The organism is Amazonocrinis nigriterrae CENA67 (assembly GCF_016056305.1).
GTDB classification, from domain to species: domain Bacteria; phylum Cyanobacteriota; class Cyanobacteriia; order Cyanobacteriales; family Nostocaceae; genus Amazonocrinis; species Amazonocrinis nigriterrae.
In genome coordinates, this window is the sequence record NZ_JAECZC010000041.1 from 1 (window position 1) to 46,434 (window position 46,434).

The 46,434-nt window shown below is 42.3% G+C and carries 39 protein-coding genes and 2 pseudogenes; 18 read left to right on the forward strand and 23 right to left on the reverse strand.

Annotation, left to right across the window (positions count from 1 at the left end):
• Positions 1–178 precede the first annotated feature (178 nt).
• Entirely contained in the window at positions 179–856 is a 678-nt protein-coding gene (locus I8748_RS19370; RefSeq protein ID WP_198126198.1) for a riboflavin synthase, read from the reverse strand.
• A gap of 339 nt (positions 857–1,195) precedes the next feature.
• Here I8748_RS19370 and I8748_RS19375 point away from each other — a divergent pair, with 339 nt between their 5' ends.
• Both I8748_RS19375 and I8748_RS19380 read left to right on the forward strand, forming a co-directional pair.
• The gene (locus I8748_RS19375; RefSeq protein ID WP_198126199.1) at positions 1,196–1,693 is read left to right on the forward strand and encodes a bifunctional nuclease family protein; all 498 of its coding nucleotides are present in this window, start codon (positions 1,196–1,198) and stop codon (positions 1,691–1,693) included.
• Between the two features lie 78 nt (positions 1,694–1,771).
• Positions 1,772–2,902 carry an aldo/keto reductase gene (locus tag I8748_RS19380; RefSeq protein WP_198126233.1) on the forward strand — a complete coding sequence of 377 codons (1,131 nt, stop codon included), beginning with the start codon at positions 1,772–1,774 and terminating at the stop codon, positions 2,900–2,902.
• A 271-nt stretch (positions 2,903–3,173) separates the two neighbouring features.
• On the opposite strand, the pseudogene I8748_RS19385 reads toward I8748_RS19380, so the two are convergent.
• Positions 3,174–3,404: pseudogene (locus I8748_RS19385) on the reverse strand (type II toxin-antitoxin system HicB family antitoxin).
• Positions 3,405–3,425: 21 nt separating this feature from the next.
• The gene (locus tag I8748_RS19390; protein ID WP_198126200.1) at positions 3,426–4,685 is read right to left on the reverse strand and encodes a hypothetical protein; all 1,260 of its coding nucleotides are present in this window, start codon (positions 4,683–4,685) and stop codon (positions 3,426–3,428) included.
• A gap of 153 nt (positions 4,686–4,838) precedes the next feature.
• Between I8748_RS19390 and I8748_RS19395 the strand changes: the two genes are divergently transcribed.
• On the forward strand, positions 4,839–7,454 hold the full coding sequence (locus I8748_RS19395) for a U32 family peptidase (protein WP_198126201.1): 2,616 nt from the start codon (positions 4,839–4,841) through the stop codon (positions 7,452–7,454).
• A gap of 186 nt (positions 7,455–7,640) precedes the next feature.
• Here I8748_RS19395 and I8748_RS19400 read toward each other — a convergent pair whose 3' ends face one another.
• A complete protein-coding gene (locus I8748_RS19400; RefSeq protein WP_198126202.1) occupies positions 7,641–8,546 on the reverse strand; it encodes a LysR family transcriptional regulator in 906 nt (301 codons plus the stop codon).
• A gap of 1,112 nt (positions 8,547–9,658) precedes the next feature.
• Here I8748_RS19400 and I8748_RS19405 point away from each other — a divergent pair.
• Both I8748_RS19405 and I8748_RS19410 read left to right on the forward strand, forming a co-directional pair.
• Positions 9,659–10,435 (forward strand): class I SAM-dependent methyltransferase, encoded by a 777-nt coding sequence (locus I8748_RS19405; protein WP_198126203.1) that lies wholly within the window; start codon positions 9,659–9,661, stop codon positions 10,433–10,435.
• A gap of 220 nt (positions 10,436–10,655) precedes the next feature.
• Positions 10,656–11,180 (forward strand): hypothetical protein, encoded by a 525-nt coding sequence (locus tag I8748_RS19410; protein WP_198126204.1) that lies wholly within the window; start codon positions 10,656–10,658, stop codon positions 11,178–11,180.
• Positions 11,181–11,343: 163 nt separating this feature from the next.
• Here I8748_RS19410 and I8748_RS19415 read toward each other — a convergent pair whose 3' ends face one another.
• Positions 11,344–12,504 carry an extracellular solute-binding protein gene (locus I8748_RS19415; protein WP_198126205.1) on the reverse strand — a complete coding sequence of 387 codons (1,161 nt, stop codon included), beginning with the start codon at positions 12,502–12,504 and terminating at the stop codon, positions 11,344–11,346.
• 760 nt (positions 12,505–13,264) lie between these two features.
• On the opposite strand from I8748_RS19415, the gene I8748_RS19420 reads away from it, so the two are divergent.
• Complete coding sequence (locus I8748_RS19420) at positions 13,265–13,639, forward strand: hypothetical protein (protein WP_198126206.1); 375 nt, start codon at positions 13,265–13,267, stop codon at positions 13,637–13,639.
• Between the two features lie 68 nt (positions 13,640–13,707).
• On the opposite strand, the gene cobT is transcribed toward I8748_RS19420, so the two are convergent.
• The 3 genes from cobT to I8748_RS19435 all read right to left on the reverse strand — a co-directional run bounded on the left by cobT (position 13,708) and on the right by I8748_RS19435 (position 16,463).
• Positions 13,708–14,880 (reverse strand): nicotinate mononucleotide-dependent phosphoribosyltransferase CobT, encoded by a 1,173-nt coding sequence (gene cobT, locus I8748_RS19425; RefSeq protein WP_198126207.1) that lies wholly within the window; start codon positions 14,878–14,880, stop codon positions 13,708–13,710.
• A gap of 83 nt (positions 14,881–14,963) precedes the next feature.
• A complete protein-coding gene (locus I8748_RS19430) occupies positions 14,964–15,746 on the reverse strand; it encodes a DUF2232 domain-containing protein (RefSeq protein ID WP_198126208.1) in 783 nt (260 codons plus the stop codon).
• A 12-nt stretch (positions 15,747–15,758) separates the two neighbouring features.
• Complete coding sequence (locus tag I8748_RS19435; RefSeq protein WP_096551689.1) at positions 15,759–16,463, reverse strand: Crp/Fnr family transcriptional regulator; 705 nt, start codon at positions 16,461–16,463, stop codon at positions 15,759–15,761.
• A 1,001-nt stretch (positions 16,464–17,464) separates the two neighbouring features.
• On the opposite strand from I8748_RS19435, the gene I8748_RS19440 reads away from it, so the two are divergent.
• Positions 17,465–21,736 carry a hypothetical protein gene (locus tag I8748_RS19440; protein WP_198126209.1) on the forward strand — a complete coding sequence of 1,424 codons (4,272 nt, stop codon included), beginning with the start codon at positions 17,465–17,467 and terminating at the stop codon, positions 21,734–21,736.
• Positions 21,737–22,110: 374 nt separating this feature from the next.
• A complete protein-coding gene (locus I8748_RS19445; protein WP_404800333.1) occupies positions 22,111–22,776 on the forward strand; it encodes a sugar transferase in 666 nt (221 codons plus the stop codon).
• A 209-nt stretch (positions 22,777–22,985) separates the two neighbouring features.
• Here I8748_RS19445 and I8748_RS19450 read toward each other — a convergent pair whose 3' ends face one another.
• From I8748_RS19450 to I8748_RS19485, 8 genes are all read right to left on the reverse strand, one after another.
• Entirely contained in the window at positions 22,986–23,261 is a 276-nt protein-coding gene (locus tag I8748_RS19450) for a hypothetical protein (protein WP_198126211.1), read from the reverse strand.
• Positions 23,262–23,351: 90 nt separating this feature from the next.
• The gene (locus tag I8748_RS19455; RefSeq protein ID WP_198126212.1) at positions 23,352–24,191 is read right to left on the reverse strand and encodes a carbohydrate ABC transporter permease; all 840 of its coding nucleotides are present in this window, start codon (positions 24,189–24,191) and stop codon (positions 23,352–23,354) included.
• Between the two features lie 462 nt (positions 24,192–24,653).
• Positions 24,654–24,812, reverse strand: a complete 159-nt coding sequence (locus I8748_RS35200; protein WP_225896475.1) for a hypothetical protein — start codon at positions 24,810–24,812, stop codon at positions 24,654–24,656.
• Between the two features lie 91 nt (positions 24,813–24,903).
• Entirely contained in the window at positions 24,904–25,491 is a 588-nt protein-coding gene (locus I8748_RS19465; RefSeq protein WP_198126213.1) for a 5-formyltetrahydrofolate cyclo-ligase, read from the reverse strand.
• Between the two features lie 411 nt (positions 25,492–25,902).
• Positions 25,903–26,847 carry a GDP-L-fucose synthase family protein gene (locus I8748_RS19470; protein ID WP_198126214.1) on the reverse strand — a complete coding sequence of 315 codons (945 nt, stop codon included), beginning with the start codon at positions 26,845–26,847 and terminating at the stop codon, positions 25,903–25,905.
• A 23-nt stretch (positions 26,848–26,870) separates the two neighbouring features.
• Positions 26,871–27,950 (reverse strand): GDP-mannose 4,6-dehydratase, encoded by a 1,080-nt coding sequence (gene gmd / locus I8748_RS19475; protein ID WP_198126215.1) that lies wholly within the window; start codon positions 27,948–27,950, stop codon positions 26,871–26,873.
• Between the two features lie 531 nt (positions 27,951–28,481).
• Positions 28,482–29,240: a sugar transferase gene (locus I8748_RS19480; protein ID WP_096551714.1), complete on the reverse strand. Its 759-nt coding sequence runs from the start codon at positions 29,238–29,240 to the stop codon at positions 28,482–28,484.
• A 94-nt stretch (positions 29,241–29,334) separates the two neighbouring features.
• On the reverse strand, positions 29,335–30,495 hold the full coding sequence (locus I8748_RS19485; protein ID WP_198126216.1) for a glycosyltransferase: 1,161 nt from the start codon (positions 30,493–30,495) through the stop codon (positions 29,335–29,337).
• 292 nt (positions 30,496–30,787) lie between these two features.
• On the opposite strand from I8748_RS19485, the gene I8748_RS19490 reads away from it, so the two are divergent.
• The 3 genes from I8748_RS19490 (at position 30,788) to I8748_RS19500 (ending at position 33,487) form a co-directional block, all read left to right on the forward strand.
• Complete coding sequence (locus I8748_RS19490) at positions 30,788–31,723, forward strand: NAD-dependent epimerase/dehydratase family protein (protein ID WP_198126217.1); 936 nt, start codon at positions 30,788–30,790, stop codon at positions 31,721–31,723.
• A 172-nt stretch (positions 31,724–31,895) separates the two neighbouring features.
• Entirely contained in the window at positions 31,896–32,774 is an 879-nt protein-coding gene (gene rfbD, locus I8748_RS19495; RefSeq protein ID WP_198126218.1) for a dTDP-4-dehydrorhamnose reductase, read from the forward strand.
• A gap of 140 nt (positions 32,775–32,914) precedes the next feature.
• Positions 32,915–33,487 (forward strand): Uma2 family endonuclease, encoded by a 573-nt coding sequence (locus I8748_RS19500; RefSeq protein ID WP_198126219.1) that lies wholly within the window; start codon positions 32,915–32,917, stop codon positions 33,485–33,487.
• A 72-nt stretch (positions 33,488–33,559) separates the two neighbouring features.
• On the opposite strand, the gene pgsA is transcribed toward I8748_RS19500, so the two are convergent.
• The gene (gene pgsA, locus I8748_RS19505) at positions 33,560–34,078 is read right to left on the reverse strand and encodes a CDP-diacylglycerol--glycerol-3-phosphate 3-phosphatidyltransferase (protein WP_198126220.1); all 519 of its coding nucleotides are present in this window, start codon (positions 34,076–34,078) and stop codon (positions 33,560–33,562) included.
• A gap of 81 nt (positions 34,079–34,159) precedes the next feature.
• Here pgsA and I8748_RS19510 point away from each other — a divergent pair, with 81 nt between their 5' ends.
• A complete protein-coding gene (locus tag I8748_RS19510; protein ID WP_198126221.1) occupies positions 34,160–35,581 on the forward strand; it encodes an aspartate ammonia-lyase in 1,422 nt (473 codons plus the stop codon).
• Between the two features lie 266 nt (positions 35,582–35,847).
• Here I8748_RS19510 and I8748_RS19515 read toward each other — a convergent pair.
• Positions 35,848–35,979, reverse strand: a pseudogene (locus I8748_RS19515) (cation transporting ATPase C-terminal domain-containing protein); the annotation flags it as partial.
• A gap of 111 nt (positions 35,980–36,090) precedes the next feature.
• Between I8748_RS19515 and I8748_RS19520 the strand changes: the two are divergent.
• From I8748_RS19520 to I8748_RS19540, 5 genes are all read left to right on the forward strand, one after another.
• Positions 36,091–37,062: a DUF362 domain-containing protein gene (locus I8748_RS19520; RefSeq protein WP_198126222.1), complete on the forward strand. Its 972-nt coding sequence runs from the start codon at positions 36,091–36,093 to the stop codon at positions 37,060–37,062.
• A gap of 893 nt (positions 37,063–37,955) precedes the next feature.
• Complete coding sequence (locus I8748_RS19525; RefSeq protein WP_198126223.1) at positions 37,956–38,141, forward strand: hypothetical protein; 186 nt, start codon at positions 37,956–37,958, stop codon at positions 38,139–38,141.
• Between the two features lie 415 nt (positions 38,142–38,556).
• The gene (locus I8748_RS19530; protein WP_198126224.1) at positions 38,557–39,069 is read left to right on the forward strand and encodes an inorganic diphosphatase; all 513 of its coding nucleotides are present in this window, start codon (positions 38,557–38,559) and stop codon (positions 39,067–39,069) included.
• Positions 39,070–39,197: 128 nt separating this feature from the next.
• Complete coding sequence (panD, locus tag I8748_RS19535; protein ID WP_198126225.1) at positions 39,198–39,581, forward strand: aspartate 1-decarboxylase; 384 nt, start codon at positions 39,198–39,200, stop codon at positions 39,579–39,581.
• An 11-nt stretch (positions 39,582–39,592) separates the two neighbouring features.
• Positions 39,593–40,549, forward strand: a complete 957-nt coding sequence (locus tag I8748_RS19540) for an MBL fold metallo-hydrolase (protein ID WP_198126226.1) — start codon at positions 39,593–39,595, stop codon at positions 40,547–40,549.
• Positions 40,550–40,594: 45 nt separating this feature from the next.
• Here the strand turns inward: I8748_RS19540 and I8748_RS19545 are convergent, their stop codons facing one another.
• The 5 genes from I8748_RS19545 to coaD form a co-directional block, all read right to left on the reverse strand.
• A complete protein-coding gene (locus I8748_RS19545; RefSeq protein WP_198126227.1) occupies positions 40,595–41,389 on the reverse strand; it encodes a class I SAM-dependent methyltransferase in 795 nt (264 codons plus the stop codon).
• 261 nt (positions 41,390–41,650) lie between these two features.
• The gene (locus I8748_RS19550) at positions 41,651–42,715 is read right to left on the reverse strand and encodes an anthranilate phosphoribosyltransferase family protein (protein WP_198126228.1); all 1,065 of its coding nucleotides are present in this window, start codon (positions 42,713–42,715) and stop codon (positions 41,651–41,653) included.
• 83 nt (positions 42,716–42,798) lie between these two features.
• On the reverse strand, positions 42,799–43,746 hold the full coding sequence (locus I8748_RS19555; RefSeq protein ID WP_198126229.1) for a LysR family transcriptional regulator: 948 nt from the start codon (positions 43,744–43,746) through the stop codon (positions 42,799–42,801).
• A gap of 207 nt (positions 43,747–43,953) precedes the next feature.
• Entirely contained in the window at positions 43,954–44,607 is a 654-nt protein-coding gene (locus I8748_RS19560) for a DivIVA domain-containing protein (RefSeq protein ID WP_198126230.1), read from the reverse strand.
• Positions 44,517–45,068, reverse strand: a complete 552-nt coding sequence (gene coaD / locus I8748_RS19565; RefSeq protein ID WP_198126231.1) for a pantetheine-phosphate adenylyltransferase — start codon at positions 45,066–45,068, stop codon at positions 44,517–44,519. The genes I8748_RS19560 and coaD overlap by 91 nt, the downstream gene beginning before the upstream one ends.
• 293 nt (positions 45,069–45,361) lie before the next feature.
• Here coaD and lgt point away from each other — a divergent pair, with 293 nt between their 5' ends.
• Positions 45,362–46,237 carry a prolipoprotein diacylglyceryl transferase gene (gene lgt / locus I8748_RS19570; RefSeq protein WP_198126232.1) on the forward strand — a complete coding sequence of 292 codons (876 nt, stop codon included), beginning with the start codon at positions 45,362–45,364 and terminating at the stop codon, positions 46,235–46,237.
• Positions 46,238–46,434 lie beyond the last annotated feature (197 nt).

Genomic DNA, 46,434 nt, shown 5'->3' on the forward strand with positions numbered 1-46,434 from the left:
AGGGGGATGAGGGGGATGAGGGGATGGGTAATGGGTAATGGGTAATGGGGAATGGGCCAGATGTGATGACTAATAGTAGAATCCAATTACCAATTACCAATTCCCAATTACCAATTCCCAATTACCAATTCCCAATTCCCAATTCCCAATTCCCAATTCCCCATTCCCAATTCCCCAATCACAAATACCCGTGTTCTGTTAAGAATGCAGGCGTAAGGGCATCTAAAGTGGTATCAGTGGCAACTTTGTCGCTGTTTTTGCCATGAAAGAGGAATTTTTCCACGTATTTGCCGAGAATATCACCTTCTAAATTCACCCAACTACCAGGGACAAGATAGCGGAGATTTGTCTCGGCATAGGTGAGGGGAATTACCGCTACAGTGAACTGAGATAATTCCGGCTCGTAAGCTGCTACTGTCAGGCTAATGCCATTTACAGCTATACTACCTTTGGGGACAATGTACCGCGCGATCGCTTCGGGTGCAGTAAAGGTCATTTCCCAGGAAGTAGCCGTTTGTTCTGCTCCTAGTAATCGACCGATGCCGTCTACATGACCCATGACAAAATGACCGCCGAGTTTGCTGCCCACTCGCAGCGAGGCTTCTAAATTGACGTATCTCTGTTGAGTTTGCTCAGATCCTAAAGTTGTGCGGCGTAGAGTTTCTGGTGAAGCAGTGGCGATAAATCCATCTTTTAAAATTTCTTCCACTGTCAGGCAAACCCCATCTACAGCCACGCTGTCACCGTAAGCTAGATCCTGCATAATAACAGAGGATTGACTTACACAAGTAATTTGCCAAGAATCACCCCCTAAGGGTTTCATCGTTCCTAAAGCTTGGATTAATCCTGTAAACACGGCTTTTTTGTAAAACTAACTCTATTTATTGCTTAATTTTGCCTGAAATTAACTGGTATTTCTCACAAGAATGCTAAACATTCTAAGTATAATTTCTGACTAAATTAAATATAAGAATCTTAACACATTCGCATCCATCACAAGGCATACTTGGTTAAGAAGGTTATTGTCTAAGCAGACCAATTTGACTTACTCTGGTGTTCACAACAAGTTCGGAGTTTAATAGAAGCAATTATAGAGAACAATGCTTATGTTTACTTATGTTCACTACTTACCCGAAAAACGGCATTATTTGTCACAAAGCGCCCAATCGCTTAAAGGATTGTAGAGGCTTAGCCAATGATTGAAATGAAAGTCGCTGGCATAGCATTAGATGCCATAACCCGCAGCCCGATCGTACTTTTAAAAGATGCCTCAGATCGGCGTGCTTTACCAATTTATATTGGTCAGGAACAAGCTAGGGCAATTATGAGTGCGCTGGAGAATCAAAAGCCTCCCAGACCTTTAACCCACGATTTGATTGTCAATATTTTAGAGACATGGAACATGGCTCTAGAGCGAGTGATTATTCATTCCTTACAAAAGGATACATTTTATGCAGCTTTGATTGTCCAGCAAGGCGAAGTCAAAAAAGAAATTGACGCACGTCCTAGCGATGCGATCGCGATCGCCCTCCGTACTAACACACCCATTTGGGTGATGGAAGAAGTTGTTGCTGATGCTTCAATACCCGTCGATCGCGACGCTGATGAAGCAGAACAGCAAGCTTTCCGTGAATTTATCTCTAATCTCCGTCCCGAAGATTTAATCAAGCGCTTCGGTAATGGTGATAGCTAGAAAAGTTGTAAGTTATGAGTTAAGAGTTATGAGTTAGTTACTTCAACTTTTAACTGTTAACTCCTAACTCTGTTCATGATGCAATACCGACGCTTTGGAAAAACGAATTTACGCCTCTCGGTTTTTTCTTTGGGAACAATGCGCTACCTGGCTAATGCCGAAAATGCTCAGGGTGCGATCGCATTAGCCTTATCACTGGGAATTAATCACATCGAAACAGCCAGAGGTTACGGCAAAAGTGAGGAGTATCTTGGTAAGGCTATCAAAGCTGGCTTGTCAGTACCTCGAAACAAGCTTTACTTCACTACCAAAATTCCACCCACAGCAGAAGCTGACAGTATGCGTCGGTACATCGATGAATCCCTAGAACGATTAAATCTCGATTATCTTGATTGTCTGGGAATTCACGGCTTAAACACTTGGGAGCATCTAGAGTGGGTGAAAGCCAAAAATGGCTGTATGTCAGCAGTGCAGTCCGTCGTTGCTGATGGTCGAGTGCGCCATGTTGGTTTTTCCACCCACGGCCCATTAGAAGTAATTCTGGCAGCAATCAATACAGATTTTTTTGAATTTGTCAATCTGCATTATTACTATTTCTTCCAAAGGAACGCCCCAGCGATTCAGCTAGCCGCAAAGAAGGATATGGGCGTTTTTATCATTTCCCCTGCTGACAAGGGAGGACGACTTTACACGCCACCCCAAACTTTAAAAGATTTGTGTCAGCCGTTTTCACCATTAGAATTAAATTATCGCTTTTTGCTGAGTGACAAGCGCATTACTACCTTGAGTGTGGGGCCAGCAAATGCAGATGAATTAATAGAACCTTTGCGGGTTGCTGATAGTGATGGGAAGTTAACATCAGCAGAAATCTCTGTTTTTGAACGGTTAGAAAAGCAGCAAAAAATTGCTTTAGCAACTGATAAATGCAGTCAATGTTATGCTTGTTTACCTTGTCCGGAAAATATCAATATTCCAGAGGTATTACGGTTAAGAAATCTTGCTGTTGCATACGATATGACCGACTATGGAAAATATCGTTATGGCATGTTTGAAAACGCCGGACATTGGTTTCCAGGAATGAAAGCAAATCGCTGCACAGAATGCGGCGATTGTTTACCTCGTTGTCCTGAAAAGTTAGATATTCCAGCTTTATTGGCAGACGCTCATGAAAGATTAAATGGCAAAGTTGGGAGGAGATTGTGGGGATAAATTAAAAATTAAAATTATGGAATGATAAAACTATGTAAATAACAAAAAAGCGATACTACACGCCAGAAGAATGTTTACAGCAAATATGATGAAGAAGATCAAGCGATTGCTCTTACAACTGTACCCTTTGAAATTTCTTTACAAGATTTATATAACAGAGTAAATTTTCAGCTTCTTGAGTCAGAAAGCGAAAATCTTGGTGTTGAGGAATTGAGGTGAAGAACTCTTAGCCTGCACAAAGCACGCATTACCCTAAAACTTGAAACCAGTTTTACACTACTTTTAACGACTTTTGAGGAAAAGCAATTGGTTCTGGCAGAGGTTTACCCTGCTCTTGATACCATTCAATTAAAGATTCAATTACTTCTTGTCCGTGTTTGGCTGCTTCCTCATAGGTTTTGCCATGAGTGTGGAATTGCTGCTAAGGAAATTCCGGTAAGTGTACCAAATAACAGTTATCTTCATCAGACCATTGGATAACCATACTGTAGCGATCGTTCATTTTTCTTCCTGTCATTTAAAGTTACTCATTTCTACAACCTAGAAGTTTAGGGGAAGTCTCTAAGTCAAACTCAGTTTGTATAATATGCGAAATTGTATTAATTTTTTCAGGCAGAGCAAAAAGCATAAGAGTATTAAGTGCAGTTTTTCCAATTACCCCTTTCTCAGGCTCTCGATGGCCTATTTTGTTCAAAATAGCAGAAAGTTTTATTGAAGGACGAGAGTGAACGTTAAAAGTTAATCTATTTTCACCTTCAAAACGTACATACCAATCGTAATCTGCCAAAGTGTTCAACTTAATATCTAGGTTTCCATTCAATACTTCAATATGTTCGATGTTAGGTTTAAATAATTCTCTTAATTCATGCATTCCATCATCCCAAGTTACCTCCTCTGCTGAAAAAATAACTTCAGAATCTACTTGTGTTTTTAAATTATTTCCTTTTCGGAGACTACGATTCAATAGAGCATACTGGTAGAGTATTTCTGGCATTTCTACTCCAAGAGTATATAAACTGCGTTCCTCACAGAATTCCTTAGCTTCATCACGAAGTTGATTTATTAGTAAACCAATATCTTTGTTAGCAAAACTGTTATACTCTCCTCCTTTAGCTTCAAATGCATCAGCCTTTGCTCTGACACTTAAAGAAAGAGCTACTAGTAGTGGTAATCTTTCAGGTTTTCCTATATCAATGCGATTCAATTGAGTTCGTAGCCAAGCTTCTAAATCTTCGGCTCTTTCAATTAATTGATCTGCTTCTAGAAATTCAGGTAGTATATAGCTAAACCGCTCATAAGTTTTGAGTAATTTGAATGTTCTAGTTTCAAACTCTTCTCGCCGTCTACGAGCTTCTACATCTTTAACCTCTTCTACAATACTTTGAAAACCTGTACGCATTTCTTCACGGAAGATATTCATTTGTTGAGCGAGGTTATACTGATTGCACGCCAATAACTCAAGGGTTCGGTGTTGAACAATTAAAGCATTTTGAATACTGTTAAAAGATGACTGAATCTGCTCGTGATTACGGTCTAGTTTATTTTTAATTTTGTGAAGTTGTACTCCGTTGTAAATACCTACACCCAGGTTAAGTATATTTATTCCAAGATTAGCAATGTTAAACATATCAAGATTAGCTGGTTGTACAGATTGAATTGTCTTGCCGCTTATACGATGGCGCGTACACCAAGTACCCGCTTTACCAACAAATACTTCATAATCTGAAGCTTCTCCTCCTTGAAATGGATATGGTTCTGGCTTCTGAGTGAAAGGATTAATCATATTTGTTTATGAAAATATATTTAATTTAAGTATTCCCAAGACTATTTTTTATGTATCACTTCTTGAATTAAGGTGCGATCGCCCATCATTCCCCACCATCATCGGCTAACTTAGATAAAATCACTATGGTGCTAGTTAACCTCCCTAAGTCTGATGAAAAGCGATCGCTCCTCTTCCCTACCCTCTCTTCAACGTCCTGAAATACTCGCGCCAGCAGGTAACTGGGAATGTGCCAAAGCTGCTGTAGAAAATGGGGCGGATGCGATTTACTTCGGTTTGGATAAATTCAACGCCAGAATGCGGGCGCAAAATTTCACTGAAGCTGACTTACCTGAATTGATGAAATTCCTGCATCTTCGCGGTGTTAAAGGTTATGTCACTGTTAATACTCTGATCTTTCCCAAAGAACTTGCCCAAGCACAACAATATCTCCGCACGATTATCGCCGCAGGTGTAGATGCAGTAATCGTTCAGGATGTGGGTATCTGCCGTCTTATCCGTCACCTTTCACCAGATTTTCCCATCCATGCTTCCACGCAGATGACTATCACAAGTGCAGCTGGGGTGGAATTTGCTAAGTCCCTCGGTTGTCAGTTGGTAGTACTTGCCCGTGAATGTTCCCTCAAGGAAATTAATAAAATTCAACAGCAAATTGCCCAGGAGAATACTTCGCTACCGCTAGAAGTCTTTGTTCATGGTGCTTTGTGTGTTGCCTATTCTGGCCAGTGTTTGACAAGTGAAGCTTTGGGAGGACGTTCCGCCAACAGAGGCGAATGCGCCCAAGCTTGCCGAATGCCCTACGAGTTAATCGCCGATGGGGAAGTTGTCGATTTAGGAAATCGTAAATATTTACTCAGTCCCCAAGACTTAGCAGGGTTAGACGTGTTACCCGATTTGGTGAAGTCGGGAGTAACCAGCCTGAAAATTGAAGGTCGTTTAAAAGCACCGGAGTATGTTGCTAATGTCACCCGTGTTTATCGCCAAGCCTTGGATCGGGTGATGGCAGAATTGGAAAAACCTAACGCCCTAACCCCCTTCCCTGCAAGGGAAGGGGGAATTAATACTTCCCTCTCCGTTTCAGAGGGGGAGAGAGGTCAAAGCAATTCGGAACGCTACAACTTGGAGATGGCATTTTCTCGCGGACTCTACACAGGTTGGTTTGCTGGGATTAATAATCAAGAACTGGTTCACGCCCACTTTGGTAAAAAGCGGGGAGTTTATCTCGGTGAAGTCACCCGCATTCGCAACGAACAAGTTAAAGTCAGGCTTGAAGCGCCAGTCAAACCAGGGGATGGAATTGTGTTTGACTGCGGTCACCCAGAGGCGAAGGAAGAAGGCGGTCGTGTTTATGGGGTGGTTCACAAAGGTAAAGAAGCCTTACTCACCTTTGGTCGCAGTGACTTGAACCTACGCCGGGTGCATGTAGGTGATAAAGTTTGGAAAACCAGTGACCCAGAACTCGATAAGCAATTACGCCAGAGTTTTGCAGGCGAAAACCCGCAATTTCAGCGTCCCATTGATATAGAAGTTTATGGAGAAGTTGGTCAATCATTGATTGCGATCGCTCGCGACCAATTCGGTAACATCGTACAAGTAGAATCTGTAATTTCACTGGTAGAGGCACACACCAAACCCTTGAATCAAGACCGCTTAGAAGAACAGTTAGGTCGTCTTGGTAACACTCCTTTTTATTTGGCAACGCTTAACAATCATCTCAGCGGTACTGTTATGCTACCCGTGAGTGAGTTGAATAGGATGCGGCGAGAAATCGTCACCCAGTTGGAAGCATTGCGAAGTCAACCTAAACGCTGGCAACTACGTTCTGACGTTTCTTTCCAAGACCTACTCCCCTCCTCATCCCCCTCATCTTCCTCATCCCCCTCATCCCTCTCACTCATCGTCCTAGTACGCAACCTCAAACAACTCCAAGCCGCCCTCCAGGCTAATGTTGAAACACTGTACTGCGAATTTGAAGACCCCCGCGCCTACCAACAAGCAGTGCAAATGGTAAATCAACAAAGACAAAAATCCCCACTCCCGACTCCCCACTCCCAACTCCCCACCATCTGGGTTGCACCACCCCGAATTACCAAACCTGGAGAAAATTGGATTTTACAACAAGTGCGTGCTGCAAAGGCAGATGGCTATTTGGTGCGGAATTATGACCAACTACAATTTTTTGCCGCAGACCGTTGTATAGGAGATTTTTCCCTTAACGTTGCCAACCCTTTAACCGCAGACTACTTTCACCAGCGCTTTGGTTTGCAAAGGTTGACGGCATCCTATGATTTAAATATCACCCAACTCGAAGATTTACTTAGTAGTTGTCCGCCCGATTGGTTTGAAGTGACAATTCACCAACATATGCCGATGTTTCATATGGAACATTGTGTATTTTGTGCTTTTCTTTCTACAGGGACAGACTATACTAACTGTGGGCGACCTTGCGAAAAGTATGAAGTGAAATTGGGCGATCGCGTCGGTAGTCAACATGTCCTACAGGCCGATGCTGGTTGTCGTAATACTGTATTTAATAGCACTGCCCAAACCGGAGCCGAATACGTACAGCGTCTTATAGAATTAGGATTGCGTCACTTCCGCATTGAATTTGTCAACGAGACACCGGAACAAGTTAAAAAAACGATACTACGGTATCATCAGTTATTACAAGGTGAGATTACAGGTTACCAACTCTGGCGAGAGTTGAAGTTGCAAAATCAACTGGGTGTAACTCGTGGGCCTTTGGGTGTTTCTGCACTGCGGCCATAATTCCTGTTTGGATTTTGGATTTTGCGGAAAGTTCCAAGGAGGGTTTCCCTCCGTAGGAAACTTTCCAAGACAGATTTTGGATTTTGGATTGAAAATTCCCAGTCATCAGCCACCAGTCATCTGTAGGGGCGGGTTCACAAATATCCTCGCTTGCTCAAAAATAATATTTATTAACCCGCCCCTACTTCAACCAAGATAATTTATTTCTTGGAGTTCCCTAAATTGTCGAACTACCTTTAAAAACCTCTGCACTGTTGGCGATGTTTGGTTTCGTCGCCAAATCATGGCAATGGCAACTTTTGGGGTAGATTCTTGGATATTTTGATAAACTACCCCTGTCCGTTGTAAATTTTGCAAAGATGCTGGCACTATTGCCACACCCATCTCGGCTGCCACTAAGCTAACAATCGTTTGCATCTGGATGGCTTCTTGAGTAACTGTAGGGCTGAAGCCTGCTTGCTGACACAGACTAATAATTAAGTCGTAGAGTCCAGGCGCTAAGATTCTAGGAAATAAAATAAACGGTTCATTGGCAAGTGATTTCAAACAAACATGAGATTGATTTGCTAGCCAATGTGTTTCAGGAAGTGCCACCATCAGCGACTCTTGAAAAATTATCTCCCAATTAAATGTATCTTCTTCTACAGGCGGACGCACGAAGCCTACATCCAGCCGACCTGACCGCAACCATTCTAACTGCTGATCTGTAGTCAGTTCATGTAACTCTAACCTCACACCAGGGACACGATTACGAAAATCCCGCAAAATATTTGGCAAAATATTATACGTTGCTGAACTGACAAAACCGACCACCAACTGTCCAACTTCGCCCCGACTAGTTTGTTGTCCAACTTGAATTGCCTGTTGCAATTGTCTAAGAATTTGCTGCACTTCACCCAGAAACACTTGCCCGGCTTCTGTTAATTGCACATTTCGTTTAGTGCGGTGAAACAATTCAAACCCCAATTCTTTTTCTAGCTGCTGAATTTGTTGACTGAGGGGAGGTTGGGCAATGTGTAATCTTTCCGCCGCCCGTCCAAAGTGTAATTCTTCTGCCAAAGTTACAAAATACCGCAGATGCCGTAGTTCCATCTGTCACCATTCTTCACAAGTTATTAAACCTAAATTAGTTTTGTCAATAGTAACTACACCACAAATAATAAGTAGTAAAAAGTATTAAATTAATCTTTATACTGAATTTATAGGGCAAACATGAACTATACTTTTGTATCGAAGGCAATAGGGAAGGGCTGCTACTTTCAGTAGTTCGCTGGCTAAAAAATTGTGTTTCCAACACCAATTTGGAACTAAATTTTCAGCATTATTGCTTCTTGATATTTCATGATTTTAATTTGTCACTAATACAGTTTTTACCATGAAATTGAGCTTTACTTTTAGGATAATCGGCTGTACGCTGCTTACGCTGTTAACACCAACCATACTCTATGCTCAGACTTCTCCGTATGGAACGACACGTAGACCTCACACTTGCCCATCAAGAGTAGAACCAAAAGCAGGAGCGCCCAGCGCCGAACAGGCAAAGATGTATTTTCTCTGTGACGTAGAAGAGGAAATTGTTATCAGTATACCCAATAGCTTTTTGAGGCTTGTCACCGATCTCACCATTCAGGTTGCCCCTATTTCCCGGCCGTTCAACATGGAAACTGACGGAAAGTATTTAGGCATCGACCCGAAACAACCCGTGTACGATATCCGAGGAAGCTACACCGATTATTTTTGCAAGAGGATCGACCGTCGTAACATTGGAAAAAACTGCATTGTCTCTTCTAGACCAAACCAACAGGGCATCTGTTTCCGAAACACTTTTGGCGACTGGCATTGCCATATGATAGGTACAAAAAGAGAAATTGGTAAGCAACTACCACCGCCTACGAATTAGGGCATATCTTGCCCAGACGCGGAAATAGTACCTTCAGCATAAATCTAACCCTTACCCTGATTGGGATGCGATCGCATATGGTCGAGCTTCATTCATCACATTGATTACCAATGCGATCGCACCCAACCAAAACTCGTCTTTATGAGCAGGCTTTAGGTAAACTCATATTTTTTACATATTAGTTATTGTAGAAAAATATATTGGACATCATTAGAAATCTTTTTTACTCTAATGATCAGGCAGTCATCAACCGAGAGCGCATGGTTGAAGATTGGTGAACCAACAAATTGTAATTTCACTGTTTATGAATCAACTTTTGATACCCAACAATGATTGGGACAGTAGCCTTTATGAAGATAAACACGCCTTCGTGTGGCAATATGGCGAAGACTTGCTGAAATTACTCAACCCCAAACCAGGAGAATCTATTCTGGATTTAGGTTGCGGTACTGGGCAACTGACAGAAAAAATTGCCTTAGCTGGGGCTGAAGTTATAGGAATTGATAACGCAGCGACGATGATTGAGAAGGCTAGACAAAACTATCCTCATTTACATTTTCAGGTTGCTGATGCCCGCAACTTTCAGCTTAAACAGCCGTTCGATGCTGTATTTTCTAATGCTACCTTGCATTGGGTAAAACCAGCAGATGCCGCGATCGCTTCCATACATCAGGCATTAAAATTAGGAGGGCGTTTCGTAGCCGAGTTTGGTGGTAAAGGGAATGTACAGGCGATCGTTAAAGCGTTGTATACCGCTTTGGCAGAGATAAATATTACCGCAGAATCACTTAATTCGTGGTATTTCCCTAGTATTGGTGAGTACGCCAGCATACTGGAACAGCACGGGTTTGATGTCAACTACGCCATTATATTTCCCCGTCCCACTCCCCTAGCTGAGGGAGAAGCAGGTATAAAAAACTGGATTGAGATGTTCGCTGGCAGTTTCCTCGCTGGACTGTCTACTGAGCAACAAATACAAGTAACTCAAACTGTTGAACAGATCCTCAAGCCAACACTTTATCAAGAAGGTATTTGGACAGCTGACTATCGACGAATTCGCATCTTTGCCATCAAAGTTTAACGTGAGTTCGATGACCTCTCCCTCCCGACCTCCCTCTCCATTTAGGCGAGGGAGGAGGAACGAAAAAATAAGGGTTTTACTCCCCTCTCCTTGTAGGAGAGGGGCTGGGGGAGAGGTTAAAACAGCACTTGTCGAACTCACGTAAGTTTAAGGAGACTAGGTACTGGGGACTAGGAAAGATATATATATAGTTATAAGTTTTTACAATGCCCCATGTCCCATGCCCCATGCCCAATTCCCACTACTCCTAACTATTAGCCTGGCTACGGTTTCGCTTTTACCAATCCCTGCTTCATTAGCACAAACGTCCTCGATACCACAGCCTTCAAATGCTCCTCTAGAACTCAATTTATTGACCAAACCAAACGGTATTGTGATTACAGCTAATACCATTGACCCAACAGGATTAACTGTTCCCAGTTTATGGTGGGCAAGAGAAAACTCAGAGAAGAAGCTGTTGGATAACTGGATAGCTTATCCAGTTTCTAACCAAGAACCTGGTCGAGTAGACTTGATAGTTAATCAGCAAGTCTGGAGTTTACTAAGTTACCTGGAGCGTTACAGCTTTGTGAATCGCTTAGGTAACTTATCACGTAAGGATGGATATAACGTTCGTGTTTTTAATTATCAGCAAGATCTTTTGGCAACTTACACCTGTAACTTTCAAATAAGTCCAGCGTTATGTAATATCCAAATGAATATTCAGAATAAGTTAGGGTTAACGAAGATAACAGATAACAGATAACTGTTCACTGATTTAACAGACTTCCTAATAAAAAATATTGCACTATTCACAGTCATCAGGAGCCAGTGCGTTGGGGAGACACTGCGTTGCGCGGGTTAAGAGCGTTGAAGCAAGTGTCGTCGGCTCTGCCGACTTGAAGCAACTGGCGTTCATCAGTCATCATTCAACCTTGTCTGATTTTAGTGAATAAAGATTCGTACTGTTGTACCACCGATGTGGCTAAGGGAAGCAAAAATTCACTTTTGGCGAAAACTTCTTGATTACTCTGTAAGAGATTCCGCACAGATTCCTGGAGGTCGGAAGCAACAATATTTGTAGAAATTGGCGAATTACTTTTAGTCAGCAGAGAAATTTGCTTAGCGATCGCTGGTTGCCAACAAAAATCAATCCATTGGGATGATAAAGTACTTTTAGCAATACTTGTCGGGCGTACCCATAAGTCTGCCCAAATTGCTGTTCCTGACTGAGGAGTAATGGCAGCAAGTTGGGGATAACGCCCTAGAATTGGTACTACATCACTTGACCAGCCAACTGCTAGCCAAGTGTCCCCCATAATTAAAGGTTCTAGGTAGGTGTTGGAACTGTAGAACTTCACCTGTTGGTTTAATGCTCTGAGTTCTTTTTCTAGTTCTGGTACTGTGCTAAGATTCTCTGTATTGTAGGATTGACCTAGTTTTTTTAAGACTAGACCAATTACTTCTCTGGGTTGATTAAGTAAGGAAATGCGCGATCGCAATTCATCTCTCCACAAATCACCCCAATTCTGAGGCTTCCACCCCAATTGTTTGAATTTGTCACGATTGTAAACAATTACCGTACTGCCCCAACGATAAGGAGCAGCCCAAATTTTGCCCTGAGTATCTAAATCACCTTGTTCGTTACGCCTGACCAGTTTTTGCCATCTTTCATCCAAAGCAGACCACTGTTTGAATTGTTTTACCTCCGCTTCTTGGAGTGGTTGAATTAGTTTCTCCTCGATTGCAGCTTTCAGCCAGTAATCTCCCAAGGTCACGAGGTCAGCCACAGCAGTTGTTTGAGATTTTCTAAATGGTATGAAACGAGTCCACACCTGCTCATCAGCGGCTTGTGGTTTGTTTTGCCAACCTTGCAAGTGTTGAAATAAATCTCGTATCTGCTCGACTGGGGCAAACTTTAACTGCACCTGTTGCTGTAAGCTTTGGCGAAATTGATTAACCACCTGACTTGGAACAGATCCTTTCAATAACTGCACGTTTAATTTTATCTGTTTGTTGCCAGCACACCCAACCAGCAGTTGTGAAAGTGCTAGTCCACCCGTCCCAAGCAAAAAAGACCGTCGATCCATTGATTTTGGATAGGAAATTTTACATTGTATACCATACATATATATAAGCAAAAGAATGCCAGAGGCTAAAGCACTGAAAAAAAGTGTGTGATTGAGAATAGCCCCTATTTTCTCAGCAAACCTGTAAATTTATCCAAATAGAGTTTTATCTTACTTCACTTTGTCGGTGCAATTCAGTTAGACGCGTATTAGCTCAGAAATTATTTAGATTTTATTTAGATTCTAGCTGTTGTCTATCTTGCTGTATAAGTAACAAGGAAATCCCAAAATTGTGACTGATTTGCTATTATCAACCTTTTTTGCCGCTGATTTTGTAGAATTTAGATACCAAGCTTTCTTAATTAAACATAAAGATTAACCAGGGATTTTAATTTTAATTTGCTATTTTGATTTACTGATTCACTTTAACCAGTCTGATTAATTGTCATATTTCCGGAATATTAGGACTTTTACCTACCCTTAACTGATATTTATTGTCTGCTTTTAAGTGCTGATTCAGGCATATTTGCCAGCAAATGCTCATTAAATACGAATAGGGAAGTATGTTTAAGCGTTTTACTAGTAATTACTGTGGCTAACTTAATTTTTCTCAATGATAAGCTTGAGTAATACTCATAAAAAATATTGAGTTATATTTAAAAGTAATTACTTAGGTATCGCCTGACAACAGAATTTTTGAAAAATTAAATAATTCATAAGTATGGTTAACATAGCTAGTAAATTGAATAACATAGAGAAAATATGCGGACGAGGGTATTAAATGGAGCCATTACAAAAGCAGATTCTCACTTTGAGCGATAAACTGGATGCCCTTTATCAGGTGATTGAGGAGCTTGACGGTAAAGTTGCTCAAGCTTTTTCAGAGTGTTCCTTAGCGAATTCACAAGCAAAGGATAATTATCTGGAAAATAACGATACTGGGCGCTTTCAGTTAAAAGCACAGAGCAATATTAATCCCGAACTGGAACATAAAGATGTATTAACAGACGGCATTTATTTAGATATGAATCGTCAAGGTGGAGATAAGAACATAACACCAGAAATTCAAATCCAACGACTGACAGCTCAACTCACAGCAGCATACAATCGCATTGCTGCCTTAGAAGAACAATTACTCAGAGAGAGAATCCACTAAATTGACAAATTATTCAATAGCCAATATTCTCCAGATTTACCGGAAGCTTTGTGAGTCCGGTTATTTTGTTATTGACTATTGACTCGGCTTTGCCGTTCAAGTTGGTCTTCAATAGCTGCCAAAAGTCGATGTTGATCCCAATTTTGGCTGAGATGGGCGGCGATACAAGCGGCTCCAGCGCCCATACCTTCTTTAACAAAGCCCTGTTCATAAGCTTGGAGTTGGGGATAACGAGAATTAGCAAAACTCAGCGCAGTAGCTAGTAGTGGAGGAGTTGTATTTCCTAAGCTGAGGGCTAAATCTACGGTAGCGCCAGTTGGGTCTTCTGCTACCCAACGAGTTGTCCCCACAACCACTTCTGCCGGTCGCCAAGATAAATTGTAAGCTTGAGCGATCGCGCTTGTTAAAGCATAAACCGCCAGCATTTGTGTACCACCAGCAAGCATAACACCACAACTGCGACTAGCAGCGATCGCCATCCCAGCTACTACCACTTGCATGGGATCGCCTACCGCCGCAACGAGTTGTAAGGGGTCGAGTAGGGGAGATGAGGAGGATGAGGGAGACAAGGTAAAATTTTCTCCCCTGCTCCGCTGCTCCGCTGCTCCCCCTGCTTTCCACCTCAAAAGCCCTTCCCGCACCACTGCCCACTTTTGCTCGTGGTTACAAACAGGATGGCTACTGTTGACTTTTCCTACCGCGTCTATACCTAAACCAGTTAAAATTGCCAGAGCGGTTGTGGTTCCTCCGACGACGCACTCACCTATAATCAAATATTCCTGTTGGATATTGGCAGCCAGGCGTTCTCCCCACAGCAATCCTTGTTTTAGTAAGTGTTGTACTATTGCTAGTTCCATAGCCACACCTTGACTTAAACACCTAGCAGGCGTGCCACCCAAATCAATGGTTGGTACAGCGGGAGACTGTGGTAAACCAGCATTAAACAAATAAAGTGGCATGTTAAGTGCCTCTACCACAGCGCGGGTCAGCAGTACAGGCGATGCTCCCGCTGCTAGTGGTGGTAGAGGATATTGGGGTTTTCGTTGGGGGCCATAATATAAAAACTCAGCATCAGCACAAGCAGTATATTTCCGATCAATAGGGGTGCGTCCAGCTGCTGAAATTCCTGGAATCAAGCCAGTTTCGGTAAAACCTAAAACGCAGGCAAACACGGGTAAAGAGCCGCCATACCTAGCAGTCCATGCTTTACCTTGTTCTATTTGAGTGTAAATACGAATCACTTGGAAAGTTAGGAGTTAGGAGTTAAGAGTTAGGAGTTAGGAGTTTAATTCATAACTCATAACTCATAACTTATAACTCATAACTATCCCTCATAATCCATCAAGACTTGTACCCATTGTGGTGGGCGGGGGATGGGATTTCCTAGGCGGTCTAACAAAAGCCATGCCGCCAAATGTACTACAAACAGATAAATAAAGTTATTCAGCACAATTAAAGCGATCGCGCCTGTTTGAATCAAAAATACACTAGGACTAGCTAATATTTCCAGCTGCAAAAATATCCACTCTGTAATTTCTGTCACCTGGTTAATTACATAAATCCACAAATCTTCACTCGACAACACAGACAGCAACCACATACGAAAAAAGAACCCCAAAGTACCCAAGATTGTGCCTAAACTGATGGAAACAATCCAAGGTACACGACGATACCAAGTTGCCCCCAACAGCACACCCATAAAAGCATAGGGCATGACAAACAAAAGACTGCGGACTGGCCCCATCAACACCGACAGCAGCAACCCAGAAGTCACTGCTGCCATCCATGCCGCTCGTTTGCCCCAACGCAGGTAAACTAAAGCGATCGGTACAGGAAAAAATATCCGCAAAACTGGCCCCAAAGGAAAGTAAAAATTAATAAACCAAATCAAACTAGCGGTACTTGCCAAAAACGCTGTTTCCACCATCCTCAAGGGTGCATCAACTTTCAGCTGCGGAGGCTGGGGTCTGTTGTGGTTGCCTGAGTTGAGCGGACTGCCGTCAGGGTTTAACTGCTCTTGTTTATCTAACCTTTGATTTCGGGGACTTTGAGATTCAGAGGATTGATCTTTTTCTGGCTCGTCTGGCAGCGAATCTAAAATGCTCATTTGGACAAGTTGTTAAACTATCATTCTTTCCAAAGCTGACACATCAGGAATAGAAATAGTGTCCTGATCCCGTTTAATCAAGCCTTTTTTTTCTAGCCTTGTCAATACTCTTGTAACTGTTTCCCGTGCTAGTCCACTTAAACTGCTCAATTCCCGGTGCGGTAAATTCGGAATTTTCGTTTCTCCTGTCTGTCCTCGTTTACCTTGTCCTTCTGCCAAAAACAACAATGTGTCTGCCACCCGCGACTGACTGTCAGATTCCCGCAAGCGCAATCGCCGATTCACTTGCCGCAAACGCCGCGCCATCAGTTGTGCCAGTCGCACTCCCGCCAATGGTTCTGTCTGGAGTAACTTAACAAAATCCTGAGACGGCATACTACCAATCACCGTGGGAGTTAGCGTAATTACGTCGGTAGAGCGGGGTACTTCATCTAACGCCGCCATTTCACCGAACAATTCCCCCCTGCCAATGATATTCAGCGTCACCTCTTTCCCTTCGAGATTGTAAGTGCGAATTTTGACCCAGCCATCAACTATAAAATAAACAGAACCACCCCAGTCATTTTCCAAGAGAATTACTTGATTAGCTGGGTGTGTGCGGGTAACAAGATTGGTCAGAGCAACTTCCACAACAGCTTCTGGCAACCCTTGAAAAAAGGGAGCCGAGATTATCCAGGGATTGGTCGATGCTTCTTGCAAGCTATATCGGTCTTCCATGACGATATCTTTATTAAAGCTGCTATGTATACAATAAACAAGGGCACTATATTCAGCCTAAGCGATCAAGGCACAGCCCATTTACAAAAAAGCTACTTGACATCAAAAAACGACAAGAGCCTTTTTTTGTAGACAATCTTTATCAAATGATCAAAATAGCGTCAAACATTTGCACACACCAACTCTGAGGGGCTTGTTTGGAAGCTAATTGCACTACAAACTTGATTAAGTGAAAATATATCCAAACAACATTAAATAATACTCAAGTAAGTTAATTTTTGTTAAGTTGACTTCATAGGGGAAACAGAAGGAGGAAGGGAAGAATTATCCCTTTTGCTTTTACCCTGGGCGAAGGAGGTTGAAATACGGCAAACTACATGTAAGTCAGGAAGAAGGGTGTGGGGTGTGGCTCTTGTGGGTGTAGGTAAAATCAGTGTTAGCTCTCTTCTCTTATTGGTTTCGCTTCTGGGTGTACAAAAATATAGCTTTCTCTTTCACCCCCCCCTACACCCCACACCCTGCACCCTACACCCTTTTCTGGCCATGTTCTGTTAAAAAATGCCATCTTGCCATTCAGTTACTCTTTGGCTACATTAATTGCTCGTGTAGGTGCAAACAGGAGGACTTTGCCTTGTAGATTCAGTTTTGGTAGTCAAGAGTTTGTTTAACCAAGATTATTTGCTTAATTGTTGCATTTTTTGATGTTTTTTATAATTATGAAGCCGAGAGGCTGTAACATCGCCTATATAGTCAAAGCGCACAGCGCCTTGTAAATCACCTTGTGCTGACAACTTCAAAATAGCTTTTGTATCCCTAGACTTCAATTAGCTTGAGAGCGAATTTTGCCAAATCGGCGCTGATTGGCGATCGCTACAACTCCCAGTAATCCAAACATCATTGCCCTCGCACTTGTAAGGGCAGCTTTCAAACTTCCGTATTTTCCTTGATTCTAAAGTAAATCTCACACAGTTAACCTACAGTTCTAGCTAAGGTAATTTAAAGTGACTTCCCGCGAAGATGAAATTAAAAAACTGATTGCAGATATTGACAACTTACTTACTAGCAGTGGTAAACGCCTGCCCAGGCTTCTGTCTAGTCAGGCGCAGGAACCACGAGAGGTTTTAGAACGAATTCGTAACTTCCTTGTTCAGCTAGAACAGAATGAGGCGCTTAAGCAAAATACTCAAAACAAGTCCGCTGAACAGCCGCAAAGATCCCCACTGTTGACAAAATTTATCGAGCAAGGTCACAACCAACCTGAGCAAGAACAAGGTAATCTGATACCCCAACAATTAAAAAGTGAATTCTCCACCCTATTACAGCCCCTGCAAACAGAACTAGCAGCAATGTTGCAAGAGCGGGCAAATCTGGTGCAGGAAATTAGGCAACTAGAGCAAAGGCGACTGCATCACCACTCCCTCAGTCAGCAGTGGGCAAACCAGGAGCAGATGATTTCCGAATTTTTACAGGTTCTCATGAATCGTCTAGTGCCAAATTTAACGCCCGAAATGACCCAGACTTTAGCAAACTCCTCTCATGTTTCCACAGCCAGCAATCACGAAAGTAGCGAGTTAACATCCTCTGCAACTCAACCTTTAGAATCATCACCTCAAGTAGAGCGGTTAACACAGCTAGCTAGGGAGTTAGATCAACGTTTATTATCACTAGATGGTACTGTAAATGTCGTCTTTGAGGCACTACAGCGCAATATTAATACTTATCATGAATCCTTATCTCAAGCTCTAGCCAGAATGCACAGTACAGGAGTACAAGGCGAGCAACTGATGGCTAACTTTCTCAACAATTTAACCCAATATTTTCAGCAACAATCTGTTACTCCTCAGCCATCTGTCCAGGAGGTAAAAAATGAAACTTTGCCTCCATCACCATCACAGCCAACTAAGACAACTACTGTAACTAATACAAGTACTAAAGTTGCAAGTCAACCGTTAGAATTTCTAGAGTTAGAAGCTTCACCTGCACTCCCCAGTTATGAAGAAGAGTTAAGCGATCGCGTCAATCAAACAGAAGAAGTTGGCAGTGCGATCGCCCAAGATTTTGAGGCACTAGTTTTAGAATTCGACCCAGACGCGCCTTTGTCTTCCAACAATGCTACTACTCCAGCAGAATCGCATCTGGATAGTTTAGATTTAATTGGTGATGAAGTAGATCAACTTTATGCCAGTTTATTTGGTAATAGTAGTTTGACTAACCCAAGTCAGCAAGTAAATCCAGAGGTTGTTCCGGAGAATTTAGCATCATCGAATATTGCAGAAGTTGCATCTACTCCTGACACAAATCCAGAACAACCAAAGGCGGTTACAGAGGATTCGTCAGCGTCAAGTATTCCCAATACCCCTCCTGTATCTGCAAATGATCCAGTACAATCAGTAGATTCTGCTGAAATCTTGCAAGACCCCTGGCTTCACAAACCAGATATAGATCTTTTTGAACTGAGTGACACTGAGCCAGAAGAAACACAAAATGCTCCCATACAATCCATAAACTCACCATTAGAATCATGGCAAACATTGCAGTTTGAGGAAGATACAGACCCAACCCCACCTGTGAGTTTTTCTAACTTACTAGAACAAGAAAGTTTAGCCACAAACAGTTATGAAATTCAGCCAAGCAATGCTGATACAATCACCACCTTGACTGACTTATTAACTGATGCACTTATTGATACAGATTTGCCTTCAGAAATAGCATTTGGTAATGAGAAAAATACAGAAGTAACATCCCCCTCATCCCCCTCATCTCCCTCATCCCCCCTACTGAATGCAAGTCAGCATGAAGAGCAGTTACCAGAAGTTTCTCCTCCTGTAAAAGTCCCATCAGTGACAATTATTACTAAAAAATTAGAAGTACCAATTAATCAAGATGAAAAGCAGGAGCAGTTGTCAGATAACTACATTCCAGCTTCGCCACAGGAAAATTTGCTCTCGCCAGAAGTTAACCAGCCGACAAACGTGCCTGATATTTTCCTGGACGAAGAGCAGTTACAGCAATTGCATCAAGATTTAGCCAAGTTTGATCAACAGCTACACTTCGAGTTAGAACCTGCAAGTAGCTTGGATAGTAGCGAGAGTTTGAGCGATCGCCAAAATTTGCAGCATCCAATTTCGCCCACAAATTTGGAATTCCCCCGTGAGCAACAGATAGTAGAGAACATCCCTAATGTTGCTTTCTCTAGTGCAGAAGTGTCTAAAATTGCCGCTATATCCTTGCCGCAAACACCACCTGACTTAGATTTGAACCAGATAAGTGAAAAAAAAAAGGCAGCCATAACTTCTTTTCTAGAGAACTCTTTAACTGCAAATTCACCATCAACAAATAATCCAGAAGTTGCACCTAATACTCTGGACTCAGTTTGGTATTTAGGAATTGATTTAGGTACAACTGGAATTTCTGCGACCCTATTAAATCGCTCCAATTTTGTTGTTTATCCTATCTATTGGTCAGCAGAAAACCAAGCAGGAGCTAGTTCTTTCCAGCAATCTTTTCGTTTACCAGCCGAGGTTTATCTACCTGCCGCTTCTGTGAATCATAGTGAAACTGAAAGTACACAAGCACTCTCAGCAACAGATGCAGGTGCTGTTGCTGAGAGTGCTGAGAAGGTAAATACTTCTGTCAGCAAAAATATCTACTCAGCGCAGTTGAAACCGTATTTACAAATAGCTGTTCCCTATAAGAGTAGACAACAAAAATGGGAACCTGTATTACAATTCAATGATTTGTCTGCGGGCCCTTTGATTTGGGTTGTGCGATCGCTCTCGAAGTTATTGTTGACCCTCAAGTCAGACCGTCACAGCACAACTCAGGGTTTAATTGCTACGGCTATTGGTTTAGAAGCCCAAACTTTTGATCAAATAATTAATAATATTGCTGGTGTGATCTGCACTTGTCCATCACAGTGGTCGGAACAATATCGCTTTAATGTGCGCGAAGCTTTACTGACTAGCAAACTAGTGCAACATCCACAGCAAGTATTTTTTGTAGAAGAAGCGATCGCCAGTCTACTGAGCATACTCGATGGCAGTAACGGTGAAACAGTACAAATTAGCGAACATCAAGGTTTGCGTCCAGTCAAGACAAGCGATCGTCCTGTGGTTGGTAACACCCTCGCTATCAATATTGGAGCAACTGCTACAGAAATGGCGCTGGTGGATTTACCAGAAAATCTGCTGCAATTAACGCATCAAGATTTCATGCTGCACGGTTTTGCCTATGCCAGTAAAGGAATTGAGCAAGATATTATCTGTCAATTGCTGGTTCCACCAAAGTACCGACAATCACGTTTTGAGAACCAGGGAGATAGCAATATTACTAGTAACCCTTGGCAATGGCAAGCTGCCAATCCCGGTTTAGACCAAATGCATTGGCAGAGTTTAAGGTTGGAAGAATTAGATTTACCGCGAGTCGGGGAACCAGACATCACCGCTCGTATTCGCCTCCAGCAGTATCTAGAAAGCTCGGTGCTGGGACAAGCTGTGCTAGATGCAGCTTTAAGTCTAAAACTGATTTTACAACACCAAGATGCTTTTACCCTAGAATTAGCCGATCAGCGGTGGGTTTTGCAGCGACGAGATTTAGAAACCCAAGTGTTTGTTCCCTTCGTGCGCCGCCTCAACCGAGAACTCAACAAGTTATTGGTAGCTCGTGGCATCCCCACAGAAGCAATTAATCAAGCTATCTTAACTGGTGGGGTGGCTTCTTTGGGAGTTGTGAACAGCTGGCTGCGGCAAAAACTTCCCAATGCCAAGATTATTCAAGATTTTTATCGTGGGGAAAATGGCGCTCCCAATTGTAGCCGAGTTGCCTATGGTCTGGCTATGCTACCTCTGCATCCCCAAGTTTTAGATGAACCCAGACAACAATACACTGACTATTTTCTGTTTACCGAATTGCTGCGACTTTTGCCCAACCGCACCCTATCTTTTAATGAAGTTCTGCAACTATTCGAGAGTCGTGGTATTAATACCAGTATTTGTCAGCAACGGCTGTTGGCTTTCTTGGAAGGTGAGTTACCTCCGGGTTTGATACCTGCAAGTTCAGATGCTACCTGGCTGACTCAGAGTTCCTATGAAAATTCTGACTACCAAGCGATCGCAGCCGCACCACTTTTTGAAAAACAAGGGAATCTGACTTATCGCCCTAATTCTCAACAGATGTTGACTTTACGTCACTATTTAGATGCTATCAAAGCTAGTATTCAACAATCGCTCTCAGAACCTTATACTGTGAACTTTGTCTTAGAAATTACTCATTAGCCCTGAGTTAGGAAACTTGTCTTACTGAGTTTTCTATCATACAATAAAAGCAGCTAAAACAAGCAGATGGAATCCCATGTGCTGAATTAAGAGCATCAGTTCTATTTCCCCACTCATCAGGGGTGCAAAGCTTTGCGCCCTTACTAACCCAACTCCAAGCATGTTATTTTGTTTTTGTTAGAGAAATACGGAAAATTTAAAATACCTAGTTTAATTCAAAGATTGTATAAAATTTGTAATTTAAGTTTTTTATTGGTCTAATTTTTGTCTATATTTACACTTAATCACAACTCAGTATTAAGTAGTAAATAAATAAAAATTGAACTTAAGTTATGTCCATGCCCACTTTTACTTCTGTTGAAAGAGGTTGTGCTATGGAGAATTTAGCCCTTTTAACTTATCTTGATTCAGTTAATTATTCACAACAGCCTTTACACTGTTCAACCGCAAGTATTACAAAAAGAATAATTGATATTCTAGGAGCCATTATTGGGTTGGTAATTACAGCCTTCGTTGCAATTCCTGTAGCAATTGCAACTATTACTAGTAGTCCTGGGCCCATATTTTATTCACAAATTCGCTGCGGTTTAAACGGACGACCTTTCCGCATTTGGAAGTTTCGTTCCATGATAGTTGGTGCAGAAAAACTCAAGCATCTGGTCAATAACCAAGCCCAAGGTCATATTTTTAAATCAGTTAATGATCCTCGCATTACACCTGTAGGTAAATTCTTGCGGCGTACTAGCTTAGATGAATTACCTCAATTTTGGAATGTACTAATGGGGGACATGAGTTTAGTTGGTACTCGTCCACCAACTCCTGACGAAGTTATGCATTACGAACCACACCACTGGGAAAGATTGCGAGTCAAACCAGGGATGACAGGAGAATGGCAAGTTAATGGTCGTTCCAGCATCAAAGACTTTGAAACCATTGTTAAGATGGATATCGACTATCAGCGTAAGTGGTCTATAGCTTACGACTTGAGTTTGATTTTCAAAACTATCGGGGTGGTATTAAAAAAGAGTGGAGCTTATTAAGCTATGACCTGCATAGAGGGAAACAACAACGGAAAAGGGTAATTATTCCTTTTCACCATTGTGATTGCTTCGCTACGCTCTGCCGCCGCTACAATCCGATCAAATATGGCTTTTTTCTCTTCAATCGCAGCCTGCAATTCTTCTGGTGTATCCGCAGATTTAAAAACAAACCCTTGTTTTTCTTGCTTGGCTATTTCTTCCTTGAACTGCTAGTAGTAGCGTTTGAATTTCTGAATCACAGGTAGTGCATCCTGAGATGGTTCAGCATTGACTAGAGTGGGTATGGCTTGAGATAGAAAAGCTGCTCTGGTGGCCGAAGGTATCCCCGGATTGTCGATAGTTAGGTAGGGATTATTAATCGTTAACTGTGGCATATGGCAGCTAACGCAGTTCAAGTTACTCGTTCTTGAACCAAAAAGTTGTTGACCTCGACTGACGGTGGTTGCCTGAACTGGTGGGATTTGCTGCTGTGGAGGACGAGTCATGGCCACAAAAGCTGTCAGTGCTGATATGTTTCCTAAAGTGACTTCATTGACCTTACCATCATCATCAGGGTCGGTATTCTAACTAAATATTTAACCCTTGACGCCACTACCAGTTTCTGTAGGAACAATGTAACGCTGTAAAAACAGAAATAATATGAGTACTGGCGCAATAGAAATGATTGAGCCAGCGGCTACTAAACGCCAGTCTAGAGAAAATGTACCCGCCAGCTTCGCTACGCCCAACGGGAGTGTGTATAAGTTTTCATCTTGAATCACAATTAAAGGCCATAGAAAGTCACTCCAAGAACCGATGAATACGAAAATAGCCAAAGTGACCAAGGCTGGACGAATTGCTGGTAACATGACGTACCACCACAAACCTAACTCGGAACTTCCATCCATACGCGCCGCTTCTTCTATTTCTTTGGGGACACCCATAAAAGCTTGTCGCAGTAAAAAAATGCCAAAGGCAGAAGCTAAGCTAGGAAAAATCATTCCCAAATAAGTATTTCTCAAACCTAGCTTGACTGTCAAAATGTACAGGGGAATCATCACAATTTGGAAGGGAATCATAATTGTGGAGACAATCGCGATAAAAATCCAATCCCTTCCCGGAAATGACAATCGCGCCAAAGGGTAGGCCGCTAGGGCACAAAACAGCAAATTCAAGCCCACAGTCAGCACTGCTACTAGAGTACTGTTATACAAATACTGTGCAAAAGGTAGGGAGTCCCATACCCTAGAAAAGTTTTCTAGTGTCGGTTGACTTGGCAATAACTGCGGCGGTGACTGTAGGATATTTTCCGTAGGCGATTTTAAGGCTGTACTAATTAGCCACAGCAGTGGGAAGAGCGTTACGAGAGCGATCGCTCCTAAAATTCCATAAATTGCTAAAACATTAAGTTGTGAATTGCGCCTCAAATTTTTCATATTTAACCTAAATTTATAGAGTTAAATTTTAATTATATATAAGTATTGAAATTACTAAAAAAATTATTCCTGAATTGGTAAAAAAATATAGAAAAAATCTTTTTCACTACTTGTTTTTAATATCCAAACATCATAATATAGTAATTGTATTTGTCTATCTACATAACGTTGTAGTTGACGCGTCAGGGACAATTGTCCCTGACGCGAGATGTTTAAAATCAACTAATTTGAAAAGGTTATTTTTCAACTAAGGTATAATGTTGGGGTTCTCACAAACGTTGAGCAATTTGTTCTCGCCTACTTTTTGCTAGTTCACTGTAAAGCTTCTTGCGAGACAAATTCACATTCCCAACAGGCTCATGCTCTAACAGTGTATGCCAAGGGCTAAGGAACATACCTTCATCTAAACTTTTACGTTATTCAAAATCAAATTTCTGGCTAGGAATGCGGACAGTGGCAACTTTAATAAAAGGTGAATCCTGCGGTAAGTTGCCCGCTACCTACTTTAAAGATGTCTGCATAATCACGAATATCTTTAGCGAAGAAAGTAGGATAATTGTTGAGCGTAAAATCTTGAGTTTTTTCTTCATCATCCAACACTTTTGTCCCGTCCACATTCATTTGTAGATAACCTTGGATTACTCATTGGTGTTCCACGTAAATTTTTGATTTTGATATTGTCTTGGGCAAAATTGACCGACTTTAAAGACTTTCAGCCTTTGTAAGTCAAGTTGGTTTCTGTAACAATAGCTTGTAACGGTTTATCCCAACTTTCAATAGGTATTTGCGACAAATAAGCAAAATCAAACACAATTCCTATAGTTAATTTTTCTGCCCACTCTGGTGAACTGAGCAAGCGATCATAATATCCCCCACCATAGCCTAGGCGATAGCCTTGATAGTCGCAAGCAACACTGGGAATTAGAACCAAATCCACTTTTGCTGGATTGATCTGTGGTGCGTTTGCATGAGGTTCAGGAATGCCGTAAGCACCTATTTGCAAAGCGTCGTTAGGTTCCCAGCTATGCCAATAAAGGGATTTACCCACGCAACGCGGAAATCCCCAACGGCAATTGGTGTTTGCAAATAGTGGACTGATGTCAGGTTCTTGGCGAAAGCTGAAATAGGCAAGTACGGTTCTTGCTTGGGTGAGTAAGATAGATGTTTGGAGTTGTGTGCAGATGCGATCGCTTTTTTCTCTCCACTCCCAAATTGGCATTGATTGCCTTGCTTTCAGCAAAGTCCTACGTAGTTCTGCTTTATTTAGTTGACGATTGTCCACATTCAAGTAATACGACATTGTGTGTGCGTTTTAATTGTAAGTTAGCCAAACTAAATAATCCTCTAACTCAAAAATTTTGCTATTTCACCCCAATACTTACTTGACAAAAATTGCAATATACACCAAGAACTACCTTCTGGTCTGAGAGCTACCCTTATTTTTTTTGCTGATTTATTAGTTTTATTTTTGTTAATTTTCTAAACGAGTTTTCCAAAAACCGTATTAAAAAGTACGCCTTTTTCAGGCAACCATCAGATGTGCAGGTATGCACATATCATTTGCGTGCATAAAAAATGGTAGAACGTAAATTTGAACGTCTACCATTTATCTTCCATAATCCAAAATCCACAGATGATGGATGGGGCAAAATGCAAGCACTAAATCTTTGCTCAAAGAAGTTAAGGTGGACATTGCCCAACCTAACTTTTGTTATCCGGCGTTTTTACGCCACCATTCAATCGTATTCTTCAGCCCTTCTTCAAAGCTCACCTGAGCAGTGAAATTAAAGGCTTGCTTCGCCCTTTCAGTATCCAAACACCTACGGGGTTGACCATTGGGTTTGTCAGTTTCCCAAACAATTTCACCGTCAAACTCCATCAGTTTGCAGATGAGAGTGATTAAATCGCGAATGGAGATTTCATAACCCGTTCCCAGGTTCACCGGTTCAGAATCATTGTAGAATTGAGTTCCCATGACAATCCCTCGTGCTGCATCTTCAGAATAGAGAAATTCGCGGGTAGGACTGCCATCACCCCAAACAGGGAGTTGTTTTTCTCCCTTAACTTGGGCTTCGTGAACTTTGCGAATTAACGCCGGAATCACATGGGAACTTCTAGGGTCAAAGTTATCTTCCGGGCCGTATAAATTAACTGGCAACAGATAAATGCCATTGAAGCCGTACTGCTGGCGGTAAGATTGCAGTTGCACTAAAAGGGCTTTCTTGGCGACTCCGTAAGGCGCGTTGGTTTCTTCTGGATAGCCATTCCACAGGTCATCCTCTTTAAATGGCACTGGGGTGAATTTAGGATAAGCGCAGATTGTACCAACACAAACGAACTTTTCTACTCCAGCTTGATAGGCAGCATGAATTAGCTGAGTTCCCATAATCAAGTTATCGTAGAACAATTCTGCGGGTTTTTCACGGTTGAGACCAATACCACCAACGTGAGCTGCTAAGTGGATGATCACGTCTTGCTGGTCAACTGCACGTTGGCAATTTTCCCACACCCGCAAATCGTTGTCACGCGATCGCGGCACTGTAATTTTTGCAATATCAGCACCAGCCTTACCCAGCTGATCTATCACTTGACGACCCAGAAAACCCGACCCACCAGTGACGAGAATCCTTTTGTTGCTTAGTTCTAAGGCGGTCATATCTTTATCCTCGGCGGTGTGAATCAGAAGTGGAGGGCACCCAATTCTTGACGAATAGTTGCAATATCCTCAGTAACGGATGAACCGTTTCCATTGGGAGAAGTTTGACCCAATGCCTGTAAGTCTGCTTCTACCATCAGGGCTACTAATCCTTCAAAGGTGACTGATGGTGTCCAGCCCAACTTTTGTCGCGCTTTGGTAGGATCGCCAATCAACAAGTCCACTTCCGCCGGACGCAGATAGCGGTCATCAAACTCTACATAATCTTGCCAATTGAGATTCACATAACCAAATGCCAACTCTAAAAATTCTCGCACTGAGTGAGTTTCACCAGTCGCAATCACGTAATCATCAGGCTGGTCTTGTTGTAACATCAGCCACATTGCCCGGACGTAATCCTTGGCATAACCCCAATCGCGCTTGGCATCAAGATTTCCCATGTAAAGCTTTTTCTGTTTCCCAGCCACAATTCTGGCAACTGCCCTGGTAATTTTCCGAGTCACAAAAGTTTCACCACGCCTTGGTGATTCGTGGTTGAAAAGTATGCCATTACAAGCAAACAAATTGTAAGACTCGCGGTAATTCACTGTTTGCCAGTGGGCGTAAACTTTAGCACAAGCATAGGGACTACGGGGATAGAAGGGTGTTGTCTCACTTTGGGGTACAGCTTGCACTAAACCATACATTTCTGAAGAACCAGCTTGATAAAAACGTACTTGAATCCCAGTACGTCGCTGGTAGTCGCGGATTGCTTCTAGCAATCGTAACGTTCCCATTCCCACTGCATCGACTGTGTATTCTGGAGAATCAAAGCTGACTCTGACATGGGATTGAGCGCCCAGGTTGTAAATTTCTGTGGGCTGAACTTCTTCTAAAATGCGACGCAGCGTTGTACCGTCCGTCAAGTCGCCGTAGTGAAGAAGCAACCGCACTCCCTCTTTATGGGGGTCTTCGTAAATGTGATCGATGCGGTCTGTGTTGAAGGTAGAAGTCCGGCGAATAATGCCATGAACTTCATAACCTTGCTCTAGCAAAAACTCACTCAGGTATGAACCATCTTGACCGGTAATACCAGTAATCAACGCGCGCTTGTTTTGCGTCATGCTCAATAATCCCTTGTTGTCTTTGATGAAGTACTTGCAGTTTAATTGATACAACCTAGCAGCTAATGGCTAAATTGCCTAATGGGAAACCTACGGGCTTTATTTTATTGATACAAAAGTTTTCCGTAAACAAATATACTTAATAAAAAGTAATTTAACAAGTCAGTTCTCAAGAGCTTAACTTGAGACTGTTAAGTTATTTTGTATAGATTTTTTAATCTTTGCCAAAACTTCATATAGCCTGAGTTTTTGTTAAGGCTGAATCAACCTAAGATTGTGGATTCGACTTCGTGGCATTTGTTGGGTAAAGGTAAAGGCAAAAGGGTCAAAAAAGAAGGATCTTCGAGCGCTTAAAAGCGACAAAGGCAAAAAAATAAGAAACTATACTGTCTTTTTTGCCTTTCACCTTTCCCCTTTCCCTACAAGAGTGCAAAAGATATTTTTGCAAGAAATTATGGGCAAAAGGTCTTTTGACTGCCGCAAAGCATGACTAGGGGCAGGAACTGCCCCATATGATAGTTGAGTTTTTGTTCAGTATGCTCCGTTATTTTTGGGCATAATAACTACATCAATCGTTTTTAACATGATCCATAAATCGAGCCAAAAAGTCCTAAATTTGACATAATGCAGGTCTATTTGGACTCTTCGAGGGTAGGGAATGTCATTACGCCCAGAAACTTGCCACAATCCAGTGATTCCTGGTCGGATTGTCAATATCTGGTCTATGTGACAACCATACTTTGGTAATTCTTCCGCTACTAAAGGTCGCGGGCCGACAACACTCATGTCTCCTTTTAAAACGTTCCAGAACTGGGGAAATTCGTCCAAGCTCGTAATTCGCAAAAATCGACCAATTTTTGTAATCCGCGGGTCTTGTTTCAGCTTGAAACTGCTCTCAAATTCTTGTCGCAATTGAGGCGATGTTTCCATGATTTGGACTAGAACTTCGTCTGCATTCCTCACCATTGTTCGGAATTTAATGCAGTTAAACGGTTTGTAGTTTTTACCGACCCGTTGCTGAACATAAAAAATTGGGCCTTCTGAACTCAAAGCAATCAGCAAGGCCAAAATTAAGTAGACGGGGAAGAACAAAATTAACACTGACAGCGAAAATGCGATATCGAACAGTCGCTTGGCAAACTCTCCGTTTAAACCCTCACTAGACAAACTTTTGGGTTTGACCTTGGGCGTCTTTGTTTTTTGACCACGTTTTAAGAAAGTACGTGTAGACGCTCTAGCGTCTTGCCGTAGGCCTCGCTTGCCGGAGAGGAGTGAGCTCTGGGCAGTCATCATACTCCTTAATAATCCACACCACACATAGTCCCAATCTTAAAGCTAAAAGGAGGTGCTTCTGGGGGAAAATTGCCAAAAGCCTACAAAACAATTACAAAAATCCAGACCTTTCTTGAATCGATGGTCTTTTTTCTTTGCAATTATTTAAAAAATCTAGGTAACGCCCTGCGAAAATCTGGGGTGAAAACTGGGCAGAGTGCGATCGCAAATACTCAGGATTGAACAAATTTTCATACATTTCAAATTTTTCTACTGCCTCCACTAAAGCTGCTTCTGTTTGCATCCTGAAGAAGATACCCGTTGCTGTATCCCCGCAGGAGCGGATATCTCGCACTGTTTCCAGGGCCCCACCTGCACCATAGGCAATTACCGGAGTACCACAAGCTTGTGCCTCGACCAAGGCAATGCCAAAATCTTCACAAGCCGCATACACAAATGCCTTAGCCCTAGCCATATATTTTTTTACCACATCATCGGGCTGCCATCCCAAGATTTGGATATTAGAGTTGGCTATCTCACGAATTTTTTTCATTTCTGAACCTGTACCAATAATCACCAATGGTCGCTGCAATTGATTAAAAGCTTTGACAATTAAAGATACTTGCTTGTAACTCTCCAACCTGGAAACAGTCAAGTAAAAATCCTCCTTTTGCTCAAAAAAGGGAAATGCCTCGATATTCACTGGCGGATAAATGACTGTTGCTTCCCGGCGATAGCAGCGCCAAATGCGGCGAGCGATATGCTGTGAATTGGCAATAAAGTAATCAACGCGATTTGCACTTAATACATCCCAATAACGCAAACGATGCAGTAAGTACCTCGTTACCCACCCAACTGCACCGCTACCCAAGTTGCTGTGGCTTAGATAATCAAAAGTTAAATCCCAGGCGTAGCGCATCGGGCTGTGGCAGTAGCAAATATGCAACTGATCAGGTCTAGTCAAGACTCCTTTGGCTACAGCATGGGATGAAGACAAAATCACATCATACTCTCGCAAATCCAGTTGCTCAATGGCTAACGGCAAAAAAGGCAAATACTTTTGCACACCGTTGCGGGCAAAGGGAAAATGCTGGAGAAACGTTGTACCAATCTGACGTTTGTATAAATAACTTTCAGGATTGCTAGATTCAAAGTCAATCAGAGCATATAAATCAGCATCAACGTGGTTCAGAATTTCCCGTACAACTAGTTCTGAACCGCCGGTGGCTTTCGGTGTCAGCCACTCATGAACCAGAGCGTATTTCAAGGGCACAGCTAACTTTAAAATGTAGAAAATACGTAAGGAAAATTGAGGTTAACTGAAAAGTTTCCCTTTGCGATCAACGAACGGGAAGCGCCCCAGGTTGAACGAAAGACGTAATTCTCCCCCCAGAGGTTCCAGAGGGATGCTGCAACCTGATAACCTCAAATTGGGTACTGGGGATTAGGGATTGGGTACTGGTGATTAGAGATTGGGTCTTGGGAAGAGTACTTTTTTGCATGTTTCCCAGTCCCCAGTACCCAGTCGCCAATCCCGAAGCATTTGACATAAGAAGTAGGAATTTATGCGAATTTTGATTATTGGTGGTACTAGGTTCATTGGTGTCTACTTAACTCAACTGCTAGTGGAACAAGGACATGATGTAGTACTGTTCAATCGTGGTAATCGTCCTGCACCTTCTTTGCAGGGAGTAAAACAAATTATAGGTGATCGCACTGATGCCACTCAGCTCAAAGAAAAATTATCAAAAGAAAATTTTGATGCCATTTTTGACAATAATGGACGAGAACTTACAGATACTCAACCCCTGGCAGAAATTTTTACTGACCGCGTGCAGCATTTTGTGTACATGAGTTCTGCGGGTGTGTATCTCAAATCTGACCAATTGCCTCATGTAGAAGGCGATGCAGTAGATCCTAAAAGTCGCCACCGAGGTAAGCATGAAACAGAAGCTTACCTAATTCAACAGGGATTGCCTTTTACTTCTATTCGTCCAACCTACATTTATGGGCCGCGTAACTATAATGACTTGGAAAGTTGGTTTTTTGATAGAATTGTGCGCGATCGCCCGATTCCTATTCCTGGTAACGGTTTACATATCACTCAGCTAGGGCATGTACTAGATTTGGCACTAGCCATGACTCAAGTTTTAGGCAATCAGCAAGCAGTAAGACAGATTTATAACATTTCAGGCGATCGCTATGTCACTTTTAATGGTCTAGCCCGTGCTTGTGCTGTTGCTGCCGGCAAATCACCCGATGATGTCAAAATTATTAATTATGACCCGAAAAAGTTTGATTTTGGCAAGCGCAAAGCTTTTCCACTGCGAGTACAGCATTTCTTTGCATCGGTAAATAAAGCTACGACAGAATTAAGTTGGCAGCCTCAATATGATTTGATTTCCGGGCTGACTGATGCCTTTGAAAATGATTATCTGACCAATGGGCGGGATAAAGCTGAAGTAGATTTTTCTCTGGATGAGGAAATTCTACAAGCTTAAGGACTCTGGGTGCAGGAAAGGGAGCAGGGGAGCAGGGGTGCGGGGGAGTAAAATCTCATACACCTGTTTGATGCTGGAATTGGATAATTTCTCCCCCAGCCTCCTCTGTTTGCCCAATTCATCCCACTATTCTGCAACGTCCAAAATTGCTGTTAAATACAGACATATTTACATGAAAATACTGTTGACAGGCATTACAGGACAAATAGGTTGGGAATTGCAACGTACCCTGATGACTGTGGGTGAGGTGATTCCTGTAAGGCGTAATGAGATGGATCTAACTCAACCAAATAGCATTAGTGGTACTATCCAACAAGTCAAACCCGACTTAATAGTTAATCCAGCTGCTTATACAGCTGTAGATAAGGCAGAGTCAGAACCAGAATTGGCAATGGCAATTAATGGTATTGCGCCTGGTATCATGGCCGAGTCAGCAAAAAAAGTAGGTGCAGCGCTGATTCACTATTCCACCGATTATGTATTTGATGGTGCAAATACAACTCCTTACACTGAGTCAGATAAACCTAACCCACAAAACATTTACGGTAAAACAAAATTAGTCGGTGAACAAGCGATCGCTTCTAGTGGAGTACCGCATTTAATTTTACGTACCAGTTGGGTTTATGGGTTGCGAGGTAAAAACTTTTTATTAACTATGCAAAAACTGGCTCAAGAACGGGAAGAAATTAAAGTTGTTGCTGACCAAATTGGCGCACCTACTTGGAGTCGGGTAATTGCTGAAACTACAGCCCAAATTTTATCTCAGGCTCGACATCATGTATCTGATTTTTTAGTTAGCAAAGGTGGACTTTATCACCTAACAGCTAGCGGACAAACTAGTTGGTATACATTTGCTCAGGCGATTTTTGCCCATGATGTCCAACACAGTGAACGAAAGTTACAGAATTTGATAGCAATTACATCCAAAGAGTATCCTACAGCAGCCAAAAGACCAGCTTATTCTTTATTAATTAGTCAGAAATTATCTAATACATTTGGGCTGTTTCTACCAGATTGGCAGAAGACTTTAGAGTTAGTATTAAGCGAATAATTCGTAATGAGTAATTGATAATTTCTTGAAAAACAGAGTAGCTAACTGTAATTATGAATAAATAAAAATACACAAGCATGGTTTTGTCAATAAATAATAGCATGATATAATTAATAGCTATTGCGGCTAGGTTTAGGGTTATGACTCCTTTGACATTAAATTTAGACACCGTTCATTTGAGTGACGAACAGTTCTATCAACTATGTCAAAATAACCGCGAGTTACAATTTGAACGAACGGCTAAGGGAGAATTAATCATTATGCCACCCGTTGGAGGCGAAAGTGGTAATCGAGAAGCCGACTTAATTATCGATTTGGGAATTTGGAATCGCCAAACTGACCTCGGTTTTACCTTCAGTTCCTCCACTGTATTTAAGTTACCTAATGGCGCAGACCGTTCTCCTGATGCTGCTTGGATTCAAAAGGAACGTTGGGAGGGACTCACCCCAGAACAAAGACGTAAATTTCCCCCTATTGCACCGGATTTTGTGATTGAATTAAGGTCAGCAACAGATGATTTGCAAATGCTGCGTGACAAAATGCAAGAATATATAGATGCAGGAGTGCAACTGGGATGGTTGATTAATCCGCAACAGCAGCAAGTGGAAATTTATCGCCAGGGGCAAGATGTAGAAGTGCGAAACCTTCCCACAGAATTATCTGGTGAAAATTTATTGCCCGGATTTAGTTTGAGTTTATCGCCGTATTTGTAGATACCGATATTCTAATTTTATCGCTGCTAACCCCTCACTATTATCTAATTTAAAAATCGTATAGTATATTTATCAATCCGCAGTACTAACTTTTGGTGGTAAAAGATAAATACCTCCAGATATTAAAGTTAAAGCAACAGAAATCCAAAAAGCAATTAAAGATGGAGTTTGCCATTCTTGTGATAGAGGTGCAATTAAAAATGCGATCGCAATTATTTGACTTACAGTTTTAAGTTTGCCCCAAATATTCGCCCCCGTAATTTTAGTTTGATTCACCCGCCAACCAGCGATCGCTAATTCCCGCGCTAAAATTAAAAACACTCCCCAAGCCGGAACTTTTCCCAACTCAATCAACACCAGCAACGGCGCAAGCACCAGAAATTTATCCACCAAAGGGTCAAGAAACTTACCCAAGTCGCTAATTTGGTTGAGTTTCCGTGCCAAATACCCATCTAACCAATCAGTCAATGCAGCAACAAGGAAAATTGTCAAGCATATCCATCTAGCTTGTGATGTGGGATTGTACAAACCGTAAAGCAGAAACGGTACACCCAGAAGGCGAGAAAAAGTAATCCAATTTGGCAGCGTCATCTATATATTCTTCTTTGCGTCTTTGCGCCTTGGCGTGAGATTATTCTCATCACGCTTTCTTGAGATTCCCCAAATAATTCTATGACGCAACAAGATAATTCCCAATTCCGCATTGAACGCGATTCCATGGGCGATCGCCAAATTCCTAGTAGCGTTTACTACGGCATCCAGACCCTACGAGCCACAGAAAACTTTCCTATCAGTGGCATCAAGCCTTTACCTACTTACGTAGACGCTTGCTTACTAATTAAAAAAGCTACAGCAATTGTAAATGGTGAACTGAATTGTATTCCCCAAGATATTAGCAAAGCAATTGTGCAAGCCACTGATGAAATCTTAGCTGGAAAGCTTCGTGATCAATTTGTCGTAGATGTTTATCAAGCGGGTGCTGGGACTTCCCACCACATGAATGTCAACGAAGTTCTCGCAAATCGGGCTTTAGAAATTCTTGGCGACGAAAAGGGCAATTACAAGCGCGTTAGTCCTAATGACCACGTTAACTATGGGCAGTCTACCAATGATGTGATTCCCACAGCAATCCGTATTGGTGGCTTATTGGCACTTGCTCACACACTACACCCAGCTTTAGAAAAAGCGATCGCTACCCTAGAAAACAAAGCTGTAGAATTTCAAGATATCGTCAGATCCGGCAGAACTCACATGCAAGACGCTGTACCTGTGCGTTTGGGTGAGAATTTTCGCGCTTGGGCGCAAATTTTGACAGAACACCAAAACCGGATTTACACAGCTTCTGGCGATTTGATGGTGCTGGGTTTGGGAGGTAGTGCAGCTGGTACCGGTTTAAATACTCATCCCCAATATCGCGCCCGTGTGGTGGAAGTTCTTTCTGAATTGATAGCCACTCCTCTAGAACCTGCGCCTCACTTAATGGCAGCAATGCAGAGTATGGCCCCATTTGTCAATGTTTCCGGCGCTTTACGCAACTTGGCACAGGATTTAGTCAAAATTTCCCACGATTTACGGTTGATGGATTCCGGCCCTAAAACTGGTTTGAAAGAAATTCAACTACCGCCAGTACAACCAGGTTCCTCAATTATGCCAGGGAAATATAACCCAGTGATGGCAGAGATGACATCGATGGTTTGTTTTCAGGTGATGGGTTACGACAATGCGATCGCTCTTGCCGCCCAAGCAGGACAATTAGAATTGAATGTGATGATGCCGTTGATAGCCTATAATCTGATTCACAGTATCGAAATTCTTGGGTTAACCATCGCCGCCCTCACAGAACGTTGCATCCAAGGAATTACTGCTAACAAAGAACGTTGTTTGGCATACGCTGAAGGCAGTTTAGCTTTGGTAACTGCACTTAATACTCACATTGGTTATTTGAATGCAGCTAATGTTGCTAAAGAATCTTTAGAAACTGGCAAATCCTTACGGCAAATTGTTTTAGAACGCGGTTTAATGAGTGAGGCAGAATTAGCTACTGTATTGAATCTAGAACAGATGAGTAGTATTTTACCTCTGAGTCCAGAATAATAGCACTGATAGCAATTCTCCATAAACTTGCACTAAATGATTACCTCTCTTTTCCTTTGTGTTCTTTGGGTACTTTGTGGTTCGTTTCATAAAGGTGAAAAACTAACTGCAAAGAACGCAAAGTACAAATAAAAGAGGGTTTTAAAAAGTTTCTGTGTAAGTCTTGAATCAAAAAATATCTATTACAACGCAATATAGTAGGTTAGCACAGCTGTGCTAACCTACTATATTTAATTTGGTAGATTAAAACGATTCACCACCGCCGCTCATAAAATCATTGGTGAACCTACTGCAAAACAAAACAACCACTGCTGCAAGTTTAATGGTGCTGTTTCAAGAACTTCATTAATCAATTGCACATGGGCAAAGACAATCTGCAAAATAATTGCCTCTAAAATCCTAACTTTGTGGTTACGGCAGAGGTTAAGTTAGTAGGCAAGATTTGAGAGACTTGGTAAGCTGTTGACTGATGACTGTTGACGCTATTCATTACTCATAATTTATTATCCATGCAGACTCAAAAAACATCTGTCAGCCTGATTCGGGCTACTTCCTACGAACGAGAGGCTTTACGGGAATCTCTAGTCACACTGCTAGAACCTTTCGGGGGAATAGCTGCGTTTGTCAAAAAAGGCGATCGCGTTTTACTCAAACCTAATCTACTTACAGGTTCACGTCCTAGCAAAGAGTGTACTACTCGCGTTGAGTTGGTTTACGAAGTTGCTCAAATGGTACTTGAGGCTGGTGGTAAGCCATTTTTGGGGGATAGTCCGGCTTTTGGTAGTGCCAAAGGAGTCGCTTTAGCAAATGGCTATCAGCCACTTTTACAAGAATTAAATCTTCCCATCATCGAATTTCACGGTAAGCGATACCAAACCGTTAACGAAAGTTTTAACCACCTACTGCTATGCAAAGAAGCAATGGAAGCAGATGTGGTGATTAACCTGCCCAAAGTCAAATCACACAGCCAGCTAACGTTAACTCTAGGAGTAAAAAACCTCTTTGGCTGCGTTCCTGGCAAAATGAAAGCTTGGTGGCACATGGAAGCCGGAAAAGATGCCAACCGATTTGGGGAAATGTTAGTAGAAACAGCCAGGGCGATTAGCCCTAATTTAACCATTTTAGATGGCATCATTGGTCATGAAGGCAATGGCCCAAGTAATGGTGAACCTCGGCCCTTGGGGATTTTGGCAGCAGCATCAGATGTATTTGCCCTAGATCGGGCAATGGTAGAAATTCTCAACGTCCCACCTCATCAAGTGCCCACCGTCGCAGCTTACCAAAGACTAGGTGTTTGTCCAGAACTTGCTGCTATTGAGTTTCCTCACTTATCTCCCGACTTATTAAAAATAGAAGATTGGCGATTACCAGACAAGTTAATGCCAATTGATTTTGCGATGCCCCGCGTGATTAAATCAACCTTTAAACATCTTTACATTCGTTTTCTCAAAGAACCCATGAGTGCTTATGGCAGGCAATAGGGACTGGTTACTGGGGGGATGAGGGAGATGAGGGAGATGAGGGAGATGAGGGAGATGAGGGAGATGGGGACAGGGGAGCAATAACTAATAACAATTCCCAATTCCCCATTCCCAATTGCCCCTAATCCCCAACGCCACATGCTTCAAGCCGGGGAACCCGTCCAACGCAGTGGCTCCTCCCTTCGGTCGTGGGGGCCCCGAGTTCCCCATTCCCAATCCCTTTTACAGCATTTATACTCTATCTATATATAGATTGACAAAATCAAAGTAATATCACTCAGATTTGATAATTTTGATTTTGAAGTATTTTTTTAGTGTTATCACTGAAGAAACATTGTCAGGTCTAGTTAATCCATCTGTATTTATTCGGTGTAGATTTATAGTTGATAAAATTCTGACTATCCAGTTATTCTTAAGTTTCCAATGTTTTGGGTGTAACTGCTATTGCATGGTGAAAAACTAGTGTTATGTTTCGGTAACATTTCGGTATCTATCAAAGGTAGTGAAAACAAGCTAAACTGCTAAAAATAGCGTAAGCCAGCTTATTTGAAGATGTTATAATGCTGGCATACTCACCTGATAAAGGTTAATAATTAATGTCTACCAGTTCAAAAAATGTAGTTTAGACGACAATCTCTTAAAGAATGCTTAACCTCAAGATTACATATTGAGCAAGGAATCGTAACATATTAATCACTTGGTCAATTCCGAAATGTTTAACCGTAACTTTGTATCAAGATTATTATGTAACAAACTACTATTATGACACTTGCCAAACTGGTTCATGTTCTTGGCTGCAACACAGTTGACAGTCAAAAAATAGATAGAATATCATCTAGACTCTCGTCTAGAGAGTAAACCTCTAAGTGATGGACGAATTTCAATAATTTTGTATGAATTCAAATAGTCAGTCTGCCGATGCCGAGACGTATTCCCATCGTTTGGCAGACATAGTGGGAACTGCGATCGCTCTATTAACTCTAACGCTACCTGTGTTTGTCATTGCACACTTTTCTTCAAGCAATGTGCAGAATAACCAACAACCTTTGACCTACACATTACCAAAAGGTGGAAAGTGAACAATATCTCTAAAAATAGGGAATTGGGTATAGGGCAAGCAGGACACGGGAAATTGGGAATAAAAATTTTCATTTTCTCGTTGTCAACTAAAGTTCATGAGAAGCTATCTGATTGTTTTGTGATTTAAATCACGGCTGATGAAAAGTAAAGTTACCTTTTGCAGAAATTCCAACGTCAGGTAAGTTCAACCAAATAATTAATCGAAAGCGTTGCCAAGAAACCGTGCAACGCTTTTTTTATTTGTGTAAAATCACACTTAGGGTTTTGAACACAAGATAAAACCAATGCCTCATCCCCCATTCCCAATTCCTTAATTTCAGATTACTTTGGGAAGAAGTCCATCTTGGCCATAAAATTCTACACGGGGAACCAAAGTAGTGTCCCTAGCATTCACCGTTAGTTGAGGATTTTTCTGTGGACTTATCCCGTATTCCCGCTCAACCGAAACCTGGTATCATCAATGTTCTGGTTGAAATTCCAGGCGGGAGCAAAAATAAATACGAGTTTGACAAAGACCTGGAAGCTTTTGCCCTAGACCGGGTACTTTATTCTTCGGTAAGATATCCATACGACTATGGCTTTGTACCTAACACCTTGGCCGATGATGGCGACCCGCTAGATGGTATGGTCATAATTGACGAGCCGACCTTCCCTGGTTGTGTGATTGCTGCACGCCCCATTGGCTTTTTAGAGATGATTGACGGTGGCGATCGCGACGAAAAAATTCTCGCTGTACCGGATAAAGATCCGCGTTACGCTCAAATCAAATCTCTCAAAGACGTAGCGCCACACCGCTTGGATGAAATTGCCGAATTTTTCCGCAGTTATAAAAATTTAGAAAAAAAGGTGACTGAAATTCTCGGTTGGCAAGATGTACAGCAAGTCAACGCCCTAGTAGAAAAGTCCATCAGAGCTTTTAAAGCATAATGGGAAAGTTAGGAATTAGAGTTATGAGTTATTGGTTATGAGTTATGAATTTTTCTCTCTAACTCCGCGCCTCCTAACTTCTAACTCTTAACTCCTAACTTTTAAATTGTTGATTCCCCCTAAACCAAATGCACCGCACTATCCTTTTGGCAAAAATTCATAACTGCACCCTCACAGGGGCGAACATCAACTATGTGGGTAGCATCAGCATCGATAAAACCTTGTTAGAAAAGGCAGGGATCTTGCCTTACGAACAAGTGCAAGTAGTAAATAATGCCAATGGTCAGCGCTTTATTACTTATGCAATTCCTGCACCAGCCAATTCCGGAATAATAGAGCTAAATGGGGGTGCGGCACGTCTAGGCATTATAGGCGATCGCTTGATTATAATGACTTACGGGCAGTTTACTCCAGAAGAGTTAAAAAGTTACTCTCCCACAGTAGTGATCGTAGACGAAAAAAACCGACTTTTAGAAGTGCGGCACTACGATGACCTGCTCACTAAGGTCTAATTTCAAAGAAAATGTCAAATATTGAGCTGTCGGATTCCCAGACCTATCTAACTGAAAAGCCATCTACCCCGCCAAGTAGCCCAGTGGATAATTTTTTAGTGCAATTTTGGGGTGTACGGGGATTAATTCCCACCCCAGCCAGCAATGCTAACCGCTATGGTGGCAACACTACTTGTGTAGAAATGCATGTGGCCGGCAAACACTTAATTTTTGATGGGGGTACTGGCTTACGCATACTGGGTAAATCTTGGCAGCAAATACAACAGCCGTTAGAAGCCCATCTGTTTTTTAGCAACTCCCAATCAAATCGTATCCAAGGGTTTCCCTTTTTTGCCCCTGCATTTATTGCCAAAAATTGCTTCCACATCTATGGTATAGCTGCCTCAAATGGAGCTTCTATCAAACAATGCTTGTGTGACCAGATGCTCCAGCCACATTTTCCTTACCCTTTGCAAGTCATGCAGTCTAAATTGCAGTTCCACAATCTGATTGTGGGTAATGAGGTAAAGTTAGATGATGTCACGATCACAACAGGATTGATCAATCAAACTCAGCGGTCAGTTGGCTACCGGGTAACTTGGCAAGAATATAGCGTTGCCTACACCACAGATTTGCAAAACAGTGCCGATGAAGCCGAACGCGAGCGAATTTTAGAGATTATTAAAGACGTTGATTTGCTAATTGCCAATGCTACTTACGTCCCTCCAACATGCAACAACCATGACTCAGCTGATTTACAATGGCAAACTGCGGTAGATTTAGCTCACAGTGCGGGTGTGCAGCAATTAGTCATCTCTCATCACCACCCAGATGACGAGGATGATTTTCTTGACCAAGTGCAACTTGAAGTTCAATCTGTGTTTCCCAACGCATTATTAGCCTGTGAAGGTTTGGTGTTACCTGTTCGTAAAAAAGAGCAGGGGGAGATGAGGCAGATGAGGCAGATGAGGCAGATGAGGGAGAAATAACTCCTAACAACTGACAACTGACAACTGACAACTGACAACTGACAACTACTTAACACATCGGATAATTCCATATAGTCCATGAGCTTCTACTTGCACATGGTCTAGATGAAAGCCTGTTGTGAGTAAAATCTGCCGTAGCTCGTCTACGGTGAAAAAACGAAACACAATGCTGGGCAATGGCTTGAGAAAAGTAGTTGCAAACAGCTTGCCACCCTTACGCAACACTTGGTAAATGTTGCGTATTCCTGCTTCAGCATTAGGCCAGCAGTGCATCGCGGCTCCAGCATAGATAGCATCTACGGAATCTGATGCTAAGGGTAATGCTTCTACATCACCACGGATGATAGTTATCTGGGACGGTGAGATGCCATCTAATTTCATCTGTTGTTGTAACTGTGCCAACATCGACTCGGAATAATCTAAAGCGATGATCTGTTCGTACTTTCCCAGTAATGCCAAACGTCGCGCCATAATTCCTGTACCGCAGCTAATATCCACTACAATTTCTGGATCTTCGCCAAAGAATTCTGTACACTGCTGGAACTCTACATCAATACCGCCAAGGTTACGCAGTCCCATAGCCCAAATTGGGGGTAGGATGCGTTCATAGAAAAAAGAAATAATTGGAGAGCGGAATAACTCTGTGCGTAGAGGTTTTGTCTCGGCAGCATTACCTTCTATTTGCCTTTGTACTGCATCAGGAGTCAGATCTATCAAGGATGAAGGAGCTTTTTCTAGTTCATTCCTGAAATAATCAAGGCATGTATCACATCGCTGTGGAACTTCGGCTAGAGGTAGGTGACAAATAGGGCAAGTAATTACCCGCTGTAGTATCGACATAATAATTCGTAATTCGTAATTCGTAATTCGTAATTAATGTAGCGGCAATTCATGAATTGCTCAAAGTAGGGTGTATTTTTGCGTAAGTCCTATTTGTATTAGGGACTTCCAGAAATTAAATTATTCAATTTGGAGAGCAAAGACAATTAATAGACTCTTTCTCCCCCAGCTACCCCAGCCTCCCCAGCTCCCCCAGTTTCAAAAGCGATGGAATACTTAATTTAGTTGGAAGTCCCTTATGTGTCTTTCTATCGGTGCAGTTCATACTGGCTGAAACAGGGAATTTACTACTTTACTCAGTTGTTGAAGTTTGGCGGCAACTGCGCCACTAGTGAATAATTCTTGCGCTTTGACTATACCCGATCGCATATCTGGACAAATACCACTTTGCCATAGATAAAACCCGCCATTCCACAAGGCTGTTTGCATGAGTTCCCCAGATTTACCAGCCAATACTTCATGTATACCAGCAACGAGTTCTTCAGTGCTACCAAGGGGTACATTCTTAGTAGTAAAGCCATAATCATGGGGTGCAAGAAGTAACCTTTCTATTTCTATTGGTGCGTTCGGTACTGATAAAGCAATAATGGCAGTGCGATCGCGTGGTAAATCGCAACTACCTTCTAATCCCTTCACCAAGGTAAATTTTGTCACGCCCCGCAACCCCAAAGCTACTCGGAACATGGCTTCTGTGGGAGGATGAACAAACCCAGGAATTATATGGGCATCCCCAGCATAAGGACACCAAATTAATTCCATTGTGGCTAAGGGGGGACGTTTGCCGAGTTGGTCACGGTACTCCCAAATAGTTTTAGTTAAAGGAAAATGAAGCGGTGTATAAACAAAGCCTACTCCTGTTTGCTCAAACACCTGCTGAGTTTTGGAGAGTGGTAAGCTAGTCCAATCAATTCCTAATCCCTGCCAAATTTCTACTAGGGGTAAACCATACTTTGTCGGCAAGCGATCGCCACCATGCATGATAATTGGTTGTCCAACTGCGGCGAGTAATAAAGCCGTTACTGGGGCAATTGGTGCTGTGCGCGTTCTGCCATCATAAGGTATACCAAAAACGATCACTGGATGTGCCCAGGCAATAGGTTGTAGCTTTGGCCCCAATTCATCGTAGGCATCTAACATCCCCGCTAACTCTTCCCCCGTGGGACGCCTGATGCGGTGGGCAATCAAAAATGCTCCTATTTGGGCTGGTGTTGCTTCACCAAGCAGCATCATTCTAGTAGCGGTGGCTACTTCAGCACGAGTTAAATTTTCTCCCGTGTGGTTGCCACTGCCTACCTTTTTCAGCAATTCTCTAAATACATTGCTCATTTGTCCTTTGTCCTTTGTCAGTAGTCAGTTGTTAGTAGTCAGTTGTTAGTACTATTGACCACTGACCACTGACCACTGACCATTTAAGAAGCCGATCGCTGCTGCTGAAATTGCGGTGGGATATTTTCCCGTACCAGTTGCCAAAAGTGATTGATTGGGGGAATCTGGAGACGGTCTATTGTGGTTACCATAACTACCCGACGAGTTAAGGCTGTATTGTCAGATGTAGCACCAGTGCTATTACTAGCTAGGGAACGAACTGCCAAGGTGGGGTCATGCAGTGCTTCCATGAGTGCTGAGCGAGGTAGCAAAGCTATGAGTTCGCCTTGTCGCACTACTCCCCGGAAGGCATCTAAGGTATTTACCTCTAAAGCTGCCTGGAGTTTAGCTTCCAACCGCTCAAACTTATCTTGTACTAGGCGTTGCATTCCATATCCATCTTTAAAAACCACTTGGGGATAACGAATTAGCTCCGACCAAGGGATGCGTTCATATTGGGCTAGGGGATGATTTGCTGCAACTAAGACTTCTATTGGTTCATCATATAGTACTTCTACCACCATATCTCTGCCAGTGGTTAAAAAGCGATTATTCATCACAATTGCTAGATCTACCAATCCATCCTTGAGGACTTTGAGGGCGCGATCGCTACCCAATGATGTGACTCGCAATTGTACTTCTGGATAATCGTGACAAAATTTTTGCAACACTGGTGGCAGGTAAGAAGCGCAAAGCGAGTGAATCGCGGCAATGCATAGTTCTGGCTGCTTTCCTGCGATTAAATCTGTTAATTCTTGTGTAGCAATTTCCCACTCTTGGCAAATTTTGCGGGCACGAGGTAGTAAACGTTCACCTCCCAGAGTTAATTTGGCGTGACTGGTTCTGTGAAATAGTTCTACCCCGACATCGGCTTCCAAAGACTGGATTTGACGACTAATAGTCGATTGGGTGACACGACATTTTCGGGCTGCTTGTTGAAAGCTGCCAGTTTCCGCGATCGCCAGAAAGGCTTGCAACTGCTCTAGCCGCATTGTTATGTAGCCTGAATTACATTTATGGCTTTCATTAAGTTAACGGTTTTATCCTCTCAATTTAGTAGAGTTTGATACAAGTCTTTGTTTTGTCAATGGTCAATGGTCATTTGTCATTTGTTTAGGAGTGAAGAATTATTTCTCTACCAACACTGCTGTTAGCCTTGTCTTTCTCATCTCCCTCATCCCTATTTTCATGAAAGCAACTTACTTTCTCTTGGAAGAAGGTGAATCTGCTCGTAATTGTTGCCTTCCGTTGGTGATAATTCGTAACATATCTTGAAGGTCTTGCTCAATACCTTCGAGGACACTATCAGCGTATTCATCAGCACCGTTTTCAATTTCTTGAGCTTGGGCGATCGCTGTTTTTCTGATTTCTTCTAACTCTTGCTGACAAGCACGGCGCTTGAGGTCAATTTCCGTGAGGGTTTCTTGCATCATTGCCTCACATTCAAGTTGTACTTTTCGTCGCAGTTCTTCAGCTTCTCGTTCTGCCTGCTTGATGATATCGCTTTGGGCTAAAATTTGCGCTCTTTTGGCTTGGGCAGCTTCAACAATTTGCTGCCCATACTCTTCTGCTTCCAGCAAAACTTCATCTTTTTGTTCTAGGATAGCGGCTGCTTCCTGAAACACTGATGGCAAGGAAACTCTGATGAAATCGAGTTGCTCCAATAGTTTTTCTTCGTCTACTAGTGTGCGTCCCGTCAGCGGAATGCGGAAACCATCATCAATAATTAATTCCTCCAGCCGATTGAGTTCTTCCTGAATATCTACACTTCCAGATCCGTCGGGATACTCTGGCGGGGGGAGATAGTTTCCGTTGTCATTGGGTTCGCCGTTGGGGAGTTGTGGTTGTAGCATTTGTATATATCTAAAGCAATGTGTGGGGGAACAAGATGATCGACAGAACCACCAAACCTTGCAATCTCTTTTACCACACTACTACTTAAAAAACTATACTCGTTTGATGTTGCCAGAAAAACTGTCTCTATTTGAGTTGAAATAGTTTTATTAGTGTGAGCCATTTGTAGCTCTACTTCAAAGTCAGAAATTGCTCGTAAACCCCGCAGTAAAACTCCTGCGTGTTGCTTTTGGGCGTAGTTGACGGTAAGACCATCAAAGCTATCTACTTCTACATTAGGTAGATGTCGCGTAGCTATATGAATCTGTTCTAGTCGTTGCTGCACAGTAAAAAGTGGAACTTTATTAGGGTTCCGTAATACAGCAACAATCACCTTCTCAAACAGCCGACTACCACGCTGAATGATATCAAGATGACCTAAAGTGATGGGGTCGAAGCTACCTGGATAAATAGCAATCACGATACTTAGGTGCCTTAAAGATGCTTGAGTAATTATATCGAAAGGTTGGGGATTGGGGATTGGGTATCGGGGATTAGGTACTGGGGATCGGTTACTGAGGATTAGGGATTGGAAAAATTGATGACTATATCTCTTTCCCAGTCACCAGTCCCCAGTCGCCAGTCACCAGTCCCCAGTCCCCAGTCCCCAGTCAAGCAAAACCTGCTCTAATTGTTTATATAGAAAAACCCCCTTTCAATGGTGGGGTTAAAAGCTGATCACAGCTGAAAAATTAGTCAACTAGGTACTTTTGCATGGCACTGGATCTTTCCACTTTGCCTTTGGCATTTCAATTTACTTCACCAGGGCCAATCTTGGTGAAGCTAGGGCCAATAACTATCCGCTGGTATGGCTTGTTGATTGCCACAGCCGTATTAATCGGTGTCAGCCTTTCTCAATACTTAGCAAAGCGCCGTAACGTCAATCCAGACTTGCTAAGCGATTTGTCAATTTGGTTGGTGATTGGGGCAATACCGGCAGCACGGCTGTATTACGTTTTATTTCAGTGGTCAGAATATGCCCAGTCTCCTGAGCGAATTATTGCTATTTGGCAAGGGGGCATTGCAATTCACGGAGCAATTATTGGTGGTACAATAGCCGCTTTAATTTTTGCCAGACTTAAGCAAGTTTCTTTTTGGCAGATGGCTGATTTAGTGGCTCCTTCTCTGATTTTAGGGCAAGCGATCGGGCGTTGGGGTAATTTCTTTAACTCTGAGGCTTTTGGTGCCCCTACCAACTTACCTTGGAGGTTGTATATTCCACTAGAACGCCGTCCTCCAGAATTAGCTAGTTTTGAGTATTTTCATCCCACATTTCTCTACGAATCTTTGTGGGATTTAATGGTGTTTGCTCTGTTGCTGACGTTATTTTTTCGGGGTGTCGCTGGCAAGTCGCGGTTGCGAGTGGGTACGCTGTTTATGGTTTACCTGGCAACCTACAGCTTAGGACGCTTTTGGATTGAGGGTCTTCGCACTGATAGTTTGATGCTGGGGCCGCTGCGGATTGCACAGGTTGTCAGCCTCACTGGAATCGCTTTAGGATTAGCAGGTTTAGCTTGGCTTTACATACGTAAACGCCCTCTGCCTGATGTAGTTTCTCCCCTGAAAGGAGATGGGGAGATGGGGGGATAGGGAGATGAGGGGATGGGTGATGGGTAATGGGTAATGGGTGAGATGTGGTGAATAATAGTAAAATCCAATTACCAATTACCAATTCCCAATTCCCCATTCCCAATGCCCTATGCCCAATTCCCACTGACTGAAGAACGAAATAAATGATTATGTTCAGGATGATATAAACGCGATCGCCCTGTTGTCGGTAAAAGTGC

Excerpts from the sequence above, each read along its gene's own strand:
- pgsA (WP_198126220.1), bottom strand. The coding sequence starts at position 34,078 with ATGACGCTGCCAAATTGGATTACTTTTTCTCGCCTTCTGGGTGTACCG.
- I8748_RS19545 (WP_198126227.1), bottom strand. The coding sequence starts at position 41,389 with ATGTCGATACTACAGCGGGTAATTACTTGCCCTATTTGTCACCTACCT.
- I8748_RS19525 (WP_198126223.1), top strand. The coding sequence starts at position 37,956 with ATGAATTCAAATAGTCAGTCTGCCGATGCCGAGACGTATTCCCATCGT.
- I8748_RS19500 (WP_198126219.1), top strand. The coding sequence starts at position 32,915 with ATGACTCCTTTGACATTAAATTTAGACACCGTTCATTTGAGTGACGAA.
- panD (WP_198126225.1), top strand. The coding sequence starts at position 39,198 with ATGCACCGCACTATCCTTTTGGCAAAAATTCATAACTGCACCCTCACA.
- I8748_RS19390 (WP_198126200.1), bottom strand. The coding sequence starts at position 4,685 with ATGATTAATCCTTTCACTCAGAAGCCAGAACCATATCCATTTCAAGGA.
- I8748_RS19410 (WP_198126204.1), top strand. The coding sequence starts at position 10,656 with ATGCCCCATGCCCAATTCCCACTACTCCTAACTATTAGCCTGGCTACG.
- rfbD (WP_198126218.1), top strand. The coding sequence starts at position 31,896 with ATGAAAATACTGTTGACAGGCATTACAGGACAAATAGGTTGGGAATTG.
- I8748_RS19400 (WP_198126202.1), bottom strand. The coding sequence starts at position 8,546 with ATGGAACTACGGCATCTGCGGTATTTTGTAACTTTGGCAGAAGAATTA.
- I8748_RS19465 (WP_198126213.1), bottom strand. The coding sequence starts at position 25,491 with ATGTCGTATTACTTGAATGTGGACAATCGTCAACTAAATAAAGCAGAA.
- I8748_RS19415 (WP_198126205.1), bottom strand. The coding sequence starts at position 12,504 with ATGGATCGACGGTCTTTTTTGCTTGGGACGGGTGGACTAGCACTTTCA.
- gmd (WP_198126215.1), bottom strand. The coding sequence starts at position 27,950 with ATGACGCAAAACAAGCGCGCGTTGATTACTGGTATTACCGGTCAAGAT.
- I8748_RS19405 (WP_198126203.1), top strand. The coding sequence starts at position 9,659 with ATGAATCAACTTTTGATACCCAACAATGATTGGGACAGTAGCCTTTAT.
- I8748_RS19435 (WP_096551689.1), bottom strand. The coding sequence starts at position 16,463 with ATGGAAGACCGATATAGCTTGCAAGAAGCATCGACCAATCCCTGGATA.
- I8748_RS19455 (WP_198126212.1), bottom strand. The coding sequence starts at position 24,191 with ATGAAAAATTTGAGGCGCAATTCACAACTTAATGTTTTAGCAATTTAT.
- I8748_RS19550 (WP_198126228.1), bottom strand. The coding sequence starts at position 42,715 with ATGAGCAATGTATTTAGAGAATTGCTGAAAAAGGTAGGCAGTGGCAAC.
- I8748_RS19375 (WP_198126199.1), top strand. The coding sequence starts at position 1,196 with ATGATTGAAATGAAAGTCGCTGGCATAGCATTAGATGCCATAACCCGC.
- I8748_RS35200 (WP_225896475.1), bottom strand. The coding sequence starts at position 24,812 with ATGAATGTGGACGGGACAAAAGTGTTGGATGATGAAGAAAAAACTCAA.
- I8748_RS19430 (WP_198126208.1), bottom strand. The coding sequence starts at position 15,746 with ATGAGCATTTTAGATTCGCTGCCAGACGAGCCAGAAAAAGATCAATCC.
- I8748_RS19395 (WP_198126201.1), top strand. The coding sequence starts at position 4,839 with ATGAAAAGCGATCGCTCCTCTTCCCTACCCTCTCTTCAACGTCCTGAA.
- I8748_RS19555 (WP_198126229.1), bottom strand. The coding sequence starts at position 43,746 with ATGCGGCTAGAGCAGTTGCAAGCCTTTCTGGCGATCGCGGAAACTGGC.
- I8748_RS19510 (WP_198126221.1), top strand. The coding sequence starts at position 34,160 with ATGACGCAACAAGATAATTCCCAATTCCGCATTGAACGCGATTCCATG.
- I8748_RS19450 (WP_198126211.1), bottom strand. The coding sequence starts at position 23,261 with ATGACTCGTCCTCCACAGCAGCAAATCCCACCAGTTCAGGCAACCACC.
- lgt (WP_198126232.1), top strand. The coding sequence starts at position 45,362 with ATGGCACTGGATCTTTCCACTTTGCCTTTGGCATTTCAATTTACTTCA.
- I8748_RS19560 (WP_198126230.1), bottom strand. The coding sequence starts at position 44,607 with ATGCTACAACCACAACTCCCCAACGGCGAACCCAATGACAACGGAAAC.
- I8748_RS19480 (WP_096551714.1), bottom strand. The coding sequence starts at position 29,240 with ATGACTGCCCAGAGCTCACTCCTCTCCGGCAAGCGAGGCCTACGGCAA.
- I8748_RS19445 (WP_404800333.1), top strand. The coding sequence starts at position 22,111 with ATGGAGAATTTAGCCCTTTTAACTTATCTTGATTCAGTTAATTATTCA.
- I8748_RS19520 (WP_198126222.1), top strand. The coding sequence starts at position 36,091 with ATGCAGACTCAAAAAACATCTGTCAGCCTGATTCGGGCTACTTCCTAC.
- I8748_RS19470 (WP_198126214.1), bottom strand. The coding sequence starts at position 26,847 with ATGACCGCCTTAGAACTAAGCAACAAAAGGATTCTCGTCACTGGTGGG.
- I8748_RS19540 (WP_198126226.1), top strand. The coding sequence starts at position 39,593 with ATGTCAAATATTGAGCTGTCGGATTCCCAGACCTATCTAACTGAAAAG.
- I8748_RS19420 (WP_198126206.1), top strand. The coding sequence starts at position 13,265 with ATGGAGCCATTACAAAAGCAGATTCTCACTTTGAGCGATAAACTGGAT.
- I8748_RS19490 (WP_198126217.1), top strand. The coding sequence starts at position 30,788 with ATGCGAATTTTGATTATTGGTGGTACTAGGTTCATTGGTGTCTACTTA.
- I8748_RS19380 (WP_198126233.1), top strand. The coding sequence starts at position 1,772 with ATGCAATACCGACGCTTTGGAAAAACGAATTTACGCCTCTCGGTTTTT.